Annotated in this window: 52 protein-coding genes, 1 tRNA gene and 2 pseudogenes; 30 read left to right on the top strand and 25 right to left on the bottom strand. The window is 58.3% G+C overall.

The features are described 5' to 3' along the window. Nucleotides 1-258: 258 nt before the first annotated feature. Complete coding sequence (locus tag F6X39_RS00275; RefSeq protein ID WP_184026037.1) at nucleotides 259-1404, top strand: branched-chain amino acid ABC transporter substrate-binding protein; 1146 nt, start codon at nucleotides 259-261, stop codon at nucleotides 1402-1404. Between the two features lie 106 nt (nucleotides 1405-1510). On the opposite strand, the gene F6X39_RS00270 is transcribed toward F6X39_RS00275, so the two are convergent. Then, nucleotides 1511-2725: an MFS transporter gene (locus F6X39_RS00270; protein ID WP_184051207.1), complete on the bottom strand. Its 1215-nt coding sequence runs from the start codon at nucleotides 2723-2725 to the stop codon at nucleotides 1511-1513. A 250-nt stretch (nucleotides 2726-2975) separates the two neighbouring features. Between F6X39_RS00270 and F6X39_RS00265 the strand changes: the two genes are divergently transcribed. From F6X39_RS00265 to F6X39_RS00255, 3 genes are all read left to right on the top strand, one after another. Beyond that, the gene (locus tag F6X39_RS00265; protein WP_184068800.1) at nucleotides 2976-3638 is read left to right on the top strand and encodes a HugZ family protein; all 663 of its coding nucleotides are present in this window, start codon (nucleotides 2976-2978) and stop codon (nucleotides 3636-3638) included. A gap of 399 nt (nucleotides 3639-4037) precedes the next feature. After that, nucleotides 4038-4340, top strand: a complete 303-nt coding sequence (locus tag F6X39_RS00260; protein ID WP_008921239.1) for an H-NS family nucleoid-associated regulatory protein — start codon at nucleotides 4038-4040, stop codon at nucleotides 4338-4340. A gap of 284 nt (nucleotides 4341-4624) precedes the next feature. Beyond that, nucleotides 4625-5908, top strand: a complete 1284-nt coding sequence (locus F6X39_RS00255; RefSeq protein WP_187615089.1) for a cation diffusion facilitator family transporter — start codon at nucleotides 4625-4627, stop codon at nucleotides 5906-5908. Between the two features lie 63 nt (nucleotides 5909-5971). On the opposite strand, the gene F6X39_RS00250 is transcribed toward F6X39_RS00255, so the two are convergent. The 3 genes from F6X39_RS00250 to F6X39_RS00240 all read right to left on the bottom strand — a co-directional run bounded on the left by F6X39_RS00250 (nucleotide 5972) and on the right by F6X39_RS00240 (nucleotide 7794). Next, nucleotides 5972-6430 (bottom strand): Lrp/AsnC family transcriptional regulator, encoded by a 459-nt coding sequence (locus tag F6X39_RS00250; RefSeq protein WP_012431468.1) that lies wholly within the window; start codon nucleotides 6428-6430, stop codon nucleotides 5972-5974. A gap of 90 nt (nucleotides 6431-6520) precedes the next feature. Further along, the gene (locus tag F6X39_RS00245) at nucleotides 6521-7153 is read right to left on the bottom strand and encodes an exonuclease (protein ID WP_187615088.1); all 633 of its coding nucleotides are present in this window, start codon (nucleotides 7151-7153) and stop codon (nucleotides 6521-6523) included. Then, entirely contained in the window at nucleotides 7150-7794 is a 645-nt protein-coding gene (locus tag F6X39_RS00240; RefSeq protein WP_187615087.1) for an MBL fold metallo-hydrolase, read from the bottom strand. Before F6X39_RS00240 ends, F6X39_RS00245 begins: the two co-directional genes overlap by 4 nt. Nucleotides 7795-8443: 649 nt before the next feature. Between F6X39_RS00240 and F6X39_RS00235 the strand changes: the two genes are divergently transcribed. Next, entirely contained in the window at nucleotides 8444-9049 is a 606-nt protein-coding gene (locus F6X39_RS00235) for a septal ring lytic transglycosylase RlpA family protein (RefSeq protein WP_187615086.1), read from the top strand. Nucleotides 9050-9169: 120 nt separating this feature from the next. Here the strand turns inward: F6X39_RS00235 and rsmI are convergent, their stop codons facing one another. Then, entirely contained in the window at nucleotides 9170-10054 is an 885-nt protein-coding gene (rsmI, locus tag F6X39_RS00230; protein ID WP_187615085.1) for a 16S rRNA (cytidine(1402)-2'-O)-methyltransferase, read from the bottom strand. An 88-nt stretch (nucleotides 10055-10142) separates the two neighbouring features. On the opposite strand from rsmI, the gene F6X39_RS00225 reads away from it, so the two are divergent. From F6X39_RS00225 to F6X39_RS00180, 10 genes are all read left to right on the top strand, one after another. Then, nucleotides 10143-10565, top strand: coding sequence for a YraN family protein (locus F6X39_RS00225; RefSeq protein ID WP_262412379.1), 423 nt, complete (start codon nucleotides 10143-10145; stop codon nucleotides 10563-10565). Nucleotides 10566-10707: 142 nt separating this feature from the next. Next, nucleotides 10708-11295: a phosphoheptose isomerase gene (locus F6X39_RS00220; protein ID WP_062125567.1), complete on the top strand. Its 588-nt coding sequence runs from the start codon at nucleotides 10708-10710 to the stop codon at nucleotides 11293-11295. Nucleotides 11296-11321: 26 nt separating this feature from the next. After that, on the top strand, nucleotides 11322-12113 hold the full coding sequence (locus F6X39_RS00215) for a BON domain-containing protein (RefSeq protein WP_090802672.1): 792 nt from the start codon (nucleotides 11322-11324) through the stop codon (nucleotides 12111-12113). Next, on the top strand, nucleotides 12113-12466 hold the full coding sequence (locus tag F6X39_RS00210; RefSeq protein WP_187615083.1) for a c-type cytochrome: 354 nt from the start codon (nucleotides 12113-12115) through the stop codon (nucleotides 12464-12466). The genes F6X39_RS00215 and F6X39_RS00210 overlap by 1 nt, the downstream gene beginning before the upstream one ends. Before the next feature lie 64 nt (nucleotides 12467-12530). After that, a tRNA-Ala gene (locus F6X39_RS00205) sits at nucleotides 12531-12606 on the top strand. A gap of 158 nt (nucleotides 12607-12764) precedes the next feature. Then, nucleotides 12765-13766, top strand: a complete 1002-nt coding sequence (locus tag F6X39_RS00200; protein ID WP_187615082.1) for a hypothetical protein — start codon at nucleotides 12765-12767, stop codon at nucleotides 13764-13766. A gap of 171 nt (nucleotides 13767-13937) precedes the next feature. Next, nucleotides 13938-14195 carry a hypothetical protein gene (locus F6X39_RS00195; protein WP_187615345.1) on the top strand — a complete coding sequence of 86 codons (258 nt, stop codon included), beginning with the start codon at nucleotides 13938-13940 and terminating at the stop codon, nucleotides 14193-14195. Continuing rightward, nucleotides 14195-15673, top strand: a complete 1479-nt coding sequence (locus tag F6X39_RS00190) for a DUF3987 domain-containing protein (RefSeq protein ID WP_187615081.1) — start codon at nucleotides 14195-14197, stop codon at nucleotides 15671-15673. The genes F6X39_RS00195 and F6X39_RS00190 overlap by 1 nt, the downstream gene beginning before the upstream one ends. A gap of 44 nt (nucleotides 15674-15717) precedes the next feature. After that, complete coding sequence (locus F6X39_RS00185) at nucleotides 15718-17070, top strand: hypothetical protein (RefSeq protein WP_187615080.1); 1353 nt, start codon at nucleotides 15718-15720, stop codon at nucleotides 17068-17070. Between the two features lie 708 nt (nucleotides 17071-17778). Then, nucleotides 17779-18342: a hypothetical protein gene (locus tag F6X39_RS00180; RefSeq protein ID WP_187615079.1), complete on the top strand. Its 564-nt coding sequence runs from the start codon at nucleotides 17779-17781 to the stop codon at nucleotides 18340-18342. A gap of 251 nt (nucleotides 18343-18593) precedes the next feature. Here F6X39_RS00180 and F6X39_RS00175 read toward each other — a convergent pair whose 3' ends face one another. Next, complete coding sequence (locus tag F6X39_RS00175; RefSeq protein WP_187615078.1) at nucleotides 18594-19730, bottom strand: hypothetical protein; 1137 nt, start codon at nucleotides 19728-19730, stop codon at nucleotides 18594-18596. Further along, nucleotides 19730-20335 (bottom strand): hypothetical protein, encoded by a 606-nt coding sequence (locus F6X39_RS00170; RefSeq protein ID WP_262412988.1) that lies wholly within the window; start codon nucleotides 20333-20335, stop codon nucleotides 19730-19732. The genes F6X39_RS00175 and F6X39_RS00170 overlap by 1 nt, the downstream gene beginning before the upstream one ends. Before the next feature lie 891 nt (nucleotides 20336-21226). Here F6X39_RS00170 and F6X39_RS00165 point away from each other — a divergent pair. Together F6X39_RS00165 and F6X39_RS00160 are read left to right on the top strand one after the other, a co-directional pair. Beyond that, complete coding sequence (locus tag F6X39_RS00165; protein ID WP_187615076.1) at nucleotides 21227-22213, top strand: hypothetical protein; 987 nt, start codon at nucleotides 21227-21229, stop codon at nucleotides 22211-22213. A 177-nt stretch (nucleotides 22214-22390) separates the two neighbouring features. Further along, nucleotides 22391-22633 (top strand): hypothetical protein, encoded by a 243-nt coding sequence (locus F6X39_RS00160; RefSeq protein WP_187615075.1) that lies wholly within the window; start codon nucleotides 22391-22393, stop codon nucleotides 22631-22633. Nucleotides 22634-22993: 360 nt separating this feature from the next. Here F6X39_RS00160 and F6X39_RS00155 read toward each other — a convergent pair whose 3' ends face one another. From F6X39_RS00155 to F6X39_RS00145, 3 genes are all read right to left on the bottom strand, one after another. Next, nucleotides 22994-24436: a hypothetical protein gene (locus tag F6X39_RS00155; RefSeq protein WP_187615074.1), complete on the bottom strand. Its 1443-nt coding sequence runs from the start codon at nucleotides 24434-24436 to the stop codon at nucleotides 22994-22996. Nucleotides 24437-24441: 5 nt separating this feature from the next. Further along, on the bottom strand, nucleotides 24442-24759 hold the full coding sequence (locus F6X39_RS00150; RefSeq protein WP_187615073.1) for a hypothetical protein: 318 nt from the start codon (nucleotides 24757-24759) through the stop codon (nucleotides 24442-24444). A gap of 280 nt (nucleotides 24760-25039) precedes the next feature. Continuing rightward, the gene (locus F6X39_RS00145) at nucleotides 25040-25573 is read right to left on the bottom strand and encodes a hypothetical protein (protein ID WP_187615072.1); all 534 of its coding nucleotides are present in this window, start codon (nucleotides 25571-25573) and stop codon (nucleotides 25040-25042) included. On the opposite strand from F6X39_RS00145, the gene F6X39_RS00140 reads away from it, so the two are divergent. Together F6X39_RS00140 and F6X39_RS00135 are read left to right on the top strand one after the other, a co-directional pair. Then, nucleotides 25536-26102, top strand: a complete 567-nt coding sequence (locus F6X39_RS00140) for a hypothetical protein (RefSeq protein WP_187615071.1) — start codon at nucleotides 25536-25538, stop codon at nucleotides 26100-26102. The two genes, F6X39_RS00145 and F6X39_RS00140, sit on opposite strands and share 38 nt — an antisense overlap. A 196-nt stretch (nucleotides 26103-26298) precedes the next feature. Beyond that, the gene (locus F6X39_RS00135; RefSeq protein ID WP_187615070.1) at nucleotides 26299-26538 is read left to right on the top strand and encodes a hypothetical protein; all 240 of its coding nucleotides are present in this window, start codon (nucleotides 26299-26301) and stop codon (nucleotides 26536-26538) included. Between the two features lie 46 nt (nucleotides 26539-26584). On the opposite strand, the gene F6X39_RS00130 is transcribed toward F6X39_RS00135, so the two are convergent. The 4 genes from F6X39_RS00130 to F6X39_RS00115 form a co-directional block, all read right to left on the bottom strand. After that, a complete protein-coding gene (locus F6X39_RS00130; RefSeq protein WP_187615069.1) occupies nucleotides 26585-27484 on the bottom strand; it encodes a hypothetical protein in 900 nt (299 codons plus the stop codon). Between the two features lie 158 nt (nucleotides 27485-27642). Further along, nucleotides 27643-28032 carry a hypothetical protein gene (locus tag F6X39_RS00125; protein ID WP_187615068.1) on the bottom strand — a complete coding sequence of 130 codons (390 nt, stop codon included), beginning with the start codon at nucleotides 28030-28032 and terminating at the stop codon, nucleotides 27643-27645. A 356-nt stretch (nucleotides 28033-28388) separates the two neighbouring features. Next, nucleotides 28389-29219 carry a hypothetical protein gene (locus tag F6X39_RS00120; protein WP_187615067.1) on the bottom strand — a complete coding sequence of 277 codons (831 nt, stop codon included), beginning with the start codon at nucleotides 29217-29219 and terminating at the stop codon, nucleotides 28389-28391. A gap of 155 nt (nucleotides 29220-29374) precedes the next feature. After that, a complete protein-coding gene (locus F6X39_RS00115; RefSeq protein WP_316251636.1) occupies nucleotides 29375-30706 on the bottom strand; it encodes a hypothetical protein in 1332 nt (443 codons plus the stop codon). A 143-nt stretch (nucleotides 30707-30849) separates the two neighbouring features. On the opposite strand from F6X39_RS00115, the gene F6X39_RS00110 reads away from it, so the two are divergent. After that, on the top strand, nucleotides 30850-31197 hold the full coding sequence (locus tag F6X39_RS00110) for a helix-turn-helix domain-containing protein (protein WP_187615066.1): 348 nt from the start codon (nucleotides 30850-30852) through the stop codon (nucleotides 31195-31197). A 6-nt stretch (nucleotides 31198-31203) separates the two neighbouring features. On the opposite strand, the gene F6X39_RS00105 is transcribed toward F6X39_RS00110, so the two are convergent. The 7 genes and pseudogenes from F6X39_RS00105 to F6X39_RS00075 form a co-directional block, all read right to left on the bottom strand. Then, nucleotides 31204-31494, bottom strand: a complete 291-nt coding sequence (locus F6X39_RS00105; protein WP_187615065.1) for a hypothetical protein — start codon at nucleotides 31492-31494, stop codon at nucleotides 31204-31206. Further along, nucleotides 31491-31874 (bottom strand): hypothetical protein, encoded by a 384-nt coding sequence (locus F6X39_RS00100; protein ID WP_187615064.1) that lies wholly within the window; start codon nucleotides 31872-31874, stop codon nucleotides 31491-31493. Before F6X39_RS00100 ends, F6X39_RS00105 begins: the two co-directional genes overlap by 4 nt. Before the next feature lie 98 nt (nucleotides 31875-31972). Continuing rightward, nucleotides 31973-32866 carry a hypothetical protein gene (locus tag F6X39_RS00095; RefSeq protein ID WP_222945071.1) on the bottom strand — a complete coding sequence of 298 codons (894 nt, stop codon included), beginning with the start codon at nucleotides 32864-32866 and terminating at the stop codon, nucleotides 31973-31975. Between the two features lie 53 nt (nucleotides 32867-32919). Then, entirely contained in the window at nucleotides 32920-33837 is a 918-nt protein-coding gene (locus tag F6X39_RS00090; protein ID WP_187615062.1) for a phage capsid protein, read from the bottom strand. A 52-nt stretch (nucleotides 33838-33889) separates the two neighbouring features. Continuing rightward, nucleotides 33890-34885 (bottom strand): YqaJ viral recombinase family protein, encoded by a 996-nt coding sequence (locus F6X39_RS00085; protein ID WP_187615061.1) that lies wholly within the window; start codon nucleotides 34883-34885, stop codon nucleotides 33890-33892. Between the two features lie 71 nt (nucleotides 34886-34956). Further along, nucleotides 34957-35996, bottom strand: a pseudogene (locus tag F6X39_RS00080) (DUF932 domain-containing protein). Between the two features lie 45 nt (nucleotides 35997-36041). Beyond that, entirely contained in the window at nucleotides 36042-36383 is a 342-nt protein-coding gene (locus tag F6X39_RS00075; protein WP_187615060.1) for a hypothetical protein, read from the bottom strand. Nucleotides 36384-36748: 365 nt separating this feature from the next. Here F6X39_RS00075 and F6X39_RS00070 point away from each other — a divergent pair, with 365 nt between their 5' ends. From F6X39_RS00070 to F6X39_RS00035, 8 genes are all read left to right on the top strand, one after another. After that, complete coding sequence (locus F6X39_RS00070) at nucleotides 36749-37819, top strand: AAA family ATPase (RefSeq protein ID WP_262412378.1); 1071 nt, start codon at nucleotides 36749-36751, stop codon at nucleotides 37817-37819. Further along, a complete protein-coding gene (locus F6X39_RS00065; protein WP_187615059.1) occupies nucleotides 37816-38376 on the top strand; it encodes a hypothetical protein in 561 nt (186 codons plus the stop codon). Before F6X39_RS00070 ends, F6X39_RS00065 begins: the two co-directional genes overlap by 4 nt. 264 nt (nucleotides 38377-38640) lie before the next feature. Further along, the gene (locus F6X39_RS00060; protein WP_187615058.1) at nucleotides 38641-41058 is read left to right on the top strand and encodes a type I restriction-modification system subunit M; all 2418 of its coding nucleotides are present in this window, start codon (nucleotides 38641-38643) and stop codon (nucleotides 41056-41058) included. Continuing rightward, on the top strand, nucleotides 41055-42284 hold the full coding sequence (locus tag F6X39_RS00055) for a restriction endonuclease subunit S (protein WP_187615057.1): 1230 nt from the start codon (nucleotides 41055-41057) through the stop codon (nucleotides 42282-42284). Before F6X39_RS00060 ends, F6X39_RS00055 begins: the two co-directional genes overlap by 4 nt. 9 nt (nucleotides 42285-42293) lie before the next feature. After that, entirely contained in the window at nucleotides 42294-45380 is a 3087-nt protein-coding gene (locus F6X39_RS00050) for a type I restriction endonuclease subunit R (RefSeq protein ID WP_187615056.1), read from the top strand. A gap of 35 nt (nucleotides 45381-45415) precedes the next feature. Then, entirely contained in the window at nucleotides 45416-46105 is a 690-nt protein-coding gene (locus tag F6X39_RS00045; protein WP_187615323.1) for a SprT family zinc-dependent metalloprotease, read from the top strand. 179 nt (nucleotides 46106-46284) lie between these two features. Next, nucleotides 46285-46866, top strand: coding sequence for a hypothetical protein (locus F6X39_RS00040; RefSeq protein ID WP_187615055.1), 582 nt, complete (start codon nucleotides 46285-46287; stop codon nucleotides 46864-46866). Between the two features lie 2 nt (nucleotides 46867-46868). Beyond that, entirely contained in the window at nucleotides 46869-47783 is a 915-nt protein-coding gene (locus F6X39_RS00035) for a DUF4868 domain-containing protein (protein WP_187615054.1), read from the top strand. A 312-nt stretch (nucleotides 47784-48095) separates the two neighbouring features. On the opposite strand, the gene F6X39_RS00030 is transcribed toward F6X39_RS00035, so the two are convergent. The 4 genes and pseudogenes from F6X39_RS00030 to F6X39_RS00015 form a co-directional block, all read right to left on the bottom strand. Continuing rightward, nucleotides 48096-49454 carry a tyrosine-type recombinase/integrase gene (locus F6X39_RS00030; RefSeq protein WP_187615053.1) on the bottom strand — a complete coding sequence of 453 codons (1359 nt, stop codon included), beginning with the start codon at nucleotides 49452-49454 and terminating at the stop codon, nucleotides 48096-48098. Nucleotides 49455-50002: 548 nt separating this feature from the next. Beyond that, nucleotides 50003-50932: a hypothetical protein gene (locus F6X39_RS00025; RefSeq protein ID WP_222945068.1), complete on the bottom strand. Its 930-nt coding sequence runs from the start codon at nucleotides 50930-50932 to the stop codon at nucleotides 50003-50005. 188 nt (nucleotides 50933-51120) lie between these two features. Further along, a complete protein-coding gene (locus F6X39_RS00020; protein ID WP_187615051.1) occupies nucleotides 51121-53262 on the bottom strand; it encodes a DNA methylase in 2142 nt (713 codons plus the stop codon). A gap of 438 nt (nucleotides 53263-53700) precedes the next feature. Continuing rightward, nucleotides 53701-54275 (bottom strand): annotated as a pseudogene (locus F6X39_RS00015) (recombinase family protein). Between the two features lie 294 nt (nucleotides 54276-54569). On the opposite strand from F6X39_RS00015, the gene F6X39_RS00010 reads away from it, so the two are divergent. After that, nucleotides 54570-56414, top strand: a complete 1845-nt coding sequence (locus F6X39_RS00010; protein ID WP_262412377.1) for an ATP-binding protein — start codon at nucleotides 54570-54572, stop codon at nucleotides 56412-56414. Nucleotides 56415-56595: 181 nt separating this feature from the next. Further along, on the top strand, nucleotides 56596-57135 hold the full coding sequence (locus F6X39_RS00005) for a hypothetical protein (RefSeq protein WP_187615050.1): 540 nt from the start codon (nucleotides 56596-56598) through the stop codon (nucleotides 57133-57135). The last annotated feature ends 536 nt before the right edge of the window (nucleotides 57136-57671 follow it).

Here is a 57671-nt window from a genome sequence, read left to right as displayed (position 1 = left end):
CCCAAGCCACGAGCGGTTCGCCCGGGAACTGCGCTATTAGTGTTGTTCCCACTTTCTCAAAAAATTCCCCCAAATTAATTTGATGGCCTACACTTGCGCGCAAGTACGGTTTGCCAACTGTCACAAACAGTCCGGTAAACGTACTGGCCAAGTGCATGAACGATGCAACCGGCGTGGTCGTCCACGGGACTGAGCGACACGTGTAGGGAAGCGGGGCACAGGGCGATTACGTTGTTTTGACCGAAACTGGAGACTTACATGAACATCAAGATTCAAAAGCTGTTGCCGATCAGCGCTGCGGCGGTGCTGTTCGCGACGTTGGCAACATCGGCCGCGGCCGACACGGTCGTGAAGATCGGTCACGTCGCGCCGTTGACTGGCGGTATCGCTCACCTGGGTAAAGACAACGAAAACGGCGCGCGCCTCGCCATTGAGGAAATCAACGCGAAGGGTCTGACGATCGGCGGCCAGAAGATCACGCTGCAACTCGACGCGCAGGACGACGCGGCCGACCCCCGCACGGCCACGCAGGTTGCGCAGAAGCTCGTCGACGACAAGGTCGTCGCCGTGGTCGGCCACCTGAACTCGGGCACCTCGATCCCGGCATCGAAGATCTATAGCGATGCGGGCATCGTGCAGATCTCGCCGTCGGCAACGAACCCGGCCTACACGCAGCAAGGCTTCAAGACGACCTACCGCGTCGTCGCGACCGACGCGCAGCAAGGCCCGGCACTCGCGAACTACGCGGCGAAGGGCATGAAGGTGAAGAGCGTCGCGATCGTCGACGACTCGACCGCTTACGGCCAGGGTCTCGCGAACGAATTCGAGAAGACGGCGAAGTCGCTCGGTATGAACGTCGTGTCGCACGACGCGACGAACGACAAGGCCGTCGACTTCCGCGCGATTCTGACGAAGATCAAGGGTGAAAATCCCGACGCGATCATGTACGGCGGCATGGACGCGACCGGCGGCCCGTTCGCCAAGCAGGCGAAGCAGCTCGGCCTGCGCGCGAAGGTGCTGGCAGGTGACGGTGTGTGTACCGACAAGCTGTCGGACCTGGCCGGCGACGCAACCGACAACATCGTCTGCTCGGAAGCCGGCATGGCGCTCGAAAAGATGGCGGGCGGCAAGGCGTTCGAAACGAAGTACGAGAAGCGCTTCGGCCAGCCGATTCAGATTTACGCGCCGTTCACGTATGACGCGGTGTACATCATCGTCGACGCGATGAAGCGCGCTAACTCGACCGATCCGGCGAAGATCCTGGCAGCGATGCCGACGACCGACTACAAGGGCGTGATCGGCGAAACGACGTTCGACTCGAAGGGCGACCTGCAGCACGGCGTGATCTCGCTGTACAACTACAAGCAAGGCAAGAAGACGCTGCTCGACGTCGTGAAGATGTAAATTCGGTGTGGTCGAAGGCGGCGTCGGGCCGCACTTCGATTTGCCGCTAAAGAGGCACGTGGGCCGTCAGGCTTGCGTGCCTCTTCTTTTTGGCGTCGCGTTTGCGTCAGATCTTCAAACGCCGCAGCACCTTCGGCCCGACGAGCGCGATCATCGCGGCGCACACGGCGACGACCGACAGCCCGATCGTCAGATTGGTCACCTGCGCGACCGCACCGATGATCACCGGTCCGAGCAGCAACCCGAAATAGGCCAGCCCCGCGACGTGCGCGAGCCCCTCGGCCGCGTGGATGCCCTTCACGCTCGCGGCCGCCGCGAACAGCACCGGCATCATGTTCGCGAGGCCCAGGCCGATCAGCGCAAAGCCGGCGAGCGCGGCCACCGGATTCGGCAGCAGCAGCGCGTCGACCATCCCGGCGCAGGCGAGCGCCGCACTGATCATCACGAGTTGCGGCGCGCCGAAGCGGGCGCGCACCGCGTCGCCGGCAAAACGCGCTGCCGCCATGCCGCCGGAAAACGCCGCGTAGGCGGCGCTGGCGAGCGCGGGCGTCGAGAGCACGACATCGCGCATATAGACCGTGGCCCAGTCGTACATCGCGCCTTCGGCGATCAGTGCGACCAGCGCCATCGTGCCGAGCGCCCACAACGCCGGCGAGCGCCAGCGGCTCGCGCGCGGCGTCGCGGCATCGGGATGCTCGGCGTGCGGCACGTGCGGGAGCACCGACGGGCACGCGAGCACCAGCACGAGCGCGCTGGCCGCCGCGGCGAGCGCGAGATGCACAGCCGGCGCCATGCCGCGCGACAGCAGCGCCCCGCCCACCGCCGCGCCGAACATGCCGCCAAGGCTGAACATCCCATGCAGCGACGACATGATCGGCTTGCCGAGCGCCTTTTCGACGGCGCTCGCTTCGGCGTTCATCGCGACGTCGAGCGTGGCCATGCCCGCGCCGAAGACGGCCAGCACGACCAGCAGGATCCAGTACGCCGGCACGACGAGGATCAGCGCGGCGCAGGCGGCCATCGCGAGGCCGCCGGTCAAGCAGGCGCGGCGCGTGCCGACCCGCGCGATCCACGACGCATTGGTCACCATCGCGCCGATCGATCCGCCCGCCACCGCGAACAACGCGAACGACAGCATCGCCGGATTCAGATGGAAGCGGTCGCGCACCGTCGGCACGTGCACGCCCCACGACGCGTACATCATGCCGGCGATGAAAAATACCGCCATCGTGGCAATGCGTGCGCGTTGCCGTGCGGTGACGGACAGATTGCGATGCGCGGCGGGCAGGACGGCGAATTCGGAGGCTTGGTGATCAGGCACGGAGGTCTCGAGGCGAAGTGCGCGAGAAAGCGCATTGAAAGCGGATCTTCGATTCTATCGAAGCGTGGTGGCGAATGCTTGGAGCCGTGGGATCGGGCGCATACGATTGATAGGCTGGGGATGCAACCTGGCGGTATTGCCGGCTGTCATGCCATGGCACGCCGCAGTTGGTTTTTGCATTGCCGTGCGCGCCGGCTTTTCTGCCGCTCACCGCTTTCCGTTCATTCCAAATTCAACGAGGAACGCTCAGTTGAACATTCCGGCTCACGCTCCGCTGCATCTGCTGCACACGGCCACGGTCGGCACGCTCGCCACGCACGCTCGCCAGCCCGAGGGCTTTCCGTATCCGTCGGTGCTGCCGTTCGCGCCGGACGCGCGGCATCGTCCGACGATCCTCGTGAGCCGGCTCGCGGAGCACACGCACAACCTGCACACCGATCCGCGCGCCGGTTTTCTGGCCGTCGACGCACCCGACGGCGACGTGCTGGGCGGCCAGCGGGTCACGCTGCTTGGCCGCTTCGAGCCGGTCGGCTCGAGCCCGGAACTGGCGCGGCGCTACCTGCGCTATCACCCGGACGCGGAGCGCTACCTGATGCTGGGCGATTTCACGTTCTGGATCATGGAGGTCCAGCGGCTGCGCTACATCGGCGGCTTTGGCGCGATGGGCTGGCTCGATGGCGCCGAACTCGATCCGCTGCCGCCGCTTGCAGTCAGCGAGGAGGACGCGCTGATCGCGGAATTCGGTCACCGGCTGAGTGGCGCGGGCGGCGTCGAATTGCTGGGCGTCGACCGTTATGGCGCCGACCTGAAACGCAACGGCGTGCGCCACCGTTTCGCATTCGATGGCGCCCGGTCCGATACCGGGACATTGCACGCCGCGCTCGAAGTCTGCATCGAGCGGCATGCGGATTAAGCATTTATCGTTTATCGGGAAAACGCGCATGCGCCAGTCGCGACGAACGGGGTCTTTGTCTCAATAGTGCGCGGCTTATCCAAGCCAAAGCTTTCATGCCGTGAAATGTTCGATGTGCAATGGACCGCTCAAGTCTCATTTCCTGATAGTTAAATCGTGTAAATATGCAGATGAGTGGACTTTTTTAGCGACATGCGAAATCAGCGATTAGAAAGGCCGTAGTCCGACCCAAAAGCAGCGCAGGAAACTTTTTGAAACGAATTTAAATTAATTTTTTCCGGTTGCTTATCCAGCCTTTCTATTTTGTGTTAATCTCGCCGTCAAATTCCGAGGCATGAAACCTTCAAAGGCGAGTCGGCAAAAGACCGGCGATCATTTATCCATACCACAAGGGAACCTATGTCTTCTTACAAGGAACTGCTCGCGCAGCGCGAGAAGCTCGAAAAGCAGATTGAAGAAGCGAAGTCGCGCGAATACGCGGAAGTCTTGAATGAAATCAAGCAGAAGATGGCGGATTACGGCATTTCGCTGAGCGAACTGGGCGGCGGCCGCGCACCGAAAGGCGCTAAAGCGAGCCGGCCGCGCGCAGGCGTCGCGCCTAAATATCGCGATCCGGAAAGCGGCAGCACATGGTCCGGTCGCGGCAAGCCGCCGCGCTGGATTGCAGGTCTTGATCGCGAAAAGTTTCTGATCCAGAAGTAATCACGATCAGGCGGGCGGTGAGGGTTGGCCGCACGTAGTACGAATAGCGGCAATCCACCGCGTTTATAGCCTGCTGCAGAATCTGAAAAAGCCGCGCACCGTTCAGGGCGCGGTTTTCGTCATTTGTTGCGCCGACTTTTTGTCGCATGCGCTTCAGGCAACTGGAACGCGAATGCTTTTCGTTTAGATAAGCGATTGATTTAAAAAGGTTTTTTCCGATTTTCCCTGCGCGCGTGATTCGTGGCGGGTACAATAACAATAATTGACCTTTCCGCCACTTCAGCATGCAGTCCGCCGCGATCGCCCAAACCACCGAGAAACAACGCGTTGCGCGCAAAAGTACTTTTGCGAGTATTGCGCTCAATAGCGTGTTGATGACGCTGCAAATCGCCATCGGCACGATCGCGCACTCGCAGGCGCTAGTTGCCGACGGTATCCATTCCCTTGCCGATCTTATTTCCGATTTTGTCGTGCTGATTGCCAATCGGCACAGCGGGGCCAAGCCCGACGCGGATCACAATTACGGGCATAGCCGTTATGAGACGGTGGCGTCGTTATTTCTCGGCGCGCTGCTGATCTCGGTCGGCGTCGGCATGTTGTGGCGCGCCGGTACGCGGCTCGCCGACCTGCAAAATATTCCCGCCGTCCACATGAGCGCGCTCGCGGTCGCGGCGCTCGTGCTGGTCTGCAAGGAAGCGCTGTTTCGCTACATGCTGCGCGAGGCGAAGCGCGTGCGTTCCGCGATGCTGATCGCGAACGCATGGCACGCGCGCTCGGACGCGGCGTCGTCGCTGGTGGTGGGAATCGGCGTGATCGGCAGTCTCGCCGGCTTGCGGTTGCTCGACCCGATCGCAGCGGCCATCGTCGGTTTCATGGTCGCGCGCATGGGCTGGACCTTCGGTTGGGACGCGCTGCAGGATCTGTCTGACCGCGCGCTCGACGAAACCGCCGCGGCCGACATGCGCGCATTGCTGATGTCCACCCCCGGCGTGCGTGACGTGCACGAAATGCGTACGCGCAAGATGGGCGATTTCGCGCTCGTCGATGCGCACATTCTGGTCGATCCAATGATTTCGGTATCGGAAGGGCATTACATCGCGGAGTCGGCGCGGCTGCGTGTGCTGACCGACAAGCGCGTGCTCGACGCGCTGATCCACGTCGATCCGGAAAACGATGCGCTCGCGCATCCACCGGTCGATCTGCCGCCGCGGGAGCGCGTGACCGCCGAGGTCGACGCGGCGCTGGCGGCCTGGGGCTTGCAGGCCGCTGGGATAAATCTCCACTACCTGAGCACCGGGCTCGACGTGGAGGTGGTGTTACCGGCGGCGGCGTTCGTTGAAGGGCGCGCTGCGGACGGCCCCGAGGCCGCGCGTCTGCTGGAAAGTGAGGCGCAGTCGCTTGGGCGCGTCGATCTGGAGGCGCTCAAGCGTCGTCTCGGCGCGCGCAAGCTAGACGTGCTGCTGCAACGGGATATCTCGGCCGCGCAAGGCGGTCCGGCGGCGGAACTCAAGACTGGCGTCGCCCCCGGCGGTCGGTCAATCGCCACGGAGCCTCACAACGCCGCCTGAGTCCGATGAGTTTCGGACACCCGATGCCGCGAACCTTCATGCCGCCCGCAGCGGCGGCATCCGTCACAACGGCAACTGCGTATCGAACTTGATTTCGCGCAGCACGACGCTCGTCCGCACCTGCGCGACGGCTGGAATCTTGAAAATGCGTTCGTGCAGGAAGCTGTCGTACGCCTTGATGTCCGGCGCGACGATCTTCAGGATGTAATCGGATTCACCGGTCGTGCTGTAGCACTCGGTCACTTCGGGGCAGGTGGCGATTTCCCGCTCGAACTGCTCGACGCCGCCTTCGGTGTGGCGCGTCAGATGGATATGCGCGAGCGCGCACACATGCAAGCCGAGTTTTTCGCGATCGAGCAGCGCCGTGTAGCGCTGGATCACGCCCGACTGTTCCATGTCCTTGATGCGCCGCCAGCACGGCGTGCTCGACAGCCCGACCTGGTCGGAGATTTCCTGCACGGAACGACGTGCGTCGAGCTGCAGTAGGCGCAGGATCTTCTGTGAGAACGTATCGAGTGTCAACTGCGCCTCCGTTAGCGTCGCCGTATCAACGCATGGTAGAGGGCGCGAAAACGAAACGCAATGTAAAACGGCTCTCGCGAGCGAGATTGCCTAATTTACCGGGTCGGGAGCGGCGTTTTGCCCTGAGCCGTCCCCATCATCCTTGCCGTCCCCCGGCAGCTCAGGCTGACGCGCGCGCAAGTCCTTCAGCATGTTGCAAAAGAGGGCACCCTGCTCGATCGCGTCGTCGAGCGCGACGTGCGTGTGCGGATGCTCGTCGAACCAGTGCTTCGGAAAGCGCGGCTTGATGTTCTTGCGGTACGGCAGGCCAGTCATCGCGAACGCGAGCGTCTTGATGTCGAGCGCCGACCACGAAAACGGGCAGCGGCCGACGAAGCGCATCATGTACCAGAACATATAGGTGAAGTCGAAGCCGGCCGGCATCGCGACGAACACCGGCTTGCCCGGCAGCGCCTCGACCCATTCAACATAGGCGGCCAGGGCGGCCTCGGGTTTCTGCAAGTCCTGGCGGCAGGCCGCCCATGCTTCCGGCTGGGTCTTCCACCACGCTTCCTGAACCGGATGCGGCGCTGCGCCTTCGAGCAGTTCGAGATTCGCCGAGAACGTCGCGATCAGCTGCTTGTCTTCGGTGTATGCGGCGGATGCGAAGCTCAGCATCGAATGCGGGCCGGGGATCGGGCCGTCCGCTTCGATGTCGGTACTCACGTAGATTTCGCTGCTCATGCGCCCACTCCGTCTGCGACGTAGGGATTCGTGCGGCGCTCGGCGCCGAACGTCGAGGTCGGGCCGTGGCCGGGCACGAACGTGACGTCGTCGCCGAGCGGCCAGAGTTTGTCGCGGATCGAGCGGGTCAGGTCCGCATGATTGCCACGCGGGAAATCCGTGCGGCCGATCGAGCCGGCGAACAGCACGTCGCCAACTAGTGCAAGCCGGTGCGCGCGGCTGAAGAAGACCACGTGGCCCGGCGTGTGGCCGGGGCAGTGGTAGACCTCGAGGGTTTCGTCGCCGAAATGCACGGTGTCGCCGTCTTGTAGCCAGCGGTCCGGCTCGAAGGCGTCGGCGGCCGGGAAGCCGAAGCGCGTGCTCTGGTCCGGCAACTTGTCGAGCCAGAAGCGCTCGTCGGGATGCGGACCTTCGATCGGCACGCCGTAGTGACTGGCGAGTGTCTTCGCGCCGGCGCAATGATCGATGTGGCCGTGGGTCAGCAAGACCTTGTCGACGGTCACGTTCTGCCGCGCGATCTCGCGCTGGATCATGTCGAGGTCGCCGCCCGGATCGACGACGGCAGCGCGCCCGGTGGCCTCGCAAACGAGCAGCGAGCAGTTCTGCTGGAACGGCGTGACGGGGATCAGGGTGACTTTCATGGCTAGACGACGCGCTGGAAAAACGTTGATTGTACCGGGCCTCGCGACAGCCTCCGCCGCCCATGCGACGGGGCCGGCTCCCGGCCCGTCTCGGTCTTTCGTATGTCCATTTTTGCGATAAATGTGAAGATTGATCAAGTTTTTGAGCAGCTCGCCATCCCTAAAAAAAGTTTTGGGTATAATGGACTTCATGCACTAGGAATTGTGCTGCCACAAGGCGATGCGTTCCCACAAAAAGGGAATGCCGCTCGCCGTTCAAGTAAGGGCTGTCGGAATGCCGACGGCCATCCAGTATCGATGAGTTCGATGCACACGTCTTGCCCAGCCAGGCGCCGCGCGCCTGCTACGGAATTAATCTCCGTGACGCTGGGTGGGGCCTACGCCGCCGTTCCTGCGCGCTGAGTTGCGCGCGCAAGAACGTGTCATTGCCACGTTCAGTTGGCGGCATGTGGGGTCTGGTCAGGCTGCCGGGGACAGGTTGCGCCAGACGTGAAAATTAACCGTGCGGTAGCGGCTGAGTGAGCCGTATCCGGGCTTTGACGTACTGCGCATTTTCGCGCGGCGCGTTGTCGTCCCTACCGCCGGAGCCGCAAGCAACCTACCCAGCAGTTTGCGGGTGACGCGGCTCGACAATGTGATTGCACGTCTTATGAAAACTCGGCTAACCCGTGGTCTAGGGACTCTTTTTGCCTTTTTTGTACTGGCCGGCTGTGCCACGCCTCCGGGCGCGCGCGATACGTCCGCGAACGACACGCCGCCAAGTACAAAGAACACGCACCTGAGCTCTTTCGGACCGCAATCGTTCGGTAGCGCGCCGGCCTCGAGCCCGAGCGCGTCGAACGCGCCCGCGTCGCCGCTGGCTGACGCGCAGCCGCTCACCGACGACGGCGTCGACGTCGCGGACTTCCATCAGACCGGACGCGCGTCGTGGTACGGACGCTTCTTCCACGGCCGCCGCACCGCCAATGGCGAGCGTTACGACATGCATGCCCTGACGGCCGCGCATCGCACGCTGCCGCTCGGCTCGTACGTGCGCGTGACCAATCCGGCCAATTCGCGCTCTGTGATCGTACGGATCAACGACCGCGGCCCGTACGCCCGCGGCCGCGTGATCGACCTGTCGATGGCGGCCGCCGCCATGCTCGACATGCGCCACGCCGGCACCGCGCGGGTCAAGATCGAAGGGCTCACGCAGCAGGAAGCGCGCGCCGAGTTGAACGAGACACTCGCGTCGAACTCGGATTCGAACAAGTGATGTGACGTTACGTGGCGATGATGCCGCGTCGGCTGAACCAACCGTCTGCAGAAAATCGAAGGGCCGCGACATGCGGCCCTTTTCTGTTGCCGTCAGCCTTTTACCCGCCGGGCTCGACCCTCACGTTTCGGGCTTGTCTTCCTTCAGCGCCAGCGCGCGCGCGTACAACACGTTGCGCGATGCGCCCGTGAGCGCCGCCGCGACCTTGGCCGCGCTGCTCACCGTCAATTCTTCCAGCAGGATGCCGAGCAGCGCGTCGTGATCGTGCTCGCCGGCCGCTTCGGGCGCCGCGCCTTCGACCACCAGCACGAATTCGCCACGCTGCCGGTTCGCGTCGGCAGCGAGCCACGTTGGCCCTTCGGCCAGGGTGCCCTGGTGCAGGGCTTCGTGTAACTTCGTCAGTTCCCGCGCGATCAGCAGACGGCGCGTGCCGCCGAACTCATCGGCGAGCGCCTGCACCGTCTCGACGATCCGGTGCGGCGCTTCGTAGAACACCATCGCGTGAGGATGTTGCGCGAGCGCCTGCAAGGCGGCGGCGCGCGCCTTCGGCTTCGGCGGGAGGAAGCCGAGGAACGAGAACGTCGCGACCCAGTCGCCGGTCGCGCTGAGCGCGGTGGCGAGCGCACTCGCGCCGGGCAGCGGGACCACCACGAAGCCGGCCTCGCGCACGGCATCGACGAGCTTGGCGCCGGGGTCCGAGATGCCCGGCGTGCCCGCGTCGGACACGTAGGCCACGCGCTCGCCGGCCTGAAGATACTCGATCACGCGCTGCGCGGCGGTGCGCTCGTTGTGCTGATGCACGGCGACGAGCGGCTTCGAGATGCCGTAGCGCGCGAGCAGCTGTCCGGTGTTGCGGGTGTCCTCGGCGGCGATGCGATCCGCGAGTCCGAGCACGTGCAGCGCGCGCAGCGTGATGTCGGCGATGTTGCCGATCGGCGTGGCCACCACATACAGCGCGGCGGCGGGGTACTGCTGCCCTTGCGCGAGTTCGGAGAGAGGAGTCATGACACGGAAGACACAAACAGACGGAACGAGGCCGACATTGTGCCATGTGGGCTTGCGCGAGCAGGCCGCGCCGAACACTGCGCAAAAGATGCCCATAAGCGCCGGTCCAAAAACCGCCCACAACTTTTCCTGCGCTCACCAGTCCAAATCCGTCGGCGCGGCTTTCGAAGCACGCGCGCGAGAATTTTTGCAGCGCCAGCGTCTGCGCTTCGTGGCGCGCAACGTCACCTGTCGGGGCGGCGAGATCGATCTCGTGATGAGTGATCGTGACGGCGCGCTGGTGTTCGTCGAAGTTCGCGCGCGTGCGCAGCGGCATTATGGCGGTGCGGCTGCGAGCATCGGTTGGCAGAAGAGACAGCGCATCGTGCGAGCGGCGCGGCACTATCTCGCGACGCGCGCCACGACGAACCGCGGCCCGCGCGACGAACCCGCGTGCCGTTTCGACGTCGTCGCGTTCGAGAGCGGCAGGCTCGTGTGGTTGCGCGATGCGTTTCGCGCCGACGAAGTCTGACCGACAGCGCAGACAACGCGCGTGAGTGCGATAAACTTGCGCTCGCGTGCCGCGCGAACTCATCGGCGGCCACAGCCTGGCAGTATGACTTCACAACACGGCCGCGCAGTGCGGTCCATTCGCGGTAGAAGATAGAGACTCGATGTCAGTCGAACGCATCCAACAACACTTCCGCGACAGCGCGGCAGTCAAACTCGAAGCCCTCGAAACCCTGTCGATGCCGATCGCCGCCGCGATCGACACGATGTTCGCCGCGCTCGCCAACGGCAATCGCATCCTCGCGTGCGGCAACGGCGGTTCGGCCGCCGACGCGCAGCATTTCGCGGCCGAGCTGATCGGCCGCTTCGAGCGCGAGCGGCCAGGTCTGCCCGCCATTGCGCTCAGCACCGACACCTCCGTGCTCACCGCGATCGCCAACGACTATTCGTTCGAACAGATCTACGCGAAACAGGTCTGGGCGCTCGGTCAGCCCGGCGACGTGTTGCTCGCGATCACCACATCCGGCAATTCCGCGAACGTGCTCGCCGCGATCGAAGCCGCGCATGAGCGCGAAATGATCGTCGTTGCGCTGACCGGCAAGGGCGGCGGACGCGCGCAGGAGGTGCTGAGCGACACCGACATCCACGTGTGCGTGCCGTCCGACCGCACGGCGCGCATCCAGGAAGTGCACCTGCTGACCATCCATTGCCTGTGCGACGGCATCGATGCCATGTTGCTCGGCGAAGACTGAGACTGATTTCGAAGGAGAGCTAGTTGATGAGCGTTTTCCGCATCAAGAAGACACTGGTGAGAACCGTGCTCGTGGTCGGGGTCGCGGCGGGCCTGTCGGCCACGCTGCAAGGCTGCTTTCTCGCTGTCGGGGCCGCGGCGGGCGGCGGCGCGCTGATGGCGACCGACCGCCGCACGCTCGGCGCGCAGACCGAGGATCGCGAGATTCAGGTGAAGGCGCTGTCGCAGATCAGCCAGAATCTGCCGGACTCCGCGCACGTCAACGTCACGGTGTTCAACCGCCGCGTGCTGCTGACCGGCGAGGTCGCGGGCGAGGCGTCGAAGCAGCGTGCCGAGAGCATCGTGCGGAACATGAACAACGTGAATACGATCGTCAATGAACTGGCGATCGCGCCGGCGAGCTCGTTCTCGTCGCGCACCAACGACACCTACCTTGAAACGCGCGTGAAGACCGCTCTGATCGCCGAGAAGAACATTTCGGCGAACAATTTCAAGGTCGTGGCCGAGCGCGGCAACGTCTATCTGATGGGCCTCGTCACGATGAATGAGGGCAATATCGGCGCCGACGTCACGAGCCGCGTGCCGGGCGTCGTGGAAGTGGTCAAGGTGTTCCAGTACATCCAGCCGCAGGAAGCCGAAGCTGCTGCGGCCGCCGGTGCGACGGCGCCGGTGGCCGCCTCGCAGCCCGAGGTCAGCGAGCCGACGGTCGGCGCGATTCCCGATTCGTCGGTGAGCGCGCGGCCGCTCGATCAGCAGGCGCCTGCGCCGGTCAACTCGTCGACGTCGGTGCGACCGGGTAATCCGAAGGCGGTGCCTTGATGCGCGGTATGACGCGTGCGGGTGTCGTGTTCGCGTTGGTGGTGGGCGCGCTCGCCGGCACGATGACGTCGGGTGCTCGCGCGGCCGAGGCGCCGCGCGGCCAGCAGGTCGCCGCCGCGAATGCGTGCATGGGCTGTCACGCGGTCGATCGCAAACTGGTCGGTCCGTCGTTCCAGCAAATCGCCGCGAAGTACAAGGGCGACGCGCAGGCGCCGACCAAACTCGCGCGCAAGGTGAAGGACGGCGGCTCCGGCGTATGGGGCATGATTCCGATGCCGGCCCATCAATCGATGAGCGATGCGGATATCCGCGCGGTGGTCGACTGGGTGCTCGCGGGCGCGCCGTCCAGATGAGGTTTTCCCGGGGCTGGAGGCTTGGCAAAAGGGAAAATGGCTGTGCTAGAATTATTTTTGTGTTGGGGGGGTAGCTCAGCTGGGAGAGCGTCGCGTTCGCAATGCGAAGGTCGGGAGTTCGATCCTCCTCTCCTCCACCAATAAAATCAAAGGGTTATGGGCTATTCTCCTGTAACCCTTTTTTGTTTCTGTGGCCCGTGTAACCGCTGTGTAACCGAATTCGGTCTGCTCAGATCTACCTCGATCCATCATCAAGCGTGGCCATTCGCGTGCGGTAGAACACGCGGCACCGAGTTCGATGAGTTCATCATCCTCGCTCAGTTCTCCGAAGCGTCTTGTCTCTGACGGGCGCGAGCGGCACGACCGGGTGATCCCATTGCACCTCGACTCCACGGAAACTGCTGACCTTGATCACCGTCTTGCGGTAGGCTTGCGGCTCCGCAACTTCACAATATCTTGCAGTATGACCACGGGAAAACACAGCCAGTCTCCAGAAAAACGAATGGCGTTCTTGGAGCGGGTGGAGCACTACGTCAACAAGAGCCCGATGTGGACGCCCGCTGAGGGCGCTTTGTTGGTCAATGGCGTCATGCCGCCGCCCAAAGGCTGCGAGGAGATCCCTAGCGATGGGGCACAGCTTGAAGACCCTGTGCGGCCCGCGACCCAGAGCCAATTGCTTGGTGCTCGCTCGTTGCTGGACAGGTATCGCAGGGACGTCGATAACGGCGCCGCCTCCCAGGCTGAACGCATCACCTCCGACGAATTCCTAGAATGGTGCAAGGATGGCGATTTCCTTGCGACATGGACGTTGAAGCTAGCGGAGTTCCTGAGGCACCTCTATTTTCCCGGCGATGCGCACAACCAATTTCCACAAACAGTGGAGGATGAGCTGACCATGTTGCGGATGGTGATTGCAGCGAAGGAGATGCAGAGCGCGCTTGTATCCCATGCGCGTGCGGCGGAGCCGTCTCTTGTTGAAGTCGTTCCCCAGAGTCTCCAGGCGGACGTCGGTTCCGTGACCCAGGCTGTAGCCCGCGCATCCTTGCGGGGTGAAACGATTGGCTTGACGCGACGTGAACAACAGATCAGGAACATTTTGGCTGGTGCTAAGGAGTTGAAATTCGATCCCCTTAAGATCCCGAATGGGGGGAAGCAAGAGCTCCGCGTATGGTGTAAAAAAAATCATCTCGACCTATTCGGTAGCGGTGATGATCCATTCGACGATGCATGGAAAGAGGCTCGCAAACGCAATCTCGTCTCTATGGCCAATCAGGCTCGCTTTGCTGCGGGAAGAAGGTAGGGGAAAAATACCCGACGTTTCCCCCTTGAAACCCCACTAGGCCCCCACTCCATGATGTCAATGCCGATCTACGACGCCACGCATGGCGGAGCGTTTCGGCGTTGACTGCGGATATCGGCACGCGGGCAGCGCCTGAACGCAACACCATGCCTGGCCTCTTTGGAGTCCAACATGGTCCAACAAAACAATCCTGCATCCCTGACGCCGCAAGGCATTCCGCTGACTCGTCCGACCGATTGCTTTACTGCAAATCCGGTGAACAGCTTCACCGACGATACGGAGCAGTTTGCCGAACTGAACGGAGTGAAAGCGCAATCGGTCCGCAAACGGTATGCACAGACTGGTAGTTATTTCGGCATCCGGCCACTGAAGCTTGCGAATCGCCGCCTGAAATGGCCGCATGTGTTCGCCGCCAAGGGGGTGATTTGATGGATCACAACGCCCTCATTTATCCAAATGCCGCGCCTGGTCTACTAGGCCGCATGCTTGCCCGTTTCGGTGACACGCCCAAGGATGCTGCCGGCCTTGGCCCGCAAATGCAAGGCATGATCGCCCTCGGCGCTTCAGGCATCGCCAAAGTCGAACACGACTGCTACGGTCATCATTTGTCCCTATGCAGCGCCTATGGCGTTATTGCGGCCGCCAGCTCCGGAAAGTCCCATCACTCCCGCATGGCTCTCCGCTCGGCACAAACATTTAGAGACTCGATACGCAAAACCATGCGCGAGGAGCGCCTGACGAAGAAGACTGAGCGTGACATTTGGGCCAGTAAATATAGCGCCACCAAGAGCAAGGTCGGTCTAGAGTTTGTGAACGGCGGTGATGTCGTTGGTCATGTGCAAACCTTGCACGATCTCGCGCGTAACGAGCCTGCACTGCCGGTCGAGTCCGCTCTGATGATGACCGACACGACGCGTACCGCGCTAATAAAGCAACTCAGCCTTTACCCCGTAGGCGGCCTCATCACGCCAGAGGGCGGTCAGGTCTTCGACAAGTGGCGCTCTGACGACTTCCCCACAGTCAATACCGCGCTGGAAAACGAGCCGTTAGCCCTCAACCGTATCAAGGATGGCCTAGTACAAGTCGAGCCATACTTGACCATCATGCTGGCAGTGCAGGACACGAAATTCAATGAGTTCCTTGCCCGCCACGGTGCGCAATTCTTCGGCTCTGGGTTGGGCTGGCGATTCTTATTTTCGATCATCCCCGAATCCTTGGTTGGTACGGAAACCAATCGACCGCTGACCGATGAGGACCTTGCACTGATCAAGTGCTACCACGACCGCAGTTACGCACTGCTCGGCATGATGGATGCCAGTGTTCGCGCCGGCCTGTCGAACATGGGTGTGAAGGTGTTGAATCAAGCTGCCAAACGCACGATGGCAGAGTTTCGTCGCCAGCTACGTGAACTGGATCGTTCGGGGCAGTACGCGGCTTGCTCAAGTTTTATCGGCAAAATGCCGGATCACGTCCTGCGCATGGCAGGGCAATGGGCCGTCTTCGAAGATATTGAAGGCGACATTCCGGCCGAATACATTGAAGCTGCGATCCAGGTCGTGATGTATCACCTCAAAGTGCACCGCCTACTTCAGGCCAAGCCACCGCGCGAACGGCAGGAAGCGAACGATGCCGATCTCCTGCTTGGCGTTCTGCATGACGCCATTCGCTACGGCCGTCCGCCGACCCGTTCGGAATTGATGAATCTGGCCTTGAACGCCGGCATCAGCTCTGCGGCGCGTTTCGGCAATGCGCTGGGTTTGCTGGGTTCCGAGAAGAAAGTCGAGGTGTCCCGTACCGGCCGTGTGAATCTCGTTCTGCTGAATCAAGCGCAGCGCACACCGGATACGACTCGACGGATCGTGTCGCCGATTCCGCGCAATATGGACGGCCGTTTCGACGCTATGTAAATCGAGGGGGAAATATCCCCCTATGTTTTCTTCAAGGATTTCCCATGTCCCTTCCCCATCAAGGCCGTCGCCTGACCTCGAAGCAGGTCGCGCTTGCCGAAGCCCTAGCGCACGCCGAGCGTCGCAGCGAAGGCGATGTCGCTGCCTATCTTGATGCCATGCTGCATTTTTCCCCAAGATCCCATGGCGACGCTTTTCTCATTGGAAAAGATATCCGCCGCTTCGCTGGATTGAACGCTTTCTTGTCCGAGGCAATCCCGTTCGACCCGGACGAACTTCGCGTTGCCATTGACCGAGGCGTGCCTCAAGATGATCGCGTATGGCGGCATTTCCCTTTGGTGGCTGACTACTTTCGAGCCTACAGTGACGATTATGCGGATAGTCCACTTCGTTCTATTTTTTTCGAAGTGGTGTCTCACGGTAAGTACTGGCGCGGTCCCTGGAGTATTTTCGACAAGCAGGCTGCTGTGCTGGAAAAGAACTACCATCGCGCTGCGACGACCGAATTTGTCGATCTGATTGGCGACATGCGCAAGTTAGGCTTGACGACTAAAATCTGGAACCAGATGCAGCAATGGACGTTTCCGGTAAACGGCAATGTGGTGCGCGCGAACGATTATGCAGCTTATCTGTTCAATCGCTGTCCGATGGTCTCGGTTGCCGAGTGGGAAATGTGGTATCCGCAAAGCGCCATTGTCGATGATAACGATGCCGCAAATCGAAAGGCGGCGCTCGAATACCAGCAGGAGCAGGATCGTCTATCCAGGCTGGCCGGTATCAAGGGCAATGAGGCCGATGTGGAAACGCTCGGAAATACAATGCCCGTTTTACCGATTGATGTGCTGGCGCGTGATCTGCGGATAATCTTCGACAATTTGGGTAATAAGACCTCGCTCTCGAAATTCAAAATTGGTCACGCGTGCAGTATCGAATGGTCGAGGGTGATCGGCCACTCCGTCCGTTTGATGATGTTCTTCGATGGCAGCGAAGTGGTCGATCCGGCGGCGCATACCGACCGGCTGGGAGACTACTGCGTCGAGGTGACGCAGGGCCGCATGGCCTACGTCAATTGCAGCCGACAACATGATCGGTATCCCGAGGCAGGGTTAATCCATGCCGACGACGAACAGGCGCGCAGCGCGCTATTGCGCCGATTGCTGCTTTGGGCGCAGAAGGAGCAATTCCTGCGCGTGAAAGCGTCGTCGGGCTTCAAGACGTTCCGCACCGGCGACATTCCTGCTGCATGGCGCGCGGCATCCACGAAAGTCTCCGTGTCCAAGGTACCTGACGAGGGGGGAGCTACTTTGGACATCCCCCTTCGGCGGGAGCAAGATGGGCATATGTCTTGTGGCGTTTCGCACAGCGAGGCGATGGCTAGTCGATCTGATCTGGCCTGACGGGCGGTGTCGAGAGCGCCGAGATCGCTTCGGCCCTAAGGCTGGCGGCAAGGCCGATATAGATGTTTGATGGCGAAATAAGAGCCCACGTCCAACGTACCCCGTCTCCTGATGGTACTTTGGACATCCGTGCTCTTGCGCTGGCAGAGGCGCCTAATGGAATAGGCGTTCCTCTGGAAGCGCGATTCAGGCGGGGGCGACGCCGTGCGTCCACCTCACCGACGTTAGCGTGGTCGCGGGCCTGCTCCGATTCACCATCTGCAAGTGCCGAGGGTGCTTGCCGGAGGCTGTTCGGCTAGGTGGTGGCCGGGTGGCCTGGCTCGAACGGGAAATTAGGATTGGATTGCCGAGCGAATCGAGACGCGCGATGCCGCGCAGCTCAACGACATAAAGCATTAGCGGAAAGGGATGCCCCCTTTCCGCTCGCATTTATGTCTCACTGAAAAAAATAAATGCCCATACGAGGGCTTGGCGACAAATGCACCGACGCCCGATACTCCACGCAAAGCTCTCCATGGAAATCGTGATTAATCAGGGTGGTCGCCGTTGCTTCTTATGGAATGAGATAAATAGCAAACACACTCACCATCAAAACAGCAAACATCACCATAAAAGTCAGAAGAGAAGGCACAGGCCCAACGCCTGTGCCTAAAACGATAAATTCATATCGACACAGCCTATCTGCTGAACCACAACTGGAGATTCAGCATGAATGGAGAACACAAGAGCAATCGACTGCTTGATCGAGGCATTGCGCTGGAAAGACACGTATATGAGAAACGATCTCGATATCTGGTCCTATTTCTGACTCTCAATTACAGGCCGGAATATCGCGAGGATATGAAGATCGACGACTTGCGTCGTCATCGTGATCGACTCTTGAGAAACGTCGAATGCAATTCACTACTGAAAGGTATTGAGGCTTATATGTGGAAAATTGAAGAAGGCCCCACATCCGGCCTACACATCCATCTGCTTATTTTCTATTCGGGAAATCACCGGGCAGATGCCTATATCGCGCAGCGTATCGGGGAATATTGGGAGACGGTGGCGACTCGCGGCGTGGGCGCGTATTGGAGCAGCCACAGCAGCAGCGAGAAAGCCCGCACTATTGCTCGTGGGCTGGCCTTGGGCGTGGGGCAGATCGACAGGAACGATACGAGGGGAAGGGAGGCGATTCGGACGATCATCCGGTATTTGGCGCAGCCTGGGCAAGAGGTAGACGGTCGGCCTTGGCATGGACGCATGTTCGATACGTCACGGCTTGACTGAAAGTTTCAGGCGTTTTCGGTAAGCCTGCCTTTGGGGTTTGGGATCGGAAGTGAGCCGTCCTCGCAATGACAGCTTTGTGTAAGGCTGTCCGGTGCTCATGCACGTGAGTACCAGCGAGCCGCACAGTTCATGCTGTGTGGTCATCGCGGCTTGTCGGCGTAGGCCGCTAGCCGAACCGGCAATAGAGGGCGGCTTGGTCAGCCGTTCGATTCCAAGCTCCCCGCTGCAACGAAACGTTGCCGTCTACATGGCTACACGTGTAACGCCTTGACCAGGTCGCGCTGCACGGGTTGCGACAAGCCTGACGACAGCAGGCTGGGAAAGTTCTCCTCATAGACGTTTTTCAGAAGCTCATCCATCTCAACGGAAAGATGGAGCAGCCAGTCGCGCTTCTCAGAGGTGTCGAATATCATGCGGCTTCCATCGGGAACCCACAGTCTGCCGGCCGCAATCGGATCGCGATAAAGGGCGTCGAGATGACGCTGCGTCTCCGAGAGGACCGCAAGGTCGCTATACTGGCATAAGCGCAAAGCGCTCATGTCCGCGTGGTACATGATGGCAGCTATGTCGTAGCTGGAGAGCTGGATGTCGCGGTCGGAGTCAGCCTTGACACTCTTGCAAAGGCGAATTGCCTTGCGCAGTCCGCCGTTGATACTGTCGCATCGGCTGCCTACGCGCTCGATGTGAAGAAATGGCAAGTTGTCAATTGTCTCGCCAGTCTTCTTGTTGTAGATCGTCACCGCTCGATCGGCCTGTCGGCCACTGGCCTGATACTCCTTGGTGTCGTACCAGTGAGCGGGCACCACGTCGACGGACCGCTGCAGCGACGCGCCCGACACCTTTACCGCCTTAGCGCCAGTTTTGTCGACCTTGGCTGCTGGAAACGCATCATCGAGATCCGACTCAACCTGTTGCCGAAGGCTGCTCAGGACGCCACTTGAAGTTCGTTGAGAAGGGTTCGTGTACCCGCCCCGTAGAGCCTGCGCGCCCGTGGTGTTGTACGTGTAGAAATCCTTTGTGATGGCCAGCACGTCCACGTCGCTGACCCGCTTGATGTGGACGTCCAGAGGCACGGAACCCTGCAGCCTGAATTCGGCATCGATGCCCGCTTTGGCGAACCTGTCTCGCAACTGACTGGCTACCCGCTCACCGGTCTGTTCGCTGACTTCGGTGTACTTCTTCCCCACAGCTTGCATGGCACCAATAGCGTACCGCGTCCAGCGTTGGCTTGAGGTGCCGCGCCTTTCCCAGTCCTCGATGACTTCCGCAGCATCCGTGGCGAAGGACCTATTGGAGGCTGATGCAGACTCGAAAAGAGCGACCACCGAGGGTTCGCCCTTGCGGCGTGCCCGAAGTTGTGAGAGGCGAGCGTTGATATCGGAAGCCATTAATTCCTCTTCGTCCAGTTCATCGTGCCGAAGGTTATCCGGCCACGGCCATTGAAGTAGTCGCCAGTCGCCGACTTGAGGTCCTTGGCGATGGTCATGACGGAGCAGCCCGTGTGCGACGCTAAGCCGGCTGCGCCGGCCTTGGGATCGTTCCTGTAGTGATAGAGCAGCACGAATCCGTCGACGCTGTCATGGGCGAGTGCGGCAGAGATGCTGCTGGACCCCGACGTCTTGGTGGCGAGGCGGATACGCAGCTTGTCCCACGACTGGACGATAGTGACTTCGGCTTGCCATTCATACTTGGTCGAACCGTCGCTGTCGAGCGTCTTGCCGGCGCAGTTCCATATGCCGGAGATGTCGGGGACCTTCAGCGCCAAGCCGATGCCCGGCCACTTCCACGCCCACTTGTTCAACACCCAATAGAGGAGCCCGAAAACTGCGCCGGCACCCAGCAACGACATCAAAGTCGGCGGTGCATTGACGTTCCACCCGAATTTTTTTGCCAGATCGACAGCGGTCAGGAGCGTGAACACCAGTGCTCCCGAGATAGCACTCGCTGCCAAGCTCAAGAGCCGACCGACGTTTGCCCGATTGGCTCCGCCCATCACCGAGTATTCGTGTTCTTGTGGGGCGATCATTAGCTTGGAATTTGATTATTCATTGTTAAGCCACGTAAATGGCGGAGGTCATCGCGAAATCAAGAGTCGCTTAAGAGAGTCAGGGTTTATCCTGGTTTTGGATGCTGTATCCTGAACCCCATTCCCGGAGACTGCTATTCGAGACTCGGTGCCGCATTGAGGGGCGACAAGTGCGATGCTTTCACGACAGAGCCGTCGTTGGGCCGGCCGATGGCACACTCGGGTCGCAAAAAGATGCCGCCTGTACAGGCGCGGCGCTTGATGCTCCGACCAAGGCCAGATAACTTGCTCAGTTTGGTGACAATCCGCACTGGCTACGCCACTCGTTCATCATGTCATTGCTGACGGGCAGTTCTTCCCCCATGCCGCTCCGGAAGTCCTTCAGCTTGGCGTCGTAGCAGGCTTGCCCTTGGTTGCTGGATTTCCGACCGGCATCGGCGGGTTCGATGCGTGCGTCCTGATGTTGTCTCCCACATTTTCAAGCTCGCCTCATGGGAGCGATCCGACGAATGCCTTCTACTTCAACGTCGAGGTGAATGTTTCTGCGCTGGGAAAACGAGGTGTTGTTTGAGTGCTGGTGGCTGATGGTAGGCAAAGGGCCGACTGACGTTGGGTGCGCACATCTGAACGTCGATCCGAGCGTGTCATAGAACGGCCGGGGGATAGCCCGACTCTCATAACCTCAACTTCTCGAATCGCCCGGTGCGGACCCGCATGCCTGGTGGTGTGGCAAGGAACGGCCTCAGGGCCGTCCCCTATGTCGATTAGGGCCTAGCAAATTGACGCCGTTTAGCGGAACTGGAACTGTGTTTTTATACAGTATAATTGGTCTACCTGATAGCAGCGGGGGATGGCTTAATGATGGACACGTCGTTGATCGAAATCCGCACGTTTAGCAGCCCCGAAGAGATTCGGGAACTTCCGAACTTTATCGAAGAGAACCCGATCACCAAAACCAGCTATAAGCGGCTGATCGGTGACTACCACTTCGGAGAAGAAGTATGTTGCTGTGTCCAAAAAGACAATGGAAACCTTTGCCGAGAAGGACATAAGCGAGGTTGGGTCGCCGAGCTGCTAGACGGGTCAGCGACGATTATCGGCAATCACTGCGCTCAGGAAAAATTCGGCGCCGACTCTCGCCTCATCAAGGATCAGAGTCAATATGTAAATGAAAAGCGGCGCCGTGAGCGGCTGGCCGGAATACTTGTCCAGATAGGGGAAAAGGCACAGCGTCTTGAGCACCTCGATCAGCTTCGTACTAGCTTGAAGAACCTCGAAAAGCGGATTCAGGCTTTCACTGGCGAGTTAGGTTCATCTACCGTGCGACGCCTGCAAGACATGGCGAGGACGGGACAATCCGGAGTGACCTTAACGGCCGTGAAATTCCGGGCATACATCGACGACAACGGTCAGAGCAAGCGTGAGCGGAGTGCGTTTGAACAATCGTTAGGCTCCCTCGATGGACTGGACTTGATGCAGCCGTGGTCGTATTTCACAATCTACGATGCAATTAAGGATGTTGGGCGCGCCCACGAAGAAGCCGAGCAGCTCGGCCCCAAGCCTAAGAGCGCGGACGTCGACGCACTGGCTAACCGCCTGAACGAATACGATCGCATATTCAGGGACGGGAATCGTCTGCTCAACCTTGAACAGGTTTTTTTCGCCAATAATTTCTTGCCGCTTTGTTTTCTAGAGACCGACAAGACCGAGCGGTATAAGGCCGCAAGAATTGCCATGCGTCGGTCCGGAGTGGTCGGCCGCAAGGATGAGGCCAAAGCATGGCTCGCGGCACAAGAAAAGGCCATCAAGCAACAACTCGGTATCGATGTGATCGAAATACGCTAGAAGTGCCACCGCACGCTTCTCACATTCGATGGCGGATGCGCGACCAAGCGTGCATGATTGGCTAAAAGGGCAAGCGTGCGCCGCTCGGAAGGTTCTATCGGTCTGCACCGGCGCGTTGCTGTTCGGCGGTGTGAGTGTACTCCGCGGGCGGCGCGCTACCACCCGTCGCACGTGCGAATGCTTAATCTGCTCGTCGTGGACCTCGGTCGATTCGGCCACGCGTGGGGCGAGCGGCTCGCCGCAGAAATTGAAGCGACGCGCTTCATCAATCTCGTCGACCGAGTTTGGTTCGAGCGCCGCGGGATAACCGGCAAGGCATGCGTTGCCTTCCATTTGGATATCGACGTAGATCGAATGCTATTGAGCGGACGATCGAACGCGCCGAACTCGGCGCGACGCTCGAGACCTATGATTCGGTAACAAAGGGTGGTGCGTGATTCTTGGTGGATGCGGAGGGCGCGCTAGCCGCTGGCAGCTCGATTCGCGCATGAGCTGTATTAGCCGGTACTCGACCGGCCAGACAATGTCAGAAGGGATATCGTCCACTCCCGACCGTCGGAATGGTTTTCCGGGGCGATTCGAACCTCAAGCCTGCGCCGCTGGCGCACCGCTTCGCGGCCTCGGGCTTGACCTTCTCCTCGCCCCGGAAAGGCAGCTATCAAGTCGGGAATGACGAAATAAACTGACGATGTCTGTCGAGTCAAATCCTGTTGTCTACACATGAGCCCGCATAACCTGCTCGCTCATCCGCGCCGAACCTCGCCGTATGCCGTCACGCTATCAGCTCGCGACAGCATGCAACAGCGTGCCGACTTCAGCTTCCTTCACGAGTTCGATGTAACGACGTCTGTCGAGGTTCGATACGAAAGCGTCCAGCTGCGCTAGCGATGCACCCTTAAAGCTTCTCTCCAGGCTGGATCGCGCCAAAGCGCGAATTGCCGAATTCAGGTGCGCATGCAGCGTGAGACGATCGGCGTCGGGCTTCTCCCATTGTCTACTGAACACGGATGTCATGAGCAGTCGGCGCAAAGTGGACATGTCCTGACTGGCTGTGATCAGTTTAGATCTCGTCGAAACTACGGTGTTATTCTTCCTTTTTATCCGTGGATCCTCGTTCGGGATCCAAGAACCATGTTGGTAACACCATGCGAGGACAATCCACAGCAGAGCCCTTGCGCGGGCCGGGTATCCGACGAGAAACTCATTCAACTGACTTTCGTCCTCGAAGAATTCGTCGCGAGCGCTGGCTAGGAGAGCATCGACTTGCTCACCGATACGCTCTTGGACGCCGGCGGTGAGTGGTTTGCCCTTCTCGGTGAAGGTGCGTGCGAGAGTCAGCTCGGCCAGCGCAGCGTAGTCAACTTGGCCCTCAGCGCTTACTTGCTGGACCGCACGACTCAAGCCGTCTCGGACGACTTCACTAACTTCGCCGAAGATCCGCTGCAGCATCGGGAGGACTTCCATCAGCCGCTTCTCGTAGGCCCAAGTCTCTAAGCAATGCCGGTTCACGGCTGCATGCACTAGAATGCGCGAGAACAGGGAGTCGTCCGACGCAGGCGTATCTCGAATCTTGACCCGCCAGGCATGAGCGTCAATCGCACTCTGCAATCTTGCGATGGTCTTCTCATGCGCGGCGCGTACTTCTTCCGTGGACATATCCGGTGTGACGGGATGCGGGAATGCAGCCGCTCCCCGTTCAAGTCGCATTCCTTCAGAGAAGTAATTCGCTAGACACCATGCCGCGCAATCAACACCGCTGCTTTGTGGTGACGGTGCTTTCTTCGTATTTACCACATGCGAATCAACAAGGTTCAGTATGTGCGGATACCGCTCACGCTCTTCTCGCGGAACACACAACGACACAAGGTCGAGAAACCGGCGACGGAGTTGCATCGGTTCGATTATCTCGACGGGCGGCGTCGTTTCGCGACTCGTTGCAATCGTAACCCCAATGCGCGATTTCAAGCTCGCCTCATCGCGGTTCCCGTTGATAAGCTTCTCGTGCGGGTACGCTACCTGCGAAATGCTCAGCCATTTCCGGTTCTCCCGAATCATGATCGCGTACAGCATTCCGAAGATCTGCATCTCCTCGTCGGATACCGGAGGCGCCTTCTCTAACGACAATATGTCGCGGAGGCCGTTTTCGAGGGAGCGCGGGTCGACGTCGTGGCTCGCCTTCCTCCACCAAGGTTCCAGCGCTTTCCGGGCGAAATCGTAGTTCATCGCGCTTACGCTCCCTTGAGCTTCGCTAGCGGTTCCGCCTCTTCCCGCTCGGTCGCTTCTTCGGTTTTTAAGCGCTCCCGGGCACGCTGCGGCACCCGCTCGCCGGCCTCATTGCTCCGATACGCTGTGATGGTTGCTCCTGCTAACACTAAGCCTTCAGCGAGCGTCTTAACCCGGCCCGCCTCCAGATATTCCTTTCCGAGCGCGTTGATGCAGTCGGCTTCGTTGCCCGACTTGAGGGCTTGGTGGAGATGCCAAAACTGCTGTCCGTGCCGGACAACCAGCTTGCTCTCGTCGAGATAATCCAGAATCTTCTTGCCCACGTTTCCCCCTTCACGTTGAGATTCCTGCGTTGGACGCCACTGCGCGATCCGGGCGTCGTCGTTCCTAATATCGCAGCACTATGCAGCAATCTCACGCACGAATTCCCCGCGAAATGGCGGTGCAACTCTAAGTCGACTGGTTCGGGCTTTGCGGGGAATTCGGCTGGGCGGCAAGAAATTTCTAGACGAAAAGAAAGCCCGTGCCCGCAATGCTCCCGGATCGCTTCGATCGTCTGGAAACTAGAGATACGGAAAAGTGACGTTTCCAAGGCCGGCGTCATTAAAACTGCGTAATGCCGCCTTGTCGGAAACTGAACAGTTCTGTCTTGCTGGCCAAATAGACCCGGTCAACACCCGGTGCGCAACTCATGGCCAGACAACTGTTGAAGGCCGAGCCTCGATTTGCTACTGCGGGAACGTGAACTCCGAGAGGATGCAGCCGGTATGACCACCCAGCGATCCGATAGTCATCCGCCGTCGTGGAACGCGACACAATAATCGCGCCATCATGAACCGCTGCGTTAAGATGTATGGCGGCTTCAACCATCGTTAAAAAATTGTCCGCCAAAGGCATACCAGTAGCGGGATTGGGGTCGCGTGGCATTGGGCTGCAGCCGTCAGGAAGCGTTGCACCAGTGCACAGGCAGACAATCACCGCTGATTGCCTATCCGCACGATCTTGCAGGCGCAGAAGAATACGATCGATTTCGTCTAATAACAATTCGCTATTTCCTTTACTTATGCTCCACCTGCTCCCCATGCGGAACGCCATCCGATTGCTGATCGCACTCGTGGCAATTGCCGTGGTTTTCATGTTCGGAGTCGGTTTTTTAGACGACAAGGATATCGTTAAAACTGCGACGCAGGTGTTTCGGTGGTCCGCAATCGTGGTGATAGGTTTGACCTTCCTTTGCTACGCCGGATGGCGGTGGATCTCGCCTATACAGCGGTGGATCTTTCCGTATCTGGGCGGTAACTGGGAGGGCACGCTTTTGTATCCTCGCGGAACGAGCGAAGAAGCCGTTCCCATTCAGTTGCTCGTAAAGCACACTCTGTTCGGGATTCGCCTTTTGTTAGACAGCGCCGAGTCGACATCGCGGACCTTGGTCGTGCATGCAGAGAGGGATCCTGATTTCGAGCGTTATCGACTGTACTACGTGTACTTGAACGAACGGAAGGAAGGCGTGGAGGGCAGCGGTGCCCGATATCGAGGGCTGGCTGTGCTTCGTGTCGACACGGCTCAGCGACAGTTGCACGGTGACTATTTCACGGAAACGCATCGCCGAGGTAAATTCTCACTGGATTACAAGAAGCCGACGACTTGGTGGAAGATCTGGCGCTAAGCTTCTTGAGCGTGGATCCTACGCGGTTGAGTACCCGCGCCAGAGCATCCCAAATCACCCTCCGCATTGTCCGACGCCGAGGATCAACGTTGAAGTTTGCCTGGCGGATTGACTAAGCACGCGAGCTTGGCGATGCGGTGGAGGACTGAACGCCTTGATGGCGGATGATGGTCCGCGTTCGAGCTAGGAGAGTACAGTGCATACGGCTACCATCGGACCAGTTGATCCGGATGGCTTCACTGTGTCGACCATCATCACTCGCAGTGTCGAGCCGTCCGATGCCGATGAATTGTTGGCGGGCTCGACATACGCGGCGGAGTCGACTGAACCCGCTGATCCAGACATGATCCTGCCGGATTCAACTGTTTTTACGAAGTCGCTCGAACCGGCTGATGAAGAGTGCAGCCATCCGCTATTCGCATCGGCAGGTCATTAACTGCCCCAGCCGACGAAGGCGGTAACACATCGCTGACTGTCGATGATTATGCGTCGATCTTTCGAGAGACGCGAATAGGACGGGCACCTTCGCCACGGAACAGGACATATTCGGTCGCACGGCGCATATCGTCATCGAGGACAAACTTCAGTCGCTTTCTTCGGAGCACCAACGGCGTCCATATCGCCAGGGACAGCATCCAGCGGTTTGCCATCAGCGTATATAGCAGCACGCCGGGCAAGTTCCAATAGCGCCGACAAGACAGCACTTCCTCCCGCAACACCTTCGCATTGAGGCCCGGCAAACCATATTGACCGCAAAAGCGATAGGCCAAATGAATGTTCAAATCCTGCTTCGCCCCTTCAAGAGCGCGGGTGTTGTACAGCTTCCCGTCCCACCGCTGCCAACCTGGATTAAGCGCGTCAACGTGCGTTGGAGAAGAACGCAGCGCCGCTGGTTTGAACTCCTCGACGTTTCCGTCGCGGGCCAAGCGTATCGGGAAGACTTCCGTGGACTCGTAACTGGCAAATATGCCGTCCTCGTCAGCCCAGAGCGTTTCGAGGGGAAACCCGGGAAGAGTCGCCTTGAATACGTCTCCGGGCTCGAGTCGAAAAAGGTGAATGAATTCCTGAAACTTCAGCTTGCCGTTTTGGGCTTCCGCGCAGAGCAGTAGTTCGTCAATCGCCGACTCGCCCGAATTGCGGACCAGCAAGTAAGAAGCGCCACGGTAATCGCGGGTGTAAGGGGAGGCAACCAGCAATTGAGTGTCCACGCCACGAGTCAATTCTGTCCACCGTCGCTGCCATTTCCGAAGATCCAGGTGATAGAGATGTGCTTGTTCCAATACCGGTTGGATGGTCACCGCTCCGAGCGCTCTGCCTAACCATCGAAGCACGCACCAAATTCCCTTGAGGGGCCATTTCAATAGCAACAACAGGTGCTCCATCCAGACGTCCTAAGAGTTGCAGTGCAGTCAATCCAACTCAGCCTCGCCCGATCGCGCCGTCGGTGTAGGCGATTTGGCTCAACTGGCATAGCGGGTGGTCTCCGTGAACCCTCCACCCAGATAGTGGAAGGTCGACATATTGATCTCGGGCAATGAATTCAAACGCCATACATCCGGTAGACGCGCTCTCGCTCTTTATCGGTCAATATTTTCTTTTGACGCTCAGACAAGTCACGGGGGTCAACGTCTCCGACAAGCGATTTATATTCAGCCAATCGATGCAGGCGATATGTGTCGAAGAATCCGTCCCCGGGAAGGCCAGTGTCTTTTTTTGCCATTAAACTCGTGTAATTTGCTGTCCGGAAGTCACCAATTTCATTGGCAACAGCTTCCAGCGCACGATGGCATTCGCCTCGCTCCATGGGAGTGGCTTCTTTGGGAAGCTCAACAGTCTCGTATAGCAATTTGAAGCTGACTGTCCGCCTTTTTTCTGCTGCGCTTTGCAATATCCGAACAATTGCGCGCACCATTTCATCATGGCTCAACATTTGGCACCTTTTCTGATAGTGACTTAATCTTATTTGCGTAATGGCCATTTGGCTTGATGCGTGCCGGCTGCTTATTGCAATAATGCTGGGTGAATTAAATTCTTGATGTGAGCACCAGCAAGCGCCAGACCTAAAGCCTTGATATTACCTTGGTGTTAACGGCACAACGACGGAGAACTTGTACCTGAATGTTGAGTAGGGGCGTGTGTCGCAAGTACGGTACGGATTGCAAGGACAAAAAAAATTCCGCCCGTACTGGCACGGCATCCTTGCTAAAACCCTACCGGATTGCCGGACCGCAGAACGGCATCGGTAGTCTTCGTCGTCGCCGCCGTTGCCGATTCGGATACTTGTGCCTACTGGCCGGGGACGATGTTGTCCGGAACGTTGAGCACGGTGTGAACGTGATCGTCGCCCCGGTGGTTGAGCAAATCCAACATCGTCTGACTCCAATTCGTGTCGAGGCGCGTGGTGCCGCCGTCCTGCTTGGTTAGCTCGACACCGACCCATGCGGGCACGACCTCGCTATTCCGAACGAACCACTGGAAGACTTCGCTGGCCTTCGCGACGTTCCCGTATGTCCTGTCGATTTTCGCGAGTGCGTCCTTCTCCGACTGCTCGAAACGGGCTCGCTCCTGCTGCACGCCGGTCTGGTTGCTCCGGGCATCATCCAGTTCCCGTTGTGCCCGCTCGACGGCGGACTGGGCCGCTTCCATTGCGCTCCCACGGTTGACCATGCCCTGTTTCAGAGCCTCCGGAATGTTCGGCATATCCGCTCCTGATTGCGCGCCACTGGCCTGCATCTGCGCGAGCTGGCTCTGGGCATCGGCGAGCTGTTTCTCCAGTTGCTCGGGGCTCTGAATGCTCCCGGCGCTCCGGTCGAGGCCGTGGTAATAGCCCTGGAAGTCGTGCTGCGTATCGATGATCTTCTGCTGACGGAAGGCTGCAAGAAGCGCGGGGCCGCTCTTCAGTTCGCAGCGATATTCCACGACCGTGCGGTTCGTGTCGTCCTTGAACGTGCGCCAGCTGTCCTGCTCGCACGAGTCACGGTTCGAGAGGGCCGTCTCGTAGGTATGGGTCGAATCTTGTGGAACGGTTGCAGTCTTGACCGTATCGACTTCGGAGTGGCCGCAGCCAGCCAATGCTAGGCTTAGGAACGCCGCCGAGGCAAGCGTGGTGAATTTCATGTTCATCAGTGAAAAAGTGAGTAGAGATTGGCGCGCGCTGCCGACGGAAGCTCGCTCGCCTGATAGAGAAAGCGCAGCCGGCCGGAACCACCAGCCGCTGCGCCGGGAAAGATGCCGCCGCACCCTGAAGGGCCGAGGCATGGATAGCCGGAGGCTTACTGCGACAGCCCGATCGTTACGTATTTCGTGTCGGTATCGAACGTGAGCGGATCGTCGGTTCCGGTTGTGCTGCTCACGGTGATATAGGCGTACTTCGTCATGCCGGATGCCGGATCGGTGTACTTGTAAACCTTGGCATGCGCGACCGAATGGTTTGCTGGATCCGCAATCCCGTCAGCCGTCAGTGCCTGGGCAACGCTGACCGGTGCATCCGTGCCACCATCAATGCCGGTGAACGTGGAGTTGCCGTTCGTGAATGTCGTCGTACCTGATTTCGTGCAGTCCTCATACTCGTCGAACGTCTTGCCGTTTAGTTCATACGGATCGGTCACTTCGGTCAGGCCGCTTGACACGTACACGTACTGCCCCGGTTGACCAGTGGCGATGCTACCGACACCATTGGCCGTGCAGAGCTGGCCGACCCGATTCCCGAGTAGGCTGATGACGGCGGTAAATTTGCCAGCGTCGGAAAACGAGGTCACATTGCCGTCCGCGTCGATCTTCGCCTTGGCCGTGTACTGGCCGCGATTCGGATCAGCGATGGCGATGCCGAACGTGCCATCCAGATTCACGGCCGAGCCGATCTGAATCGCCGTGATACCCGGAGTGGTGTAGGCCATCGCGGCATAAGCAGCCTGCGTCAGCGCTGCGCCATTGGCCGTTTTCATCGCCGCGTCCGACTGCGACAGGCCCGAAGCCGTCAGCGCCGCGCCATAGCTTTCGAGCAGGTTATCTCCCGCGTCGTTCTTCTCGGCCTTGAAGCTGGTCGTGAGCGGATTGAAGCCAGCGGGCAATACCGGCTTGCCCGGCAGCGTCGAAAGCGAGGTCTGGAGCTTCGTCAGCGCATCAGCCAGATTGCCGCTCGTGATCGCGCTCGCGAGATCGCCGTTCTTAGCGCTATTGAACCACGCATCCGGGTCCTGCTTGCCGAGCACGCCGACCATGAGATCGGTCAGCGGCGTGATATTGGTCGTACCCGCAGCAGCGGCGACCGAGTGCAGCGGTGAGGCCAGAGCGGCACCATTGGCCTGGCCTCCCGATACGCGTACGGCGCACGGGTAATCCGTGCTCTTGAGCGAGACATTCCAGCTACCGTCCGATCCCGTTGTAGCCGAAGCCGTCGCGCCCGATGTGCATTTCAATTCGACCGCCCCGCCGATGATTGGAGAGCCAATGGCCGCCGTACCCGTCGTGTTGACCGAAGCGGATCCACTAGCTGCGGACGGCGACGTTCCGCCGCCGCCCCCTCCGCATGCGGCAAGCGCCGCGCACATGGATACGCCAAGCGCGAATCCGGTGATTCTCTTGTTGATCTTGTTTTTGTTCACTGCGTGGTTCCTTTTCAGGTGGCTGATGAAGGGAGGTTGTCAGGAAAGATATCGGCATTCATCCTAAAAGGTTTAGTGTCATCGCCATAGGTCCTTAAGTTTTTTGAGGCGTAGCTCAACCATTCAGGTTGAATGGAGGGTTCATGGCTCAAGTCGATCAGGAACAGCTCGCCGTGGTAGTTGGCCGGGCGATCGCAAAACATCGTGTGGCAAGCGGCTTCACGCAGGAACAGGTGGCCGAGGCGCTAGGAATCGGCAATGAGGCGGTTTCGCGTATGGAACGCGGGATCGTGATGCCAACCGTGGCGAGACTGGTGGAACTGGCCGACCTGTTTGAGTGCAACGCGGCCGACCTGCTGACGGAAGCCAGCAGCCGCACCAGCGATCAGGCGAAGCACGTCACACAGCTTCTGGCGAAGCTCGGCGGGAATGACCGGGCGATGGTGGTCGAGATCGTTGAGCGCCTGGCTGGACGACTCGCGAAGCGTTGATGCCAGTCAGTAGTCTTCTGGCAACAGAATCGTCGTGACCGAACGGTCAGCTTCGGTGATGATCCAAACCTTCCCGCCGCCGGACAGGTCATAGTTCGACAGAAGGCGTTTGCCTGTGAGCAGCGCCAGTTCGTTCGTCGTCTGGTCTTCAATCGAAAGATCACCCCAATCGCCATGAATATGGCGGGCGAGCAGCACGACCCCCGATATGCCGGCCTCATCGAGTACGGCCTGTGCGGCTGGCGTGATGACGGGGCGTCCCATCGGAAAGCGCGGACCTTTCGCATAGCGACTCATGCTTGCGCCTCCTGAGCGTAGTTCACGGAAGGCCAGACCGGATGGCGTCGATGGGCAGGCCGATCCGCACGTGTGGCGCTATCGGGCACGACATCCTCAAGTCGTTCGATGGTCGTGCTTGAGCGATCCCACTCGGTGATCACCAAAATGCGAGTCTGGTCCGGTAGCCGGTAAAGTGAGATCAGGCGCAGACCAGCAGGGATCGACATGTCATTCTGCTGGCGGTCCTCGTCGGACACCGTACCCCAGTCGCCCGCAACGTGCCTGAGCAAAACACTAATGACGGGGATGCCGTTCGCATGCAGCGCTGTGAGCGCGTCCGATGCAACGAGCAGGCGTCCCGGACGGAAAAGCGGTCTAAGCCGCGTAGGCTGATTCATGATGATTTCTCCAGAATACGGACGAGCACGCGCCTCCGGATGAGCCGGATAGCGTGATCGCGAAAAGAAAGTGGGTGGTGGACGCTCTCGCGTCCGGATCAGGACATAAACGGACCGAGCTGGCGGCGGAGGGCGGTGGCTTTCGCCTGCGAGCAACTTAGGTGCCGGCGAATGTCGGAGACGGTCGGTCGTAGCAGTCCGGCCTCAATGTCCCGGACGAGCTTCGTAACGTCGGCATCCGGTTCCGTCGCGGCTGTGACAGCGGGCGGGGTTGCAGGCACTGCGGCAGGCGAGGCCACCGAAGCGGATTCCAATCGTTCCTGTATGACGGGATCGACGGCCTCGTGACGTACCGCAGTCATGGGAGTCACACGCGGTAGTAGTGCGAGCCACCAGACCAGACAGGCCATGGTTTCGAGGGTGGCCGCGAACGCTAGTCCGGCGAGCAGATCAAGTTTCGCTCTCGCCATTCCGATGAGTGCCGCAAGTCGCGCCGTGACAGGATCGTCACGGACAGCATCAAGGCGTGTTTCGGCTCGATCCTCAATTGCCCGATCCCGCCGGACCTCGCCAGCTTCGGCATCCAGCGCATCGAGTCGTGCTGCCAGTCCGACTCGACGCCCGCGCAGTACCGGACAGTCACCGGCACAACGACGCGCATTGGCCTGGGCCAGTTGCACCGCGACCGATGCGCGATCCGCCATGACCGTGGTGAGACTACGGTGTGACGGAATACTGGCACCCGGTAAGGCCGATACCCGGACGTCACCTGCGTGCGACTGCGACATGAGGAAGAACGTCGCGTGGCCGAAAGAAGCCGCCGCCATACAGGCGCACCAGAGCAGCACACCTGTACCACGCACGGCAGGCGGAGCCGATCGGCACAGGGCTGGGAGCAGATGCGCGCCGCTGACCAGCACAACACCGACCGCAATCCACACGAGCCGTTCCGATAGCCACCCGCCGCGCTGCCAGCCGGCCAGTACCGACATGCAGACAGCCGTACCGGTTGCAGCGACCGCCAGAACGAGTGCGGTACGGCGAATCACGCGGCCTTCCCACCGAGCAGTGCGGCACGTCGATCCAGCCGGTCTTTCAGGCTGCGAGTGGTCGTTGCGTGGCTATTGTCGTGACCATCACCGTGACTACCGTCGTCACCGGACTCCGCCGGATAAAATTCTTCGGCGACCGCCGCGCTTTCCTCGATACTGTCCTCGAACGCGCCATTCGCAAATCCGGCGCGCGCTGCGGCATCGAGCGCGCTCTGATCGAATCCGGCTAATTTGCGTCGCGCATCCAGCTCGCGTGCTTCGATGATCGCGGCTTCTAGCGTGCTGCCCGCCCGCACGCAGAGGTCGACGTAATAGATCGCCGAGCGGTAGCTTTGCGTCGTCGATTTTCCTCGCAGCCTGAGTTCCAGTGGCAGACACGAGAGCAGGTTGCCCGACACCGCACTGAAATAATGCAGACGTGCGGCAAGCGTCCTGATTGAGTTGAAGGAGGTCGTTCTAAAGATGAAGCTCCCGAGTTCATCCTCGTCGCCGATCGCGACGTTCAGCCGCCCGTAGGGTTTGCAGTTGCCCGCTTGTCCAAACGTGCAGCCATCCGGTGTCGAACAGCCCATCGAGGTGATGCCGCCTTCCGTGACTCGCTTGCAAGTCTCGCCGTTCCCAATACAGACGGGGCGGCCGGTATCTCGGTCGAACAGCGAATACTCGGCACGCAAGTTCAGATCGGGATCGTTAAACAGGAAGTGCACGGGGATCGCGCGTAGCTTGCCCGTCGTGGCCTTGCGCAACGATTCGTTCAGTGGGTGCAGCACCCACTCTCCGCGATTGATCACTTGAGTCGTCAAAGTAAACTGGTCGTCTTTCTCGGGGAGACGCTTGCCGTTCTTCTCGACAACACGGCCTATCGAGATCCTTCCTACAGTTGGGGGCGTAATAGCCAAGCCTTTAAGCATGTCTGGCTCCTATATGTAAATAGTGGGAAAGCGAAGGGGATGAAAAAACGGATCAGGCCGAGATCAAAAACCGGCGAGTGCCCGGCTTCGTGATGGCATACTGCGTGGCAAATTCGGGGTGATCACCGAGTAGGCGTTTCAGGTCGATACCCGAGCCGTCCTTGCTGCGCTTGAATGACACCGACCCCGTTTCGAACTCGGCGCGATCGGCTTCTCGCATGGCCTGCTGAATGGTCTGCTTGAGCACGGCTTCCTGTGTCTCGCGTTGCTCGATTTCGGCCCGTACCGCGACCAGATCGGCAAACGTGGCCGACAACTTCCGGTCGTCCGAGAAATCGACCGTGCCTCTGGTGCCGGGGTACAGACAGCGTAGCGCGCGATCTGCCGATTCCGAGCCGTCCGCTGGCGGCGGCGTATCGGTTTCGACGTACCGCCAGAACGTGGCTTCGAGCTCGATCAGTCGGGCAATGACCTCGTCATCACGCTCGACGCGATGCACCTCGAGCTTCTGCCCGCACAACAGCACGGCTACGTCGGCTGCCTGTTTGCCGGTCACGGCAAGCTGGTGCTGGACCTGACAAACGACATATTCGGGCACGCCTTCGCGCCATAACCGTGCGCCAAACTCACCGGCCGTCTTGCATTCAAGAATCTGGAGGCCATGCACACCGACGATCTCGCGGTCGATGTTGGCAAGCATCCAGGGGATCGTCGGATGCTGAAGTACCGCGTTCACCTTGCGCACACGGTTGCCGGTCTGTTGCGTGTAGGCGGCGGCTACGATGGGTTCTAAAATTTGTCCCCACCAGACAGGTTCGCTCGTATCGTCCGGGTCGGGCTTCGGCAGGTTGGCATCACGCCCCGTCTTTGTTAGCCACAACTCAAGTGGCGACTGGTACGGACTTACCCCAACGGCGGCGGCGGCGTCACTGCCACCTATTCCGGATTTCCTCACCTCAAGCCAGTCCTCGCGCGGCATGTTCTTCGTATCCACAAGCCGCAACGCAGCACGATTGGCGCGATGCCCTGCATGTTCAGGCAAAGCCATGTTCAACCTCCATAAATGAAAACGCCCGGCGGAATAACCCGGCCGGGCATGGATGGGAAAGAGGTATGGCTTCAGGCGACAAGCTTCACCGCTTCTTCCCATGCTCGCTGCTTGAGGGTGGCTCCCGTACCGAACCATGCGGCATCGCGCCGATGATCCTCGCTGCGCGCACGGCGCTGGTGGTCCACAAATTCAGTGATTGAATTCACCAGCCCCCATGCCGTACCGGATGCCGATGCGAGCGCGTCGCGCCCATGCCCTTGCCGGCATACAGTGACTGCACGGCCTTGATCGCGGAATCGTTGGTGGCCGGCACCGGCTGGCCCGAACTGACCGGGTACGTCAGCACGCGACGGAAGAAGGCTTCCGCGGCGGTATCGTTGACCTTGCATTCGGACAGGGCCTTCATCCTCGTTATAAATCCGTCCCAACTGGAAATCGCGATGTTGAGCTGTCGTTTGACGGCCTGCGCGTCGAACTGGCTGCGGTGAGGTACTTTGACTGCGCCCGAACTGTCGCCGAGCGCAATCGCGAGTGTGTTGTGGCAGACGACCCGAATACTTGTGAACTGCGCCGTGGTTGCCAGAGAGCCATCGCACGAGGTCGAGAGCAGCAGATAGCCGTTCACAGTGTCCTTGCCCTTGAGCGACACGGACTGGCCGGTACGGGCCAGTGCCCACAGCTTTTTTCCGTCTTTGAGTGCCCCTGCAGTCTCAAGTTGGTAGCCCCCCGCCTCGACGAGATCGCGGTAGAACTCGATCAGCTCAATGGGCTGCACAACCGCATACCTGGCAGACACTACGGACAGCGGAGCCTTCGTGTCCGAGCGGTATAGGACTTTTTGTTCGGGGAAGGCGTGGATCGAACCCAGACTGGACCCGGCACTACCTGACACAAAACGCACTTCGGTTTCCTCGATACGCCAGTTCATACCGGCTTGCTGAGCCCAGACTTCGAGCGGTTGATTGGCCGCAAGCTGATTGCCCAGACCGTGCCAAGGCGTTTCATTGACGTAGGCCATGGATTGGACGAGATGCATCGTTGTGTTCCTTATAGAGAGAATGAGAAATAGACAGCAGAAATGCCTACAGCCCCGAAGGGCTGTAGGCATGGCTTGCCAAAAGAGGAAAGGGGTAAGCGAAAGCTCCAGCGAATGCTAGGACGTGTGCTGCCTGCTAAAGGTGTGTCCGCACACCTGGCACTCGTAGTTGTTGAGCACATGGGTATCGATCTGTTCGCCGATGGCGGAACCGGCGGCGCAACCGGCTGCGCCGCCAAATAGCGCACCCATGAGTGCGCCGGCCAAGCCGCCGAAAATGGAGCCGACAGGGCCGGCGACCAAGCCGAGGGCCGCGCCAGCTTCGGCACCGCCCAGTGCGGCAGCGGCGCTACCTGCGGCGCCGCCAGCAGCGCCCACAGCACTGCCCGCTTTGCGGGCATAGTCGCGGGTAGCGATCTTGGTTGAATTACAACAGGGGCAGGAAACGGAGGGGGACATATCAGCCTCATGAAGGTTCAGAGCAGCCTAATGCCGCCCGAGCACACCAAGGGGGTGTGTTCGATTAGGTGATATGTGGTCGAAAAAATCTGGAACCAAAGCGGTCGGGGTACCACGCATCGGCTTGATTTAATGTGGCGAAGCCGACGACTGGCCTCCCCTTGGAGCGACGAACATACTGAGCGCGTAGATTGTTTGCTTCGTCATAACGTGCGGCTGCGGGCGTCGTAGGGGAAATCGACCACCGATCACTGAGTGCGAAGGGATGCGCGTCCCGATGGACCTACGCTTAATTTCACACGAACCGACAGTTTTGTGTACAATGCACACACAATGCAAGATCTGTGTTGATTCGGAGGCTATGAATGAGTGAAGAGCTCGTCGGCATAGGCGAAATTGCTACGCTGGCAAACGTGTCCAAGCAAGCAGTCAGCAATTGGCGCGCGCGCTACGACCATTTCCCGCAACCCTTCCAAACCCTACAAAGCGGTCCGGTGTGGCACCGCGAAAAAGTCGAAAGGTGGATCAAGATGTTTAAAGGTGAAGCGACGCATGTGTTGAGTTTCATCAACCTCAAAGGCGGGGTCGGGAAGACAACTACGGCGGTCGCCGTAGCGGAAATCCTTGCCCAAGAGGAGCGCAAGCATGTTTTGCTGATCGACCTTGATCCGCAGACGAACGCCACCGTCAATCTGATATCAGAAGAAGCGTGGGACAAGCTCGATCAAGAGGGGAGAACGATCGCCCAGTTGTTCGATGACAAGATCAATCATCATCTGCCCCCAAAATTTGATATCGAGCGCTCGATTGTCCGTGGCGTTTCGACGATTAATGGTGGTATTGAGCGACTGGATTTATTGCCGTCGAGCATCCGGTTGATCGATTTGCAGGACCGGATTCCGATGATTGCGATGACTGGAAACTTCACGGTAAACCCGTTGGATATCCTGAAGCTCGCTCTGCAGCCAGTTATTGGTCGGTACGATTACGTGATCATCGATTGTCCGCCCAGTTTGGGAACCGTAACCAAGAACGGTCTCAGAATCTCAAGTGGATACGTTATTCCGACAATTCCCGACATCGTATCGACCTGGGGTATCTATCAGATCGTCGACAACGTGCGTCGATTCGGAAACGAACTTCAGCAGGATGTCGAGCCGTTAGGGATTGTCGCGACCAAGGTGCAGGGAAACAATCTGCATACTCGAGTTGTCACCGATCTTTCTCATGGTCGGTTGGGCAAATTTGCCACGTCTGGGGTAGCGCAGCCGCCATTGTTTAAGAGCAAGATCCCCCAGGCTGTTGCCGTCGCGCGTGGAGCCGATCCTGAAGCAGATTTGCGCACGTTCAAGGGCAAGTACGGAACTCCAGCGTACGAATCGCTTCAAGGATTGACACAGGAAATTAAGCTGCTATGCGAAGCAAAAAGCCTTTGATTACCCTGCTGCGAAAGCTCATTGATGCCGTTGAAGATGAAGCTTCACGGAACCCACATTTCGCGGACAAGCTCGACGAGCTTATGCGGTCATTTCAAGAAGCTCCAGAGATGCGCTCGAAGCCGACTCCCAAGCGCATGGAGGAGGTGTTGCCCGATGTCCATAAAGAGCTTGCTCTGCGCGGCGATCGCGATTTTCGAGTATGGCTGCGCGGACAAGCAGTTGAAACCCTTAAAGCCGTGATCAGACGTGAGGATCTTGACACGGCAAGACGTGCGTCCAAATGGAAGGATGGCGATAAGCTCGCAGACTTTATCGCTGACGGGCTGCGCGCTCGCATGTCTAGGGGCTCGGCTTTCATCGAACGAGTGAACCGCACCGCCCCAGCTGCCTCAGGGCATGTCGGGGATGCACCCCGTGACGAAATCTCAACGGGTGCTCCGACTGACGCCGGCAATGAGCCGCAACAAGTTTCCGATCGCCAGCCAGCTGATTCAACAGGTAATAGCCGAGGTAGTGATAAACCACCGGCTTCAGGTGAGCCTGATGAGACGTAGCACGTGTCAGCACGTCTGTTTTTATGCGTCACTTCCTGACATTTGCGCGTGCGAATACCAGCGGATCGTCTTGCTTTGATGATGTCGTCCGGTAGCCATTTAAGTTGCCTATCGAGATGACTAGCTCGTTGCCATTGGGTTTTCTAACAAAGTTTTTCGATCCTCCCGCGTCGGACTGCCGCCGTGGTGGCGTGCTTTAAAATTCCGGACAATCCACTGCCTGAGTTGTCAGGTAGATATCGACTTCCGTTCCCATACGAGCCAATGGCAATCAAGAAATCCGAGCTTTACTCTTCCCTCTGGGAATCCTGCGACCTCTTGCGCGGAGGGATGGACGCGAGCCAATACAAGGACTATGTGTTGGTCCTGCTGTTCATCAAGTACGTCAGCGATAAATATGCCGGGCAGCGTTATGCCCCGATTAACATTCCAGACGGTGCCAGCTTCGCAGACTTGGTTGCCCTGAAAGGCAAACCGGACATTGGCGACCAGATCAACAAGAAGATCATCGGGCCGTTGGCCACCGCCAACAAGCTGTCGGACATGCCGGACTTCAACGATACCGGCAAGCTCGGCACGGGTGCGGAGATGGTCACGCGGCTGACCGACCTCATTGCCGTGTTCGAGAACCCCGATCTGGATTTCTCGAAGAATCGCGCCGATGGCGACGACATTCTCGGTGACGCGTACGAATATCTGATGCGCCACTTCGCAACGGAAAGTGGCAAGAGCAAGGGGCAGTTCTATACACCAGCCGAAGTCAGCCGCATCCTGGCCGCTGTCATTGGTATCGGCAGCGCGCAGACCAGCACAGACACTACTGTGTACGACCCGACATGCGGCTCCGGCTCCTTGCTGCTGAAAGTGGGCGATGCGGCGCATACCGCAGTTACCCTGTACGGTCAGGAAAAGGATTCGGCGACCAGCGGTCTTGCGCGCATGAACATGATCCTGCACGACAACCCCACAGCGTTGATCGGCCAGGGCAACACGCTGACCGATCCGAAGTTCCGGGATGGTGTGGCCCTGAAGACCTTCGATTTCGTGGTCGCCAATCCACCGTTCTCCGACAAGCGCTGGAGCACGGGGCTTGATCCGCTCAACGACCCGTATGAGCGTTTCGATACGTTCGGCGTGCCTCCGGCCAAGCAGGGCGACTACGCCTATCTGCTGCATATCGTGCGTAGCCTGAAATCCACCGGCAAGGGCGCGTGCATCCTGCCGCACGGCGTGCTGTTCCGTGGCAATGCGGAAAGCGGAATCCGCCGTAACCTGATTCGTCGCGGCTACATCAAGGGCATTATCGGACTGCCTGCCAACCTGTTCTACGGCACCGGCATTCCCGCCTGCATCGTCGTCGTCGACAAGGAAAACGCCCAGGCACGCAAGGGCATCTTCATGGTCGATGCCAGCAGCGGCTTCATCAAGGATGGTCCCAAGAACCGCCTGCGCGAGCAGGACATTCACCGCATCGTGGACGTGTTCACCCGTATGGACGAGAGCGACCCGCGCTATGCGCGTCTGGTCGGCCTCGATGAAATCGCGAAGAACGACTACAACCTCAACCTGCCGCGCTACATTAACAGCAGTGCGGCGGAAGACATCCAGGACATTCACGGCCACCTGCAAGGCGGCATTCCTCTGGCAGATGTGGAAGCCCTGAACGACTACTGGGCCGTGTGCCCGAAACTAAAAGATGCGCTGTTCCAGCCGCTGCGCGAAGGCTATGTCACGCTGGCCGTGGACAAGGCGGCTATCAAACCGACGATCTTCCTGCATCCGCAGTTCGCGTCGTACCTCGGCGACATGGGCCGCCACTTCGATGTCTGGCGAGCAGCAGCCGTTCCCGGGCTCAAGGCGCTGGACACAGGTTTCCACCCGAAGCAGTTCATTGTGGAACTGGCCGAAGGCCTGCTGCACCACTACGAAGGCAAGCCCTTGGTGGATGCGTACGACGTGTACCAGCACTTGATGGACTACTGGGCGGACACCATGCAGGACGATGCCTACCTGCTGGCGACTGATGGATGGGTGGCACAGACCTATCGCGTCATCGAGAAGACGAAGAAAGGCAAAGGCGACAACGCCAGGGTTGTGGAAAGGGACAAGGGTTGGGCGTGCGACCTAGTGCCGAAGTCATACATCGTGGCGCGCTACTTCGCAGTCGAGCAGGCTGCCATTTACGAAACGAGCGCTGCGCTGGAAGCAGTCAGCAGTGCGCTGATCGAGCTGGAAGAAGAACACGGTGGCGAAGACGGCGTGTTCAGTGGCTTCGACAAGATCAATGCGGCGGCGGTGAAGGAGCGCATCAAGGAGATCGGCAAGGACGCTGATGCGGCCGATGAAATGACCGTATTGAAGCAATGGCAGTCGCTCACCGACAGGGAAGCCGGGCTGAAGAAGACGCTCAAGACACTGGAGGCCGAGCTGGATGCCAAGGCGTACGCGCAATACCCAAAACTCACTGTGAACGAGATCAGGACGCTGGTGGTGGAAGACAAGTGGCTTGCAGCCCTGTCCGCTACTGTATCCGGTGAACTGGAGCGCGTATCACAGACGCTCACCAGTCGCGTGCGCGACTTGGCAATGCGCTATGAATCCCCGCTGCCAGTGTTAGTTGACGAAGTCGCAGTGTTGACCGCTCGCGTTGAAGCGCATTTGCGGAAGATGGGGGCGGCATGAAACTGAAGCGGGGGTACAAGCAGACTGAGGTTGGTGTTATTCCCGAGGATTGGGATGTACCTAATATCGAATCAGTGGTTGATGAGATTTCCATGGGGCCATTCGGTTCAGACATCACAGTATCGAACTTCGTCTCTTCGGGGGTGCCTGTTCTTAGTGGCGCAAACGTGGCGCAGGAGCGTCTTACGGATTCTTTCGCGAACTTTGTGACCCCGGCGAAGGCACTTTCCCTCAAAAAGGCTGTCGCTCGTCGAGGTGACATAGTTGTCACTCATCGAGGAACTATCGGGCAAATCGCGTACATACCTTCAGATTCTGAATTTGAACGATATGTCATTTCCCAAAGTCAATTCCGTGTCCGATTTTCTGGCCAGGTTTTGCCATCTTGGGCTGTTCGCTACTTTCATTCCGAAAATGGCTCAAAGAGACTTCTTGAAGGGAAGGGGCACACAGGGGTTCCAGCAATTGCTCAGCCTACGAGAACTTTTAGAAGTCTGTTCCTTCCTGTTCCGCCACTCCCCGAACAATCCGCCATTGCCACCGCCCTGAGCGACGTGGACGCCTTGCTGTCTGGCCTGGACAAACTCATCGCAAAAAAGCGCGACCTGAGGCAGGCCGTCATGCAGCAACTGCTCACCGGCAAGACCCGGTTGCCTGGATTTGGAGTTAACACAGGTGTCAAACAGACTGAGGTGGGGCGCATCCCGGATGATTGGGATGTGCGCCTACTTGGAACATTAGCCACTATGGTTGCTTCTGGCCGGTCATCGACCGGCTCAGCAACGGGGGACTACCCAGTTCATGGCTCGACCGGGATAATTGGTCAAACATCATCACCAGAATATGAGGGTGATGCGATCTTGGTCGCGCGGGTTGGTGCGAATGCAGGCAGGTTAAATTTTGTTTCCGGTAAATATGGCGTTACCGACAACACGATTATGTTGCGCTTTGGCGGTAGCTATAACTTGCCATTTTTCTGGCGGCAGTTGGAAGCCAAGCGCCTCAACAGCCTAGTATTTGGCTCTGGCCAGCCTCTGATTACTGGTACGCAACTCAAAGCACTTGCACTGGTTGTCCCCCCGTTCTCTGAGCAATCCGCCATCGCTGCGGTGTTATCCGACATCGACACAGAACTGGTCGCACTGGAAGCTCGACGTGACAAGACTAAGCTGCTCAAGCAAAGCATGATGCAGGAACTGCTAACCGGCAAGACGCGACTGGTGTAGGGGATCCCAATGACGGACAAGATCGGCAAATCAGAGAAAGCCACGCAGAGCCGGGTCATCAAGCTCTTCACGGAGCAGCTAGGCTACGCCCCCCTCGGCGATTGGACGGATCGCGCCGGTAACAGCAACATCGAAGAAGCGTTGCTGATGGCCTACCTGCTTGAGGCCGGTTATCGTCCTGCGCAAATCAGCCAGGCAATCTATCGGCTGAAGACCGAAGCCAACCATCCGCAGCGCAAGCTGTACGCGAACAACGAGGCGGTGTATCAGCTTCTTCGCTATGGCATTCCCGTGAAGGTCGAAGGTGACAAGGTAGCCGACACGGTCTGGCTCATCAATTGGGAACACCCGTCCCGAAACCACTTCGCGATCGCCGAGGAAGCCACCCTGAAAGGCGGGCATGAGCGCCGCCCGGACATTGTGCTCTACGTCAACGGCATCGCCATCGGCGTGCTGGAGCTGAAAAACAGCCGCGTCAGCATCGGCAATGGCATTCGGCAGAACCTGTCTAACCAGCAGCCCGAGTTCAATGCGTGGTTTTTCAGTACCGTGCAGTTCATCTTTGCCGGTAACGACTCGGAAGGCCTGCAATACGGCACGACCGGCACACAGGAAAAGTTCTTCCTCCAGTGGAAAGAGGACGAAACCGATAACAGCGGCTACAAGCTCGATAAGTATCTGCTGAAGATGTGCGAAAAAGTGCGGCTCATCGAGCTGATGCACGACTTCATCCTGTTCGACGGCGGGGTCAAGAAGCTGCCGCGCGTACACCAGTATTTCGGCATCAAGGCTGCGCAGGAACACGTGCGCAAGCGCCAGGGCGGCATCATCTGGCACACCCAGGGCTCGGGCAAGAGCATCCTGATGGTGCTGCTGGCTCGGTGGATTCTGGAAAACAATCCGCATGCGCGCGTGGTCGTCATCACCGATCGCGACGAGCTGGACAAGCAGATCAAGCGCGTCTTTGAGAGCAGCGGAGAAAAAATCCACCGCACCAGCAGCGGACGCGACCTGATGGCTCAGTTGAGTCAGCCTGCTCCCCGCCTGCTGTGCTCACTGGTGCACAAGTTCGGCGCAGGCAAAGGTTTAGGCGATGGCGATTTCAATGCCTTCATCAAGGAACTGGAATCCCAGCCGGGCACGGCGGTGGGCGATCTCTTTGTGTTCGTCGATGAATGCCACCGCACCCAGGGTGGTCGTCTAAACCGCGTGATGAAAGCGATGATGCCGTCAGCCGTGTTCGTTGGCTTTACCGGTACACCGCTTCTGAAGCGGGACGCGGCGACCAGCCTGGAGGTGTTCGGCGGCTACATCCACACGTACAAATTCAGCGAGGCTGTCGAGGACGGGGTGGTGCTCGATCTGGTCTATGAGGCACGGGATATTGACCAGACACTTGGCTCCCAGCACAAGATCGACACGTGGTTCGAGGCCAAGACGAAGGGGTTGAACGACTGGCAGAAGAACGAACTGAAAAAGCAGTGGGGCACGATGCAGCACGTGCTCAGTTCGCGCTCACGTATGGATCGCGTGGTCGAGGACATCATCTTCGACTTCAGCACCAAGCCCCGGCTGTCCAGCGAGCGCGGCAATGCCATGCTCGTGTCAACCAGCATTTACGAGGCGTGCAAGTATTTCACGCTGTTCCAGAAAACCCCATTCAGGGGCAAGTGTGCGGTTGTCACGTCCTATAACCCGCTGGCGAAAGATGTGACGCTGGAAGAAACCGGCGCGAATACCGAAACCGACAAGCAATTCATCTACAACACCTACACCGAACTGCTGACGGACGTGCAGCCGAAGGCGGGCATGTCTAGGACCGAGACGTACGAAGACCAGGCCAAGGCCAAGTTTATTCGCGAACCGGGCAACATGAAGCTGCTGATCGTCGTGGACAAGCTGCTGACTGGTTTCGACGCGCCGCCTTGTACCTATCTGTACATTGACAAGTCCATGCAGGATCATGGCCTGTTCCAGGCCATCTGCCGGACCAACCGGCTTGATACCGACGATAAGGACTTCGGCTACATCGTCGATTACAAGGATTTGTTCGGGAAGGTGGAAACCGCCATCGCGGTGTATTCGTCCGAGCTTGACCACAGTGCAGGTGGCGTCGCACCGGAAATCCTGCTGGAAAGCCGGGTGCAGAAGGGCCGGGAGCGTCTGGACGCCGCACTGGAAGCGCTGGCGCTGCTGCTCGAAAAGGTGGAGCCGCCCGCGGGCGAGCTGGAATACATCCACTATTTCTGCGGCAACACGGAGATCGCCGATGACCTGAAGGCCCGCGAGCCGCAGCGTGTCGCTTTTTATACGGGCGTGGTCGGCCTGCTGCGTGCCTATGCCAGCATTGCCGATGAGCTAGATGACGCCGGCTACAGCGCGGAGCAGCAGGCATCGGTCCGGCAACAGCTTGATCAATACGTGAAGCTGCGCGAGACGATCCGTCTGGCGAGCGGCGAGACGCTTGATCTCAAGCCGTATGAAGCCGACATGCGCCACCTGATCGATACTTATATCGCGGCCAGTGAACCACGCAAGATTTCCGAATTCGAGAATATCGGTCTGCTCGACCTGATCGTGAAGACCGGGATAGCCGATGCAATCGCAAAGAAGCTCCACGCGATGAAGGATCGGCAATCGGTCGCCGAGACCATCGAGAACAACGTCCGCAGCAAGATCGTCAAGGATCACCTGACCGATCCGGCGTACTTCGCGAAGATGTCAGCGCTGCTCGATGAGATCATCAAAAAGCGCAAGGAAAAGGCCGTCGACTACGAGAAATATCTGAGGCAGATGGCCGATCTGGCGACCAAGGTGCACAACGGCAATGCTGGCGATACTCCGGCGGCATTGGATACTCCCGGCAAGCGGGCACTGTTCAACAATCTGAAAATTGCCAACGGCCGTACACCGGAACACGCGCTGGCGCTTTCGCTCGAACTGGATGCGGCCGTCAGGCGTGTGCGTCCCGATGGCTGGCGTGGCGTGTTGCCTCGTGAGAACGTCATCAAGCAAGCGCTGTGGGACATCCTGAAGGATGATGGAGAGGTCGAGCGCATCTTCCCGATCATTGAAGCCCAACGGCAGGAGTATTGAGCGTGGATCTATGCAGTAGCATCGACTTGGGCGACATGCATGTTGATGTGGTGAGGAAGGACATCAAGCATGTCCATCTGAGTGTGTATCCGCCAGATGGTCGTGTCCGTATTTCCGCCCCCCTGCACATGGCGTCCGACATCATCCGGGTGTACGCAATTACCCGGCTGGAGTGGATCAGGCGACAGCAGCGCAAGCTGCTTGCGCAGGAACGGGAGACGGCCCGTGAATATTTGGACCGGGAGAGCCACTACGTCTGGGGCAAGCGTTACCTGTTGCGCATTGTGGAAACCGATGCGGCATCGACGGTGAAGCTGAAGCATTCCACGCTCGAACTGGGTCTGCGTCCCGGCAGTGACGTCAACAAACGCCGTGAGGCGCTTGGTGCATGGTACCGGACACAGCTCAGGGCGGCCGTCCCACCGTTACTGGGAAAATGGGAGCCGGTGCTGGGAGTCAAGACCAGGCGGATCCTCATCCAGCACATGAAGACGAAGTGGGGAAGCTGCAACCCGGTGTCCGGAAATATTCGACTGAATACGGACCTGGCGCTTAAGCCGTCAGAGTGCTTGGAATACATCCTCGTGCATGAGTTGCTACACCTGATCGAGCCGACCCACAATGCGCAGTTTCAGTCGTTGATGGATCGTTTCATGCCGCAGTGGCGGCAGGTGAGGGATGAGTTGAATCGCTTGCCGGTGCGACATGAGGTTTGGGGGTATTAGCTGCTTTAGTCCCTGATCTACCGTACGTATCGTATTATTTGCCGGGAGCGCCTAGGCACGGCAAGATGTTTAGTTGGATATGCGGTCACCGCCTCCGCTTCTTCATCCACGGGGTTTTACTCGCTGGCACGTGAGCGTTGGCCGGCGCGAGTTAGCCTATTGCAATAACAACTTTACGTATGCAATTCAGACTACTCTCAGGCTTTTTGATTTTCATCGGATCGTACTTCCCGCTGACGATCATTCTTGCCGTTCAGGACATCCCACAGACCTGGTGGACGCGTCCGTTGTGTAACAAAGCCAGCTTCCTCGCTGGCCATTGCGTCTTCATGCCGTTCGAACATTCGGCGCTCGCCTTGACGTTTCCGAGCATGGCGTTACTCGCTGTGCTGGCCACACGGCTCTCCCTGAAAAAGGTTACGTTCCGCTTCGCCATCGAGATAAGGCACGCGAAAGCCATTCCGAACGAACTGATCAACTACACCTTTCCCTACGTCGTGTCGTTCATGGGGATTACTTACGCGGACTCGCAAAAACTGCTCGGATTCGTAGTGTTTCTGCTGTGGATGTTTGCTATCACCTATAAATCAGGGCAGATTCTCATGAACCCGCTATTGATTGTCTTCGGCTGGCGACTGCACGAAGCAACGATTGTCATCAACGGTGTCGAGCGCGAAGTTCGCGTATTGAAGCAGGGCGTATTGACCGCGGGGACTCAACACGCCGAAACCATTCAGGATTTTTATATCGCCAAGGATTGAACATGCAGGAGACCTTCGACGCACTTCGGACTTTTCAGTTCACCCAAGGTAATCTGCACCTCTGGGTTTTCAAGCGAAGCACGGCAGCGCGAAAATTCTCGGCCTACTTCGTTCGTACGGACGAAACGTTGAACGGGTTGCTCAGAGAGGTCGTAGCGGCAGAGATGACGCGCATCACGGAGTTTGCGCCCTACAGTTACCTTGCCGAAACAAACGAGAACAGCTGCCTCACAATCGCGGGCGGTCAAAATGATTTTGAGCAGTTGAAAGGACAGGTCGACCGACCAGAACCGGAGTGTGGCGCTAGGTCAATCAAGGACCTCATGGGCGCTGAAGGTTATGCGGTGAAGTTTGTTCACGGCGATCAGACGGTCTACGCCGTCAAACGCTCCACGTCAACGTGGAAGGCCGCGTATCCGAAGAAATATATCAACATGATCTTCCACAACGGTGAACTGTCAGCGGCAGCGGATACCAGCTTTTCGATTGAACGGACCTTTGACTTTTACTATCTGAACGGCGTGATTTTCATCGCCGGCAAGCGCGCATTCGAATCCGCGATGGCGCATCGTGTCGCGTATGCGCAGGCTTTCGCCGAACTTCAGCGAGATGCCACCTTCGCTGACCTATTCACCCAGATGCAGCCGCTCGTCGACTACGTTGGCACGAATTCAATTCAACTGCGCCGAATGGCTGTTGTCGAACAGAAAGCGTTGTACGAAAAGCCGAACTTTCTGGCAAGCCTTCAGGCTGTCAGCAATGCGCGCGGATGGGGGTTGAACTTTGATCCGGCCAGTAATCGGCTGATTCCCTGTGACCAGACGGCACGCACTATCCTGCAGGTCCTTCTTGATCATCGCCTGCTCAGTGAAGTTACGCAGAATATCTACGACGTTCCGGATGCCGTTCCTGTGTAGGTTGCCGGCGATCCACGAGGTCATGAATGACGGCTATCTGACACCGTTTTATGTGCCCGGGGCGTGGCGGAAAGTCGGGGCAGGGACATAGAGTCAGGGGCACTTTTGGGGGCATCTCCGCGCTGTAGATTCGGGGATTGTTATCCATTTTGCGGTCAGGAGTTTGATCTTCGCTTTCTGTCGCAGTGCATACCTCGGCGCGAATGAACGACGACAGTTGCTGGGGGAGGTAACCTCGATCTGGCCTGTCGTCGCTGTCACTAATCTGTAGTGGTCGGTCGTGCGTGAATAGACGGACGGCCCACGCAAACTTTAGGGCTCAAACTTGATCTTCGCCTGCTCAAGCAGCCAAGCTTCAATCTTATCGTGCCACATGCGCAGCAGGTCGAGGGGGCGTCGGCGATAGTGTTTTTCGGCAATTGCCGACGGTTTATGTCCTTGGATTTGTGCGACAACGCCGACCGGGACCTCCACCCACTCCGACAGCGTGCCGAATGACCGGCGCAGGCCATGTAACGAAATATGCGGCAGACTGGTTGGTTCCAACGCTCGGTTGTGCGCGTGACGCGGTTCGGCTATCTTTCCGTCCGAAGCTGTTTTGCTGGCGAACACCCACTCCGATGGCTCCCACTGTTCGCCTCTTTCAGCGAGGCGAGCGGCTTGACGTTTATTTGGAGGCACCTCGTTTAGGCGCTGAAGATGCTGCAATAGACTCGCTAGATAAGGAGTGAGCGGAATAGTCCGGCCACCAGTGCCTTCAACTTTGTCATTCATGGTCAAGCTGCGCCAGCGGAAGTCCACGTCTTCCCAACGCAGCGTTGCCAGCTCTTCCCGACGGGCGCCGGTGATCAAGAGTCCTTGAAGGTATGCGCTGATTACCGGGTTGGCGATGCCACATACCGCGCTAAACCAAACAGACAACTGCTCGCGCTGAAGGCAGTCATCCTTCGCAGCGCTGCGAGGGAGAATGCCCTTGACCTTTGGCGAAGCATAGGCCTCGTGCGGGATGATGCCTGCGTAAGTCTCGTGGGAGTCGCACCACCGAATGAACGCCTTGAAAAGACCGAACGCATGACCAGCATTCGTTGGCCCCCGAGGTATTTCGGCCTCGAGCCACAGAGACATGGATGTTGCCGTTATCTCGGTCAACCTACGCGGCATGAGCGGAGCCAATGGCCCGCGTACTTTTTCTTTGCCGCCGCGTTTTGCAATACCTCCGCCGGGCGACGAGAGGTTGATATGGTCGAGGATGTATCTTTCCGACCGCGGTTTCTTCGTTTTGGGCGAGATCTTTGTTCGCAGATGCTCCAAGTAGTGCTCCCATGCTTCGCCGACAGTTACGTCCTGGCGGCGCTTCGCTGCTTGCCGGGCTTCGTGCGCGGCCTTCTGCTCTGCCTCTTGTTCGCGCGGATCAACACCGCCGTCAATAAGCGTCTGGAGACTACGTGCTCGCTCCTGAGCCTGGTCGATCGTCCAGCTCCTCGGATCGCCGATCGTGATCCGCACGGTCGAGCCATGGATCTTCCCTTGGAAAATGTAGGCCTTGGCTCCGCCAGTTGTGGCTCGCAAGCCGAGTCCGGGAGTCTTACTGTCCCAGAGAAACGACTGCGACTTACCCTGTTCGCAGCGATGCGCCTCTATCCGAGCCGCAGTGAAGTTTACCTTCGCCACCCAACCTCCTTGTTCGTAAGCCGGCGATCTCATGTAACCGCCATGTAACCGGATTATGCGGCAACGAAGGTATGCGGATCAACATCGACGGGAAGGGTTGCAAGCTAAAAATGTTGAAATACAATAACTTATGAAATTTTATCGACGCTAATCCATCTCAAGAAATGTCGACTTGTTCGTATTCGCAATGCGAAGGTCGGGAGTTCGATCCTCCTCCTCTCCACCAAATACCGATCCAAAGTAGTTCAGGAAAGTCTAAGAAACCCCGTAAGATCACGGCTTACGGGGTTTCTTATTGCGTCGACGTCTGAGTTCTCTTACGTTGACATCCAGGGGCAGGATTGGGGGCAATTCAGCAGTCGACGAAAGTGTTGCCACCAACATCGCCTCTTTCGTCGCAGCGACCTTCGGGCTGATTCGCGTTTGCCAACACGCGGTCCTACCCCGGCTTAGCTCGCTGCGCAATCTGCGTTCGCAGGTTCGAGCAGCTAGTGAGAGAAGCCATGTCCTTGTTGGCGCGAATTGCTCAATCGATTCAGCTCAGCAGGCTAAACGGCCTCGTCACCAGGACGCGGGATTGCCACGAATTCTCTTATTCGCGTATGGGTCAACAAGTGTTCTAGGGTAGCGGTAGTAAATACCTTACCGTTCAGTTCGGTCAGCATTTGCCCCATATCCGCTCGACGCTGGCGAAAACCTCGACCATCAATACACGCGACCACTTCGTAAGGCGCGCCCCCTCTCCGGATACGTTCATCTCGTTGATTAGCGAGCACCTTGATGCGTGCGACCTTGTCACGCGCAGTCCCGTCGTCGCTTGTGATTTTTGCCTCAATTACAACTACTGGATCAACGTCATCGGGAATACAAAAGTCCGGTGCTTGCCCGAAACCGGGGATTCGCTCTGCACGTTTTGTCTTGCGGTACGTTACGCCTGCACCACGCAAAACCTCTTCGACGGCATTCTCCATCACCTCGCCAACCAGCTCCGACACGGCATCGCGATGTGTCGCAAACGGTCGTCCAAGGTAGCGTTCATACAACACGGCAGCGTATGGAACATTCTCGCGTGCAGCATATTCCACGGACTCAAGCCCTTGCGTTGTATCGAATTTATCGAGTCGATGCACGACGGCATCGCCGGCTTCAGGTGCTCCCTCCGAAATGTACCTAATCGCTACGGCCAAAAGCGCATCAACGCGTTCGATAAATTTCGATTGCGGCGGAGGCTCGCGGCGGCGAGCCTCCGCTGTACTCACACGGCTGGCATACCTTTCCCGTGCGTTGCGCACTGCACCGGAGTCGAGCCGACATTCACGATCCAATTGCCTAGCTGCAGTCTGGCTAATTTCGATATCGGATTCCGCATTAGCCAACTCCGCCCATTCCGGTGGGGACATGCCGAGAATCGAACGAATCACTCCGAAAACTCTGCTATTTTCGTCAACTGCCCGAGAAACAGACTCTAGATCGAACATCTCAAAGACTCGCGTTTGTCGCTTCAACACCTCAAACGCTCGCCTAAAGTCGGTGTAAGGGAGAAAGCCAGTACCCTTTGGTAAGATTAGGAACTCCGACGATATATCAGCGAACGTTGCGCTAACCATAGCGTCCAGGTGCTTGTCCAATTCTGTTGCATTTAGCTCGTACGGGCGTGTGATTTCTGTCATGTTGGAGAAGTAGCTTGAGACAATATCTCTGCGATCAGGTCGGCCGCAGGATTATGCGCCGAAAGCCTACTGATCGCGTTTGTCGCCAGCCGCGTTTTTTCTTGCAGTGACTCTTGCTTGTTCCACGACTGCACAAGTTCATTCACCGCCAACCGAGCGACATGTCCTGCGATCAAGCATCGAAGATCGCCAGCTGTCAAAGACAGCCCGGCATTTTGCAATCCCTCGACATCTTTAGCCAAGCAACCGCGTAGCGAACTCGCCACCACTGACTCGACCGCCCGACAAACGAATACGGTGTCCAAGACGGACGAGTTTGATCTCGCAATATGTAAAGATGCCGCCATCTCGGCAGGTGCAGGCAGTGCAGCGGTGCAATTTAGACCTGCATCCAGCATTGCTACGATAAGCGGAAGATAGGCCAGCGGATCGTTATGATGGTAGGTAAACACAAACGGTGCATTGGGTTTTAAAGCGGACGCGTAGTGGCAAAATACTTTCGAAAGACCTTCAGTGAAATGAGCGAGCCCGCGCCCCATTGTCTCATTTCCGGTTAACTCAGCGTGAGCTCGCGTCGTTGAAGGCCGGAAACATTCAAGCTCGTCCCCGAGCGCTTGCCGAAGCCACGCGTAGCAAAAATCCATCAACTCAGCATATTGAACATTGTCGAAGTACGGGGGGTCTGTGAAGACGCCATCCAACGACTGCGGAGGCAACCGTATCTCCGTGGCAGGCATCGCAGCAATACGTGCCTCACGCCCGGTTGGGGACGGAGTGTCTTCCGTGAACGATGCAGCTATCGTTTCTCCAACTATCGGGACCAAACGCTTTTTCCCGTTCTCCACGCGAGTCTCAAAAGGATTCTTGCAATATAATTTTGCCCGAATAAATTTCTCGGCAAAATGAACAAAGGCCCCTGAACCCACCTTGGGTATCCCAATAACGTTGTTCTCGCACTGCACCAACCCGACCGGAAATCCGTGAACGCTGAATATGTCTTGGCATTTCAACGCATATGTATCGTATCGACACAACATGTTCTGGTAACGAATAAAATCTGAGAACACTGTTAGTAATGCATGGCGCGTCGCGACGTGTTTCACGTGCGTGATTCGTTGCAAGAGGATTCCTAGACTCAGTAGTTGTCTGTCATTAAACATCTCTCGAAATTTCCCGTATCCCCATCGATGAAGACGCTTTGTCTCGTCTCCATGCGGAATATCATCATGCGGGATAGGAAGGTCACTCGATCGACAGGCAAGCAACTCAGCCGAACGTTGATACCTGTTCAAGTCGTCTTGGTCTGGTGACTTAAAGAATCGCCCTTTCCGTGTTTCTGAGCCACAGTCGCAGTAGTATTCAATCGCCCACATGCGATGTTGCGGTGGCACGTTGGCGTTTTTAGGCGGATACGCAAATTGAGTCGAACAGCGCCTACATGAAACCTTGTTTCGCTTCGCATTCCCCTCGACCGAAATCTCAGACCTGCATTCGCGACAGATGCCAGGGTTGTCTTTTGTGGGCGTCCGCTCGAACCCGTTGAGCGCACCACAGCAATCACATACGAGAACATTATGAGGATGGCGGACGTCCTCTGCCAGAAGATGTCCGGGGAACAGATCGTTAGGCTCTCCACACGAGGGGCACTCCTGCCTCTTCACCCAGATGAAATATTTCACGGGGGCTTCTCGGCGGCACTCTGTACATCTCGTAGTGTAAAAATCCTGTATCTCACCTTCAACATCACTTACCACCGAACTCAAGGCGTCGCGGAACATTTTTTCGTCAAAATCGGCAAGCGACTGACGAACGATCCAGAATGCCATTGGATTGATGTCCGTGCCAATTACACTAAACCCAAGGCGATTCGCCTCGTAAATCGGCGTTCCTCCACCCATAAAGGGATCGGCGATGACACCTTGAAAGGAGTGCGCTTTCCAGTATTCGACCTCAATGGGCTCCTCCCCATTAAACTCAGCAAGAAGCAAGTTTCGAAATACGGTTCCCGGGCGTCGCGCAAACCACTTGTGAACGCCAATTATCGGGCGGTAATTTTGCTGAATTTGTTTCTCACGCGTCGCAAGCAGCGCGGTAAAAGATACATCGAAATTATTTTCCAACTTGAAGGTATTGCTCATATCGATATATTGATTATCCGCTTAGAAGTCACGCAAGTTATATGAGCTTCAGAATCTTGTTTACCGCGTGGCGGCGCTACTCTTGCCTACGGCGGTTACCGTTTCAACGGTGGAGAGTTTGGGGTATCGTCGATCCGCAGCAAACGTCGCGGTGGCAAGTAAGCGATCGCATCCACGAACGGCGAACATTTTTCCAATCCGAAAGGAAAGATTATGGACCAATCGCTGGGGGAACGGGCCAAACAACGGGACTGCCCCTCGCCGGAGGATGGTAAGTCAGAAGCCTCCTCGCTCTGTCCCCGACCTTGACGGCCGACCAAATAAAGTCAGTGGTCTTGCCTCCCCCACCTTGAACCCGAGCGGACCACGAGAGTCCATCTGCACGTCCCGCCAAGGTCTTAACACGGCAGCGCTGCTCGCGCCGATGCATTGGCAGAACTAGCAACGCCGCGCGGCCTTCAATATCGTTGGATGCGAAACGGCATATTCCTTCGCAAGTCCACGGGTCGAAGCTCCTTCGGCCAGCTTGGTCCGAATTTCGGCCTTCTGCTCTGTTGTCAGTGCATCTTTACGGCCGAGCCTCTTTCCTTGGGATTTGGCGCGCGCAAGTCCTGCGTGTGTTCGCTCGATGAGCAAATCCCGCTCGAACTGCGAAACCGCGGCGAGCACAGTCATATGCAGCTTCCCGGCCGCATTCGTCAAGTCGGTTCCTTTGAGGGCTAGGCAATGCACATGCACGCCCTGTGCGGCCAACTTCTCGACGGTTCCCAGTACGTCGGTCGTGTTCCGTCCCAGCCGGTCGAGCTTGGTAACGACGAGCGTATCACCCTCATCTAGCCGATCCAACAGCTTCGAGAAACCGGGCCGCTCGGCGACGGGTACGCTGCCCGATATGGTTTCCGTGATCGTGTGTGCGGCAAAACCGCAAACCCGGCGCTGTGAACTTCTAGCAATTGGTTGTCAGTGGTTTGCTCCGCTGTGGACACGCGTGCGTAAAGGAACGTGCTAGACACCGACTGCTCCCGGTAAATAAACGTGGAAGCCAGGATGCCAGGAAATCAATTCGTTTACAAGGACTGTCTTACCGCCCGCCAACCCGCGTTCCGAGTGGCAAAAACCGGACGATTTTTTACCGCCGCATGAGCTGTCAATCGACTTATTCGACGGGGCTGCTTGAGACATTGAGCGGATCACCGAACTCTCACAAAAAAAGATGCAACAAGCGGTCGCTGCCGGGTCCTTATTATTGAAAGCCGCTGCTTTCACCTCCCGCGCCAACACTGGCGCAACAAACCATGGAGTCGAAAATGCAAAATCCCGAAATCACAACCGACGTTGCTGAGAGCGTTGTCAACTGGTCCCCCGATTCGCCCCGTGGTGGGCGAACAGTGTTGAACCGCATCCTGAAAGAGAACGCCGCCGTGCCGTTGTTTTTTGCGCAGACGCTGATCGCCTCGTTGCGGGACGTCGGCTACAACCACACAACGTCGGCGATTTGCGAGCATGTCGACAACGCGATCGAAGCTGGCGCAACCGAGGTGCGGATTTACTATCGCCAATTGGGCAAGAAGGGCGACTACACAATTGACGCTGCCGTCTACGACAACGGTCGCGGAATGGAACCCAACGTCCTCAAGGTAGCAACTTCGTTCGGCGGCTCCATGAACTACAACGACCGAAACGGAATCGGCCGGTTCGGTATGGGAATGAAAACAGCGGCGTTAAGCATGAGTCCAGTCATGGAGCTGTATTCGTGGCAGGAGACCGGCGCAATCTACAGCATGATGCTAGACGTCGAGGCGGTCGGCAAGGATAGGTCCAATGCCGTGTACGTGCCCGACCCGACGTTGAACACAGAACTTCCCGGCGAGCTGGCCGAGATTTTCTCTACGCCAATGGTTTGGCCGTCGAACCGCAACGAGCAGGAACTCTTGGCGGATGACGTGCGGGACCTAGCAGAGCACCTCGGACCGCGTGGAACTATTGTCTACATGCCCTCGTGCGACCGACTCTCTTCGCGAACAGCCAGAACGCTCTCCGAGCATGCCGTTGCCGAGATGAGTCGCATTTATCGCCGCGCGATTTCGTCCGGCCTGCGCCTGTTCGTGAACAATCGCCGCGTCGAAGCATTTGATCCAACTTACTCGATGCCGAACGCCCGGCACGCTCGGATGGTTGAGGGTGTTCCCGCCCTTAGTCGTCTGGTTCTTGCTCGCCCCGTCAACATTCCGATTAGCGAAAAGGACCCCTCGCAGACGGCTCAGGCCTTGGTGAAAATCTTTCGGCTCCCGATCGAGGAATGGTCCGACTTGGAGAGAAAGGTCCAGAGGAATGATCTTCGTATCTTCGATGGGCTTACGGTATCGATTCTTCGCAACGACCGAGAGGTATTTGCAGGCGGTTTGCCCAAGCTGACGACGCGGCACAGCGTTACGAACTGGTATAGGGTCCAGATCGACTTCCCTGGGGTCTTGGACGAAGCGTTCGGCGTTGCCTCCAATAAACAAGGTGTGCGCATGAAGGACTACGTCCTTGACGCCATTCGAGATGAGGTCGGAGGGGACATCACTAAGCTAAACGATGAAATCAAGCGCTTTCAGGGGGAAAAGGCAAGTCGGATGGACCCGGCGAAGGCATCGGCAAGTGAACGACGGGCAAACGAAGTCGATTATCTTCACACAAAACCTGTCGATACTGAACTCACCGACGAGGAACAGGCACAACTCAATGCAAATCTCATGGGCCTAGCCGTAACGCTGCGGCGTGATGGTGAAACTGACGAGCAAGCATTTGAACGCGTCAAGTCCTCAAAATACTTGATCGCTTTTAGGCATGACGAGTATTGGCCCTTCTATCATATCGATCACAAGTTCGGACGGATTATCCTTACCATCAACACTGCGCATCCGTTTTTCGAGAAGCTTTATAACCCGTTGCGCGACTTTGCGACAAAACCGGCGGAGGAGGATGAAACGGTGCCCGGGACTGAGCCGATGCATATCGATGAAGGCCCGCTGGTCGCCTTGGAGCTACTTCTGCTCTCACTCGCGCGCGCACAAGGAGTGCTCGGCCGTGACGAGGACGCAAAGCGCGTCTTCGATCAAATGCGAAAAGAATGGTCGGAGACGTATCGGATTCAACTCGTTGGTTGAACCATCCGGCGACACTTTTCAAAAGCACTAAATCTCACTATAGTTTCTAAACGCCGATCTTGACTGGTTTGAATGCTTACCGGGGGCAAAGCGTCCCCCGGTAAGAACGCTAATCGGAATAGGCAGCGTGTTTCCTCAACCCAACCGCAGACAACACTGTTTGCACAGAAGGGGTTCGACCATGGCGTATATCCCGCCCTCATGGGAGGCGTACGAGCGTCTCCAGCGTAAGCTTTCTTCCACTGACTGCTCGGTTCAGGCGTCGAGCCTTGAAGAAGCACTTAATGTGATTTTGCAGCCCGATTTTTTGCCTGGGGCGGTCGACGAAACCGATTTTCTGCGAGTCGCCGCATCCGCAGCACGTCAAGGTCGTCACCGCGTGGTGCTCCTTCGCCGTGCTCATGCGGCTACGACCGGGTTTGGGAGCGTTGCACCGAACAGCGTAGACGACGAAGAGGATTCTCGTTCCACTGCCTCATCGTTGGACGACGCAGTTCACGCGCGGAAAGAGCTCGCGCGCCTTGCCGCGATGTTGCGCGAGCCGGACTGGGAGCTTCTCAGGGGTGTTGCTTCGGGCATTCCCTATAGCGAACTGGCGCGTGAGCATGCGTGCACTACCGCCGCACTTCGGTCCCGAGTGTGTCGACTGCGCGAGGCGATTTCGGGCAAGACTGCTCTCGGATCGCATGCCACCGCCCCGGTGCCCGCAGTTACGTTATAAGGGCTGCGAGTTATTGCGGCATGGCAGTCGAAATGAAAAAAGCCCGCAGAGTTTAATCTGCCGGCTTTAGATGGGATTCGAACCCATACGCCTTACGGCGCCAGCTTGGCAAGCTGGCGTGCTTGTTCGATAGTCCTCCCCGACAGATTCCGAAAACAAAAACCGGCCTCGCGCCGGTTTTTGTCTTCTGCGTCGGCAAACGCGCATCGTTCGTTATTGACCTCGATGCACGCATTAACCGTACGACGCGCCGCCAAAAAGCTCCAATCAGAACTTATCCCACCAGCCTTCCGCAGTGCCGACCACAGCGCTTGCCACACTCGACGCGGCGGTCGCACCGGCCACCTCAGCCACCGGCGCAGCAGCAACCGTCGCGCGCGATGTCCGCTGAACTTGCGTCGCCACCTCACGCCGCGGCGTCGGCTTGCGCACAGCCTGAACCAAAGCCGGCACCGCCCTAGCCCTAGCCCTAGCCCTAGCCCTAGCCGAAGCAGCAAAACCAGAACCCACACTCGCCGCCCCCGCACCCCCGCCCC

The sequence above is a fragment of the Paraburkholderia sp. UCT2 genome (assembly GCF_014397665.1).
Lineage (GTDB): Bacteria > Pseudomonadota > Gammaproteobacteria > Burkholderiales > Burkholderiaceae > Paraburkholderia > Paraburkholderia tuberum.
Note: the sequence above shows the minus strand (reverse complement) of the source record. Positions and strands in the feature narration are given on the sequence as shown.

What these genes read in the sequence shown, in the direction of transcription:
- F6X39_RS00185 (WP_187615080.1), top strand. Translation starts at nt 15,718, where the DNA reads ATGTCCCTTCCCCATCAAGGCCGTCGCCTGACCTCGAAGCAGGTCGCG.
- F6X39_RS00220 (WP_062125567.1), top strand. Translation starts at nt 10,708, where the DNA reads ATGTCAGTCGAACGCATCCAACAACACTTCCGCGACAGCGCGGCAGTC.
- F6X39_RS00060 (WP_187615058.1), top strand. Translation starts at nt 38,641, where the DNA reads ATGGCAATCAAGAAATCCGAGCTTTACTCTTCCCTCTGGGAATCCTGC.
- F6X39_RS00275 (WP_184026037.1), top strand. Translation starts at nt 259, where the DNA reads ATGAACATCAAGATTCAAAAGCTGTTGCCGATCAGCGCTGCGGCGGTG.
- F6X39_RS00055 (WP_187615057.1), top strand. Translation starts at nt 41,055, where the DNA reads ATGAAACTGAAGCGGGGGTACAAGCAGACTGAGGTTGGTGTTATTCCC.
- F6X39_RS00175 (WP_187615078.1), bottom strand. Translation starts at nt 19,730, where the DNA reads ATGGCTTCCGATATCAACGCTCGCCTCTCACAACTTCGGGCACGCCGC.
- F6X39_RS00195 (WP_187615345.1), top strand. Translation starts at nt 13,938, where the DNA reads ATGGTCCAACAAAACAATCCTGCATCCCTGACGCCGCAAGGCATTCCG.
- F6X39_RS00045 (WP_187615323.1), top strand. Translation starts at nt 45,416, where the DNA reads ATGCATGTTGATGTGGTGAGGAAGGACATCAAGCATGTCCATCTGAGT.
- F6X39_RS00120 (WP_187615067.1), bottom strand. Translation starts at nt 29,219, where the DNA reads ATGAAATTCACCACGCTTGCCTCGGCGGCGTTCCTAAGCCTAGCATTG.
- F6X39_RS00160 (WP_187615075.1), top strand. Translation starts at nt 22,391, where the DNA reads ATGCTTAATCTGCTCGTCGTGGACCTCGGTCGATTCGGCCACGCGTGG.
- F6X39_RS00075 (WP_187615060.1), bottom strand. Translation starts at nt 36,383, where the DNA reads ATGTCCCCCTCCGTTTCCTGCCCCTGTTGTAATTCAACCAAGATCGCT.
- F6X39_RS00110 (WP_187615066.1), top strand. Translation starts at nt 30,850, where the DNA reads ATGGCTCAAGTCGATCAGGAACAGCTCGCCGTGGTAGTTGGCCGGGCG.
- F6X39_RS00180 (WP_187615079.1), top strand. Translation starts at nt 17,779, where the DNA reads ATGAATGGAGAACACAAGAGCAATCGACTGCTTGATCGAGGCATTGCG.
- F6X39_RS00235 (WP_187615086.1), top strand. Translation starts at nt 8,444, where the DNA reads ATGAAAACTCGGCTAACCCGTGGTCTAGGGACTCTTTTTGCCTTTTTT.
- F6X39_RS00070 (WP_262412378.1), top strand. Translation starts at nt 36,749, where the DNA reads ATGAGTGAAGAGCTCGTCGGCATAGGCGAAATTGCTACGCTGGCAAAC.
- F6X39_RS00145 (WP_187615072.1), bottom strand. Translation starts at nt 25,573, where the DNA reads ATGAAAACCACGGCAATTGCCACGAGTGCGATCAGCAATCGGATGGCG.
- F6X39_RS00200 (WP_187615082.1), top strand. Translation starts at nt 12,765, where the DNA reads ATGAGTTCATCATCCTCGCTCAGTTCTCCGAAGCGTCTTGTCTCTGAC.
- F6X39_RS00010 (WP_262412377.1), top strand. Translation starts at nt 54,570, where the DNA reads ATGCAAAATCCCGAAATCACAACCGACGTTGCTGAGAGCGTTGTCAAC.
- F6X39_RS00025 (WP_222945068.1), bottom strand. Translation starts at nt 50,932, where the DNA reads ATGTTCGATCTAGAGTCTGTTTCTCGGGCAGTTGACGAAAATAGCAGA.
- F6X39_RS00260 (WP_008921239.1), top strand. Translation starts at nt 4,038, where the DNA reads ATGTCTTCTTACAAGGAACTGCTCGCGCAGCGCGAGAAGCTCGAAAAG.
- F6X39_RS00225 (WP_262412379.1), top strand. Translation starts at nt 10,143, where the DNA reads ATGCCCATAAGCGCCGGTCCAAAAACCGCCCACAACTTTTCCTGCGCT.
- F6X39_RS00215 (WP_090802672.1), top strand. Translation starts at nt 11,322, where the DNA reads ATGAGCGTTTTCCGCATCAAGAAGACACTGGTGAGAACCGTGCTCGTG.
- F6X39_RS00100 (WP_187615064.1), bottom strand. Translation starts at nt 31,874, where the DNA reads ATGAATCAGCCTACGCGGCTTAGACCGCTTTTCCGTCCGGGACGCCTG.
- F6X39_RS00125 (WP_187615068.1), bottom strand. Translation starts at nt 28,032, where the DNA reads ATGTTGAGCCATGATGAAATGGTGCGCGCAATTGTTCGGATATTGCAA.
- F6X39_RS00085 (WP_187615061.1), bottom strand. Translation starts at nt 34,885, where the DNA reads ATGGCTTTGCCTGAACATGCAGGGCATCGCGCCAATCGTGCTGCGTTG.
- rsmI (WP_187615085.1), bottom strand. Translation starts at nt 10,054, where the DNA reads ATGACTCCTCTCTCCGAACTCGCGCAAGGGCAGCAGTACCCCGCCGCC.
- F6X39_RS00090 (WP_187615062.1), bottom strand. Translation starts at nt 33,837, where the DNA reads ATGCTTAAAGGCTTGGCTATTACGCCCCCAACTGTAGGAAGGATCTCG.
- F6X39_RS00245 (WP_187615088.1), bottom strand. Translation starts at nt 7,153, where the DNA reads ATGAGCAGCGAAATCTACGTGAGTACCGACATCGAAGCGGACGGCCCG.
- F6X39_RS00020 (WP_187615051.1), bottom strand. Translation starts at nt 53,262, where the DNA reads ATGAGCAATACCTTCAAGTTGGAAAATAATTTCGATGTATCTTTTACC.
- F6X39_RS00240 (WP_187615087.1), bottom strand. Translation starts at nt 7,794, where the DNA reads ATGAAAGTCACCCTGATCCCCGTCACGCCGTTCCAGCAGAACTGCTCG.
- F6X39_RS00165 (WP_187615076.1), top strand. Translation starts at nt 21,227, where the DNA reads ATGATGGACACGTCGTTGATCGAAATCCGCACGTTTAGCAGCCCCGAA.
- F6X39_RS00155 (WP_187615074.1), bottom strand. Translation starts at nt 24,436, where the DNA reads ATGAACTACGATTTCGCCCGGAAAGCGCTGGAACCTTGGTGGAGGAAG.
- F6X39_RS00130 (WP_187615069.1), bottom strand. Translation starts at nt 27,484, where the DNA reads ATGGAGCACCTGTTGTTGCTATTGAAATGGCCCCTCAAGGGAATTTGG.
- F6X39_RS00050 (WP_187615056.1), top strand. Translation starts at nt 42,294, where the DNA reads ATGACGGACAAGATCGGCAAATCAGAGAAAGCCACGCAGAGCCGGGTC.
- F6X39_RS00255 (WP_187615089.1), top strand. Translation starts at nt 4,625, where the DNA reads ATGCAGTCCGCCGCGATCGCCCAAACCACCGAGAAACAACGCGTTGCG.
- F6X39_RS00005 (WP_187615050.1), top strand. Translation starts at nt 56,596, where the DNA reads ATGGCGTATATCCCGCCCTCATGGGAGGCGTACGAGCGTCTCCAGCGT.
- F6X39_RS00170 (WP_262412988.1), bottom strand. Translation starts at nt 20,335, where the DNA reads ATGGGCGGAGCCAATCGGGCAAACGTCGGTCGGCTCTTGAGCTTGGCA.
- F6X39_RS00035 (WP_187615054.1), top strand. Translation starts at nt 46,869, where the DNA reads ATGCAGGAGACCTTCGACGCACTTCGGACTTTTCAGTTCACCCAAGGT.
- F6X39_RS00210 (WP_187615083.1), top strand. Translation starts at nt 12,113, where the DNA reads ATGCGCGGTATGACGCGTGCGGGTGTCGTGTTCGCGTTGGTGGTGGGC.
- F6X39_RS00040 (WP_187615055.1), top strand. Translation starts at nt 46,285, where the DNA reads ATGCAATTCAGACTACTCTCAGGCTTTTTGATTTTCATCGGATCGTAC.
- F6X39_RS00190 (WP_187615081.1), top strand. Translation starts at nt 14,195, where the DNA reads ATGGATCACAACGCCCTCATTTATCCAAATGCCGCGCCTGGTCTACTA.
- F6X39_RS00105 (WP_187615065.1), bottom strand. Translation starts at nt 31,494, where the DNA reads ATGAGTCGCTATGCGAAAGGTCCGCGCTTTCCGATGGGACGCCCCGTC.
- F6X39_RS00095 (WP_222945071.1), bottom strand. Translation starts at nt 32,866, where the DNA reads ATGTCGGTACTGGCCGGCTGGCAGCGCGGCGGGTGGCTATCGGAACGG.